Annotated in this window: 46 protein-coding genes and 1 pseudogene (1 of these 47 only partly in view); 18 read left to right on the forward strand and 29 right to left on the reverse strand. The window is 69.3% G+C overall.

The genetic code is table 11. The annotated features are described in order from the left end of the window. The 5 genes and pseudogenes from PKA16_RS03740 to PKA16_RS03760 all read left to right on the forward strand — a co-directional run. Positions 1-777: FAD-dependent oxidoreductase (locus PKA16_RS03740; protein WP_324400540.1), on the forward strand; the 777-nt coding region annotated here is incomplete at its 5' end. A 188-nt stretch (positions 778-965) separates the two neighbouring features. Continuing rightward, positions 966-2,090, forward strand: coding sequence for a cupin domain-containing protein (locus tag PKA16_RS03745; protein ID WP_324400542.1), 1,125 nt, complete (start codon positions 966-968; stop codon positions 2,088-2,090). Further along, on the forward strand, positions 2,074-2,601 hold the full coding sequence (locus PKA16_RS03750; protein WP_324400544.1) for a hypothetical protein: 528 nt from the start codon (positions 2,074-2,076) through the stop codon (positions 2,599-2,601). The genes PKA16_RS03745 and PKA16_RS03750 overlap by 17 nt, the downstream gene beginning before the upstream one ends. Positions 2,602-2,784: 183 nt before the next feature. Beyond that, positions 2,785-3,066: pseudogene (locus PKA16_RS03755) on the forward strand (hypothetical protein); the annotation flags it as partial. 182 nt (positions 3,067-3,248) lie between these two features. Next, positions 3,249-3,419, forward strand: a complete 171-nt coding sequence (locus PKA16_RS03760; protein WP_324400547.1) for a hypothetical protein — start codon at positions 3,249-3,251, stop codon at positions 3,417-3,419. 8 nt (positions 3,420-3,427) lie between these two features. Here PKA16_RS03760 and PKA16_RS03765 read toward each other — a convergent pair whose 3' ends face one another. The 5 genes from PKA16_RS03765 to PKA16_RS03785 form a co-directional block, all read right to left on the reverse strand. Further along, entirely contained in the window at positions 3,428-4,033 is a 606-nt protein-coding gene (locus PKA16_RS03765; protein WP_324400549.1) for a glutaredoxin family protein, read from the reverse strand. Between the two features lie 47 nt (positions 4,034-4,080). Then, positions 4,081-6,123 carry a M3 family metallopeptidase gene (locus tag PKA16_RS03770; RefSeq protein ID WP_324400551.1) on the reverse strand — a complete coding sequence of 681 codons (2,043 nt, stop codon included), beginning with the start codon at positions 6,121-6,123 and terminating at the stop codon, positions 4,081-4,083. Positions 6,124-6,223: 100 nt separating this feature from the next. Continuing rightward, positions 6,224-7,093, reverse strand: coding sequence for a bifunctional methylenetetrahydrofolate dehydrogenase/methenyltetrahydrofolate cyclohydrolase (locus PKA16_RS03775; protein ID WP_324400553.1), 870 nt, complete (start codon positions 7,091-7,093; stop codon positions 6,224-6,226). Positions 7,094-7,169: 76 nt separating this feature from the next. Beyond that, positions 7,170-7,796, reverse strand: a complete 627-nt coding sequence (locus PKA16_RS03780) for a response regulator (RefSeq protein ID WP_324400555.1) — start codon at positions 7,794-7,796, stop codon at positions 7,170-7,172. Next, a complete protein-coding gene (locus tag PKA16_RS03785; protein WP_324400557.1) occupies positions 7,793-10,333 on the reverse strand; it encodes a PAS domain S-box protein in 2,541 nt (846 codons plus the stop codon). The genes PKA16_RS03780 and PKA16_RS03785 overlap by 4 nt, the downstream gene beginning before the upstream one ends. A 176-nt stretch (positions 10,334-10,509) precedes the next feature. Between PKA16_RS03785 and aceE the strand changes: the two genes are divergently transcribed. The 4 genes from aceE (at position 10,510) to PKA16_RS03805 (ending at position 17,635) form a co-directional block, all read left to right on the forward strand. Beyond that, complete coding sequence (gene aceE / locus PKA16_RS03790) at positions 10,510-13,212, forward strand: pyruvate dehydrogenase (acetyl-transferring), homodimeric type (RefSeq protein WP_324400559.1); 2,703 nt, start codon at positions 10,510-10,512, stop codon at positions 13,210-13,212. 18 nt (positions 13,213-13,230) lie between these two features. After that, positions 13,231-14,886, forward strand: coding sequence for a dihydrolipoyllysine-residue acetyltransferase (aceF, locus tag PKA16_RS03795; RefSeq protein WP_324400561.1), 1,656 nt, complete (start codon positions 13,231-13,233; stop codon positions 14,884-14,886). Positions 14,887-14,899: 13 nt separating this feature from the next. Continuing rightward, positions 14,900-16,693, forward strand: a complete 1,794-nt coding sequence (gene lpdA, locus PKA16_RS03800) for a dihydrolipoyl dehydrogenase (protein ID WP_324400563.1) — start codon at positions 14,900-14,902, stop codon at positions 16,691-16,693. A 327-nt stretch (positions 16,694-17,020) separates the two neighbouring features. Beyond that, positions 17,021-17,635 (forward strand): LysE family transporter, encoded by a 615-nt coding sequence (locus PKA16_RS03805; protein ID WP_324400565.1) that lies wholly within the window; start codon positions 17,021-17,023, stop codon positions 17,633-17,635. A 24-nt stretch (positions 17,636-17,659) separates the two neighbouring features. Here the strand turns inward: PKA16_RS03805 and PKA16_RS03810 are convergent, their stop codons facing one another. From PKA16_RS03810 to lptF, 10 genes are all read right to left on the reverse strand, one after another. Then, positions 17,660-18,397 carry a lipoate--protein ligase family protein gene (locus PKA16_RS03810; protein ID WP_324400567.1) on the reverse strand — a complete coding sequence of 246 codons (738 nt, stop codon included), beginning with the start codon at positions 18,395-18,397 and terminating at the stop codon, positions 17,660-17,662. 39 nt (positions 18,398-18,436) lie between these two features. Continuing rightward, entirely contained in the window at positions 18,437-19,552 is a 1,116-nt protein-coding gene (locus tag PKA16_RS03815) for an acetoin dehydrogenase dihydrolipoyllysine-residue acetyltransferase subunit (RefSeq protein WP_324400569.1), read from the reverse strand. After that, positions 19,552-20,571, reverse strand: coding sequence for an alpha-ketoacid dehydrogenase subunit beta (locus tag PKA16_RS03820; RefSeq protein ID WP_324400571.1), 1,020 nt, complete (start codon positions 20,569-20,571; stop codon positions 19,552-19,554). Before PKA16_RS03820 ends, PKA16_RS03815 begins: the two co-directional genes overlap by 1 nt. A gap of 26 nt (positions 20,572-20,597) precedes the next feature. Beyond that, on the reverse strand, positions 20,598-21,593 hold the full coding sequence (locus PKA16_RS03825) for a thiamine pyrophosphate-dependent dehydrogenase E1 component subunit alpha (RefSeq protein ID WP_324400573.1): 996 nt from the start codon (positions 21,591-21,593) through the stop codon (positions 20,598-20,600). Positions 21,594-21,631: 38 nt separating this feature from the next. Then, positions 21,632-22,813, reverse strand: a complete 1,182-nt coding sequence (locus tag PKA16_RS03830) for an NAD(+)/NADH kinase (protein WP_324400575.1) — start codon at positions 22,811-22,813, stop codon at positions 21,632-21,634. 292 nt (positions 22,814-23,105) lie between these two features. After that, positions 23,106-25,136 (reverse strand): sigma-54-dependent Fis family transcriptional regulator, encoded by a 2,031-nt coding sequence (locus PKA16_RS03835; RefSeq protein ID WP_324400577.1) that lies wholly within the window; start codon positions 25,134-25,136, stop codon positions 23,106-23,108. A gap of 94 nt (positions 25,137-25,230) precedes the next feature. Further along, positions 25,231-26,403: a pyridoxal phosphate-dependent aminotransferase gene (locus PKA16_RS03840; RefSeq protein ID WP_324400579.1), complete on the reverse strand. Its 1,173-nt coding sequence runs from the start codon at positions 26,401-26,403 to the stop codon at positions 25,231-25,233. Continuing rightward, the gene (locus PKA16_RS03845) at positions 26,393-27,334 is read right to left on the reverse strand and encodes a CysB family HTH-type transcriptional regulator (protein WP_324400581.1); all 942 of its coding nucleotides are present in this window, start codon (positions 27,332-27,334) and stop codon (positions 26,393-26,395) included. The genes PKA16_RS03840 and PKA16_RS03845 overlap by 11 nt, the downstream gene beginning before the upstream one ends. Before the next feature lie 63 nt (positions 27,335-27,397). Beyond that, positions 27,398-28,504, reverse strand: a complete 1,107-nt coding sequence (gene lptG, locus PKA16_RS03850; protein WP_324400582.1) for an LPS export ABC transporter permease LptG — start codon at positions 28,502-28,504, stop codon at positions 27,398-27,400. Continuing rightward, the gene (lptF, locus tag PKA16_RS03855; protein ID WP_324400584.1) at positions 28,501-29,595 is read right to left on the reverse strand and encodes an LPS export ABC transporter permease LptF; all 1,095 of its coding nucleotides are present in this window, start codon (positions 29,593-29,595) and stop codon (positions 28,501-28,503) included. The genes lptG and lptF overlap by 4 nt, the downstream gene beginning before the upstream one ends. A 25-nt stretch (positions 29,596-29,620) precedes the next feature. Here lptF and PKA16_RS03860 point away from each other — a divergent pair, with 25 nt between their 5' ends. The 4 genes from PKA16_RS03860 (at position 29,621) to PKA16_RS03875 (ending at position 33,247) form a co-directional block, all read left to right on the forward strand. Further along, positions 29,621-31,114, forward strand: a complete 1,494-nt coding sequence (locus PKA16_RS03860) for a leucyl aminopeptidase (protein ID WP_324400586.1) — start codon at positions 29,621-29,623, stop codon at positions 31,112-31,114. A 44-nt stretch (positions 31,115-31,158) separates the two neighbouring features. After that, positions 31,159-31,602, forward strand: a complete 444-nt coding sequence (locus PKA16_RS03865; RefSeq protein ID WP_324400693.1) for a DNA polymerase III subunit chi — start codon at positions 31,159-31,161, stop codon at positions 31,600-31,602. Further along, the gene (locus tag PKA16_RS03870) at positions 31,592-31,996 is read left to right on the forward strand and encodes a hypothetical protein (RefSeq protein WP_324400587.1); all 405 of its coding nucleotides are present in this window, start codon (positions 31,592-31,594) and stop codon (positions 31,994-31,996) included. Before PKA16_RS03865 ends, PKA16_RS03870 begins: the two co-directional genes overlap by 11 nt. Positions 31,997-32,113: 117 nt before the next feature. Continuing rightward, a complete protein-coding gene (locus PKA16_RS03875; RefSeq protein ID WP_324400590.1) occupies positions 32,114-33,247 on the forward strand; it encodes a branched-chain amino acid ABC transporter substrate-binding protein in 1,134 nt (377 codons plus the stop codon). A 79-nt stretch (positions 33,248-33,326) separates the two neighbouring features. Here PKA16_RS03875 and PKA16_RS03880 read toward each other — a convergent pair whose 3' ends face one another. Beyond that, a complete protein-coding gene (locus PKA16_RS03880) occupies positions 33,327-34,229 on the reverse strand; it encodes an EamA family transporter (RefSeq protein WP_324400592.1) in 903 nt (300 codons plus the stop codon). Next, complete coding sequence (mnmC, locus tag PKA16_RS03885; protein ID WP_324400594.1) at positions 34,226-36,205, reverse strand: FAD-dependent 5-carboxymethylaminomethyl-2-thiouridine(34) oxidoreductase MnmC; 1,980 nt, start codon at positions 36,203-36,205, stop codon at positions 34,226-34,228. The genes PKA16_RS03880 and mnmC overlap by 4 nt, the downstream gene beginning before the upstream one ends. Before the next feature lie 195 nt (positions 36,206-36,400). On the opposite strand from mnmC, the gene PKA16_RS03890 reads away from it, so the two are divergent. The 3 genes from PKA16_RS03890 to PKA16_RS03900 all read left to right on the forward strand — a co-directional run bounded on the left by PKA16_RS03890 (position 36,401) and on the right by PKA16_RS03900 (position 41,788). After that, entirely contained in the window at positions 36,401-37,489 is a 1,089-nt protein-coding gene (locus tag PKA16_RS03890; protein WP_324400595.1) for a DUF6817 domain-containing protein, read from the forward strand. Between the two features lie 163 nt (positions 37,490-37,652). Beyond that, positions 37,653-40,262 (forward strand): alpha-ketoglutarate dehydrogenase, encoded by a 2,610-nt coding sequence (gene mdeB, locus PKA16_RS03895; protein WP_324400597.1) that lies wholly within the window; start codon positions 37,653-37,655, stop codon positions 40,260-40,262. Positions 40,263-40,495: 233 nt separating this feature from the next. Next, positions 40,496-41,788: an O-acetylhomoserine aminocarboxypropyltransferase/cysteine synthase family protein gene (locus PKA16_RS03900; protein ID WP_324400599.1), complete on the forward strand. Its 1,293-nt coding sequence runs from the start codon at positions 40,496-40,498 to the stop codon at positions 41,786-41,788. Positions 41,789-41,847: 59 nt separating this feature from the next. Here PKA16_RS03900 and PKA16_RS03905 read toward each other — a convergent pair whose 3' ends face one another. The 5 genes from PKA16_RS03905 to PKA16_RS03925 form a co-directional block, all read right to left on the reverse strand. After that, positions 41,848-42,786: a methyltransferase domain-containing protein gene (locus PKA16_RS03905; RefSeq protein WP_324400601.1), complete on the reverse strand. Its 939-nt coding sequence runs from the start codon at positions 42,784-42,786 to the stop codon at positions 41,848-41,850. A 69-nt stretch (positions 42,787-42,855) separates the two neighbouring features. After that, entirely contained in the window at positions 42,856-44,511 is a 1,656-nt protein-coding gene (locus tag PKA16_RS03910) for an FAD-dependent monooxygenase (RefSeq protein ID WP_324400603.1), read from the reverse strand. Between the two features lie 58 nt (positions 44,512-44,569). Beyond that, positions 44,570-45,124 carry a VOC family protein gene (locus PKA16_RS03915; protein ID WP_324400604.1) on the reverse strand — a complete coding sequence of 185 codons (555 nt, stop codon included), beginning with the start codon at positions 45,122-45,124 and terminating at the stop codon, positions 44,570-44,572. A 42-nt stretch (positions 45,125-45,166) separates the two neighbouring features. Beyond that, positions 45,167-46,129, reverse strand: coding sequence for an MBL fold metallo-hydrolase (locus PKA16_RS03920; protein ID WP_324400606.1), 963 nt, complete (start codon positions 46,127-46,129; stop codon positions 45,167-45,169). Between the two features lie 79 nt (positions 46,130-46,208). Then, positions 46,209-47,069 (reverse strand): IclR family transcriptional regulator, encoded by an 861-nt coding sequence (locus PKA16_RS03925; protein WP_324400608.1) that lies wholly within the window; start codon positions 47,067-47,069, stop codon positions 46,209-46,211. A 100-nt stretch (positions 47,070-47,169) separates the two neighbouring features. Between PKA16_RS03925 and PKA16_RS03930 the strand changes: the two genes are divergently transcribed. After that, positions 47,170-47,721: an NAD(P)H-dependent oxidoreductase gene (locus tag PKA16_RS03930; RefSeq protein ID WP_324400610.1), complete on the forward strand. Its 552-nt coding sequence runs from the start codon at positions 47,170-47,172 to the stop codon at positions 47,719-47,721. A gap of 70 nt (positions 47,722-47,791) precedes the next feature. Then, positions 47,792-48,310 (forward strand): disulfide bond formation protein B, encoded by a 519-nt coding sequence (locus tag PKA16_RS03935; protein ID WP_324400694.1) that lies wholly within the window; start codon positions 47,792-47,794, stop codon positions 48,308-48,310. A gap of 96 nt (positions 48,311-48,406) precedes the next feature. Here PKA16_RS03935 and guaD read toward each other — a convergent pair whose 3' ends face one another. The 7 genes from guaD to argA form a co-directional block, all read right to left on the reverse strand. Further along, complete coding sequence (guaD, locus tag PKA16_RS03940; protein ID WP_324400612.1) at positions 48,407-49,681, reverse strand: guanine deaminase; 1,275 nt, start codon at positions 49,679-49,681, stop codon at positions 48,407-48,409. Positions 49,682-49,687: 6 nt separating this feature from the next. Beyond that, on the reverse strand, positions 49,688-50,995 hold the full coding sequence (locus PKA16_RS03945; protein ID WP_324400614.1) for an NCS2 family permease: 1,308 nt from the start codon (positions 50,993-50,995) through the stop codon (positions 49,688-49,690). After that, the gene (locus PKA16_RS03950; RefSeq protein WP_324400616.1) at positions 50,992-51,993 is read right to left on the reverse strand and encodes a LysR family transcriptional regulator; all 1,002 of its coding nucleotides are present in this window, start codon (positions 51,991-51,993) and stop codon (positions 50,992-50,994) included. The genes PKA16_RS03945 and PKA16_RS03950 overlap by 4 nt, the downstream gene beginning before the upstream one ends. 77 nt (positions 51,994-52,070) lie before the next feature. Beyond that, positions 52,071-54,497 (reverse strand): xanthine dehydrogenase molybdopterin binding subunit, encoded by a 2,427-nt coding sequence (xdhB, locus tag PKA16_RS03955; protein ID WP_324400618.1) that lies wholly within the window; start codon positions 54,495-54,497, stop codon positions 52,071-52,073. 25 nt (positions 54,498-54,522) lie between these two features. Then, the gene (xdhA, locus tag PKA16_RS03960; protein ID WP_324400620.1) at positions 54,523-56,064 is read right to left on the reverse strand and encodes a xanthine dehydrogenase small subunit; all 1,542 of its coding nucleotides are present in this window, start codon (positions 56,062-56,064) and stop codon (positions 54,523-54,525) included. A gap of 170 nt (positions 56,065-56,234) precedes the next feature. After that, complete coding sequence (xdhC, locus tag PKA16_RS03965; protein ID WP_324400622.1) at positions 56,235-57,074, reverse strand: xanthine dehydrogenase accessory protein XdhC; 840 nt, start codon at positions 57,072-57,074, stop codon at positions 56,235-56,237. A gap of 72 nt (positions 57,075-57,146) precedes the next feature. Then, positions 57,147-57,246 carry the 3' portion of an amino-acid N-acetyltransferase gene (argA, locus tag PKA16_RS03970; protein WP_324400624.1) on the reverse strand. Its footprint extends 1,247 nt past the window's final position, so 100 of the gene's 1,347 nt are visible here — the last part of the coding sequence; its start codon lies off the right edge, out of view — the gene reads right to left on this strand; the stop codon is at positions 57,147-57,149.

The raw sequence follows: 57,246 nt of genomic DNA on the forward strand, positions 1-57,246 counted from the left end.
GTGCGACTGTCTCACGCAACAGGCGTGGTGTCTAGGTTATGCAGAGTTTCCCTAGAGCCGGCGTTGGCGCCAGTGCGTTGCACCATCGCTGGCGCCGTCTATACGCCCAGTGAGGAAGCCGGTTCGTGCGAGAAGCTCACCGAAGGCCTGTTCGAGCAGTTGTGTGGCATGGACGGTGTATCCATCCACATGGACAGTCCGGTACGCTACCTGGAGCGACGCGGGGGTCGTATCGTGGCGGCACGCTGTGATGTCCGCCGTATCCAAGCCGATCACTTCGTGATCGCTGCCGGTATGGCGAGCCGGCACCTGATGTTGCCGTTGGGTAGCTCGCCGCTCCTCTATCCGATCAAGGGATACAGTCTCAGCGTGCCCGGGCAGGGCGCGAGTGCTCCCGCCATCAGCGTAACTGACTATGAGCGACGTACTGTCTACGTGAGTCTGGGAGACACCCTGCGCATTGTTGCAATGGTCGGTATTGGCGTGCGCGGGGACGTGGTGGAGCCCGACCGCGTCGCTCTGATGAAGCAGCAGGCGCGCGAGCTGTTGCCGGCCGTGGATCTGGATGCAGCGCAGCCTTGGGCGGGTGAACGTCCAGCAACGCCGGACGGCATGCCTCGGATTGGTCGCAGCCGTGCCGGTGATAACTTGTGGCTCAACATCGGCCATGGCGGCCTGGGCTTCACCCTCGCCTGCGGCAGTGCCGTACTGTTGCAGCATCTGATGGCGGACGAGCCGCCACCGGTGGATCCGGCGCCCTTCCAGCCCGATTGCTGAGACCGCTGTCCGTTTAGGAGCGGAGTCGGCGAAGCCGGCTCTGGCACGAGTCGCCGTGTGACAGCTGTGTCATCGGAGGGGCGCGTTGTCAGTTGTCGTTCGCCGCGCGCGCCCGTGTTCGTGTGAGACCGCGTCGATGGCCGGCTGCGTGGCGAGTGGGTCGGGAGGTTTGCGTATGCTTGCAGCCCATGGAACCTTCAATCCCCCTCGGCCTGCTGGGCGGCCTGTCGCCTGCGCGCTTCATGCGGCGCCACTGGCAGAAGAAGCCCCTGCTGGTGCGCCAGGCGGTCCCTGGCTTCACGCCGCTGCTGTCACGCGCGGCCCTGTTCGAACTGGCTGGCCGCGAAGGCGTCGAATCGCGGCTGCTGAGCCAGGCACAAGGCCGATGGCGCCTGCGTCACGGGCCGTTCGCGCGGCGCGCGCTGCCCGCTCTGAACCAGACGCACTGGACCCTGCTGGTGCAGGGCGTGGACCTGCACCTGGACGCGGCGCACCAGTTGCTGGGGCAATTCCGCTTCGTGCCCGATGCGCGGCTGGACGACCTGATGATCAGCTACGCCAGCGATGGTGGCGGAGTGGGGCCGCACTTCGACAGCTATGACGTGTTCCTGCTCCAGGCGCACGGGCAGCGGCGCTGGCGCATTGGGCGCCAGCGCGACCTGTCCTTGGTCGAGGGCCTGCCGCTGAAGATCCTGGCGCACTTCGAGCCCGAGCAGGAATACCTGCTGGAGCCCGGCGACATGCTCTATCTGCCGCCGCACTGGGCCCACGACGGCGTGGCGGTGGGCGAGTGCATGACGTATTCGATCGGCTTTCGCCAGCCGTCGCGCGGCGAGCTGGCGCGCGAACTGCTGCAGCGCCTGGCCGACGAAGGCGACGCTCGGCACGGGGAACTGGCTTATCGGGACCCGGGCCAGGCCGCTGTTGCAGCTCCAGGCGAGATTCCCGCAGCGCTGTTCGAGTTCGCCCGTGAGACAGTCCGCCGTGCCACCGCCGACGCCAGCCTGCTGGCCCTGGTGCTGGGCGAATGGTTGACCGAGCCCAAGCCCGGCGTATGGTTCGATGCGCCCGTCCGCGCGGCCGCCACGGGCGATCTGGTGCTGGATCGCCGTACGCGCATGATGTACGACGCACGCCACGTGTTCATCAACGGCGAGGGCTATCGGGCCGGCGGGCGCGATGCCCGGCTCATGCGGCGCCTGGCCGATGAACGCAGGTTGGGCGCGCACGCACGCGCGCAGCTCACGGCGCCGGCGCGCGAACTGGTGGATGATTGGTGGCGGGCAGGGTGGCTTCATGCACAGGGCGACTGACGACACGCTGCCGGATGCGCCCGGGGCCGGCTTGCCGCAGGGTGCGTTCATCGGGCGCGAGACCTTCCGCGAGCTGGTGCGCACGGCGCTGGCCGAGGCGGCGCGCTGCCGCTGGCGCGAGCTGATCCTGGCCGACGCGGACTTCCACGACTGGCCGCTGGGCGAGCGTGCCGTGATCGAGTCGCTGACGTCCTGGGTGCTGTCCGGCGGCCAGCGCCTGACGCTGCTGGCACGCCGCTACGACACGGTGGTGCGCACGCAACCGCGCTTCGTGGCCTGGCGCCGCCAATGGTCCCACAAGATCGACGCGCGCGGGCTGCCCGGCGTGGACGCGCAGGACGTGCCCTGCATCCTGTGGACGCCCGCATGGGTGCTGGAGCGCCAGGACGTGCTGCGCAGTCGGGGCTTCAGCGGCAGCGAACCCGAACGACGCCGCCAGTTGCGCGAGACCCTCGAGGACTGGCTGACGCGCAGCAGCACGGCGTTTCCTGCGGATACGTTAGGGTTGTGACGGATTGTGCAGAAGTGACCCAAAAAACCTCGGAAAGCCTTTTGTATCAAAGTGCAGACGCTATAATTTTTGCTTGAGTTGAAAAGGCTCGGGTGCTTTTCTCTCGTGCGGCACGCCGGCGACCCGGACGTGCCGAAATTTTTCGAAGACACCCCCTCATTCATCAAAGCTGGAAACATGCAAATGAACAAGTCTCTCGTCCTGGCGGCGCTGGTGGCCGCCGTTGCCCTCACGGCCTGTGGCCAGAAGGAAGAAGCAGCCGCCCCGGCGCCCGCGCCGGCTCCGGTGGAACAGCCGGCCGAAAGCGCTGCGCCCGCGCCTGCGCCGGCGGAAAGCGCCGCGCCGGCTGCCGAGAGCGCTGCGCCGGCCGAGCAGGCCAGCGATGCCGCCGCCACCGCTGCCAGTGAAGCGGCCACGGCCGCCTCGAATGCCGCGTCGGCAGCCGGCGAAGCCGCCGCTTCGGCGGGCCAGGCGATCAGCGATGCCGCGAGCGCTGCCGGCGATGCCGCCAAGGCCGCGGCGGAAGATGCCGCCAAGGCCGCGGCTGATGCAGCCAGCAAGGCCACCGAAGCCGCCAAGGAAGCGGCCGAATCGGTCACCAAGTGAGCGCTGCTCGGTGCATCGGCCCGCAGATGTGGGCCGATGCCATGAAAAAGCCACCCCGCGGGGTGGTTTTTTCATGGTACGTGGCGGCGCAGCGGGTGTTTCACGCCAAATCCGGCAGTTGGCCGCTCGTGGATTTCTCGAAAGCCGCAGTACTCATCCTTGCCCGGCACGCCGATGACGGCACTGCCGGGCGCATCCAACGGCCGGATTGAGGTTCGCTTCAGAATCGGATGCCGGCCGGGTTCGTGCTGGTGGGTGTTGGCGTGACGGCCGGCTCGGCCTCGCTGGTCGTGTCTTCGACCGGCGGCGCTGACGGCGCGTTGGCGGGACGTGCCAGTTGGGCGGGGGCCAGTGGCGTGGCCGCCGGCTGCTGCCATCCGCTGGGCAGTTGCGAGGTGCGGGCATAGCCGGCGGCATCCAGGTACTGGTTCCAGTCGATGTCCGAGAAGCCCTTGATCTGCTGGGTGCCAACGGTGAGCACGGGCAGTTCGCGTGCGCCCGCCAGGCGCTCCAGCGCCGCCACGTCGGTGGCGGTTTCGACGGTCTTCTCGGTGAACGGGATGCCGCGGCGCACCAGCAACTGGCGCCCGCTGTCGCAGGGCGCGCACTGGGCAGCGCTGTACAGTGTCACCGGATAGCGCTGCATGGCCTGTCGCAGGGCAAAGGGCAGGGCAGCCGTCGCGGCGGCGGAGTGCTCCGCCCGGGCCGCGGACGCCGGCGCGTCCGAATAGGTGACGCGCCCGTCGGGGCCGACCGATCGGTGCACCTGCGCCAGCGTCGTCGACGCGAACAGCGCCAGGCCGAGCCCAGCCAGCAGCGTGGGCATGGAGGTCGTGCGGCGGCGCGCGCGGCGCTGGTTCGGGCAACTTGGCTTCATGTCATCCCCTGGTGGCGCAGCAGGGCATCCATGCTGGGTGCGCGACCGCGGAATTGCTGGAACGATTCCATGGCGGGCCGACTGCCACCGGCCTCCAGGATGGCCTGCCGGTAGCGGCGGCCGGTTTCGACGCTCGGCGTGCCGTCGGGCGCCGCCGTTTCCTCGAAGGCTGCGTAGGCGTCGGCGGACAGCACCTCGGCCCACTTGTAGCTGTAGTAGCCGGCGGCATAGCCCCCGCCGAAGATGTGGCTGAAGGTGTGGGCCATGCGGTTGAAGGGCGGCGGCTGCAGCACCGCGACCTCGTCGCGCACAGCGCGCAGCAGGGGCTGGAAGTCGGCCGCCGGCTCGTGCTCGGTGTGCAGCAGCATGTCGAACAGGGCCAGCTCGACCTGGCGCAGCGTCTGCAGCCCGGCCTGGTAGTTGCGCGCCGCCAGCATCTTGTCGAACAGCGCGCGTGGCAGCGGCTCGCCGGTGTCCACGTGCGCCGTCAAGTGGCGCAGCACGCTCCATTCCCAGCAGAAATTCTCCATGAACTGGCTCGGCAGCTCGACCGCGTCCCACTCGACACCGCTGATGCCCGAGACATCGTGTTCGTCCACCTGGGTCAGCATGTGGTGCAGGCCGTGGCCGAATTCATGGAACAGGGTGATCACGTCGTCGTGGGTCAGCAGCGGCGGCTTGCCGTCCACGCCCTCGGCGAAGTTGCACACCAGGTGCGCCACCGGCGTCTGCAGGGCTCCGGTGTCGGGGCGCAGCCAGCGCGCCCGCGCGTCGTCCATCCAGGCGCCAGCCCGCTTGCCCGCGCGCGCACCGGGGTCCAGGTAGAACTGGCCCAGCAAGTGGCCCCCGCGCTCGATGCGGTAGAACTCGACCGAGGGGTGCCAGACCGGCGCCTCGTCCTTGCGGATCGCCACCTCGAACAGGGTTTCGACGATCTGGAACAGGCCTGCCAGCACCTTGGGCGCGGTGAAGTACTGCTTGACCTCCTGCTCGCTGAAGGCGTAGCGCGCTTCCTTCAGTTTCTCGCCGATGTAGGGCCAGTCCCAGGCCTGCGGATCGGCCAGATCCAGTTCACGCGCGGCGAACGCGCGCAGGTCGGCCAGGTCGCGCTCGGCATAGGGGCGCGCCTTGGCGGCCAACGTGCGCAGGAACTCGGTCACCTGCGCCGGCGAATCGGCCATCTTGGGCACCAGCGAAACCTCGCCGAAGTTGGTGTAGCCAAGCAGCCGTGCCTCTTCGCGCCGCAGCGCCAGGATCTGGTGCATCACCGCCGTGTTGTCGTAGCGGCGCGCTTCGCCCTCGGCCTGGTCGCTGGCACGCGTGACGTAGGCGCGGTAGAGAAGCTGGCGCAGCGACGCGCTGTCGGCGAACTGCATGACGGGCAGGTAGCACGGAAGCTTGAGGGTCAGCTTGTAGTCCGCGCGGTTCTCGGCCTCCGCCGCCGCGCGCGCCGCTGCCTGCACGTCGGCCGGCACGCCGGCGAGCTGGTCGGCACCGACGTAATGGGCAAAGGTGTCGGTGGCGTCGAGCGCGTTTTCGCTGAATTGCTGCGACAGCCGCGCCAGCTGGTCCTGGATCTCGGCAAAGCGCTGCTTGGCCGTGCCAGTGAGCTCGGCGCCGCCCAGCACGAAGGCGCGCAGCGCATTCTTCAGGGCCTGGCGCTGCTCGGCGTTGAGCGTGGCCGGGTCGATCGCCTTGTACTTCGCGTACAGGCGCTCGTCCGCGCCCAGGCGGGTGTGGAAGTCGGTGATGCGGGGCAGGGCGGCGTTGTAGGCCGCGCGCAACTCGGGCGAGTCGAGCACGGCCTTGAGGTGCGAGACGGCACTCCAGGCGCGGCCCAGCCGCTCGACCGGCACGTCCAGCGTGCGCGAAATGGCGGTCCAGTCGGCCGGGTGCCCGGGCTGCGTCGCCTGCTCCAGCGCGGTTTCGGCTGCCTGCAGCAGGGTATCGACCGCTGGCGCCACGTCTTCGGGCCGGATCCGATCGAAGCGCGGCAGGCCGCTGAAGTCGAGCAGGGGGTTGGGTGCGTCGGTGTTCATTCCAGCCAGTTGGTGCCGGTTGACCCTGTGTCAAGGGATCGCCGGATTTTGCCGGAGGTGGCAGGGTGCGTGGCGTCGCCAGTGCCACCCGGCACCGGCTTCATGACGCTTTCGCAACTCGCGCGCTGCGCTCGGCCGCTTCGATGGTGTTCACCAGCAGCATGGCGCGCGTCATGGGCCCCACGCCGCCGGGCACCGGGGTGATCCAGCCGGCCACCCGGCGCACGCCTTCGAAGTCGACGTCGCCGCACAGCTTGCCGGCCTCGTCGCGGTTCATGCCGACGTCGATCACCACCGCGCCGGGCTTGACCATGCCGGCCGTGAGCACGCCGCGCTTGCCCACCGCCGCCACCACGATGTCGGCCTGGCGCGTGTGCGCGGCCAGATCGCGCGTGCGCGAGTGGCAGATGGTGACCGTGGCGTTGGCGGCCAGCAGCATCAGCGCCATCGGCTTGCCGACAATGTTGGAGCGCCCGATCACCACCGCGTGCCGGCCGCTCAACTCGGTCATGCCGATCGATTCCAGCATCTTCATGCAGCCGTGCGGGGTGCAAGGCCAGAAGCCGGGCAGCCCGGTCAACAGGGCGCCGGCGCTGGCGACGTGAAAGCCATCCACGTCCTTGGCGGGCGCAATGGCGGCGATCACCTGCTGCGCATCCATGTGGGGCGGCAGCGGCAACTGCACCAGGATGCCGTGGATCGCGGGGTCGCGGTTGAGCGCGTCGATGCGCGCCAGCAGTTCGCCCTCGGGCAGCGTGGCGGGGTAGCGCTCGAGCGTGGCCGCCAGGCCGGTCTCGCTGCTGTCGGCCACCTTGTGGCGCGTGTAGACCTGGCTGGCCGGGTCATCGCCGACCAGAATGATGGTGAGGCGGGGCTCCACGCCACGCGCCTTCAGCGCCGCCGTGCGCCCTACCACCTGGTCGCGGATCTGGCGCGCCAGCGCGTTGCCATCGATCAGTTGAGCACTCATGAGAAGCCCGCGGTTTTCAAGAGGGGAGCCGGTCCAGCCCACGCCGAATCGGCGGTGGATGCCATGCGAGCCGGAGTCAGGCCTTGGCGGTGCCCGGCCCGAGCGCGACCTTCAGCAGGTCGGCCACGGTGTTGGCACCGAGCTTTTCCATGATGTTGGCGCGGTGCGCCTCCACCGTCTTGATGCTGATGCCCAGGTCGTCGGCGATCTGCTTGTTCAGGCGACCCGCGACGATGCGCTCGAGCACCTGCGCCTCGCGCCCGGTCAGCTTGGCCAGCAGGGCGTCGCGGTTGGCGGCCTGCTGGTGTTCGGCAAAGGCGCTGCGCGCCTGCTCCAGCATGCGATCGACCAGGGGCACCAGGCTGTCCTCGTCGAACGGCTTCTGGATGAAGTCCATGGCCCCCTTCTTCATGGTGTCGACGGCCATCGGCACGTCGCCGTGGCCGGTGACGAAGGCGATCGGCAGCGGCGACGCGCGTTCCATCAGCCGGTCCTGCAGGTCCAGGCCGCTCATGCCGTGCATGCGGATGTCGACCAGCAGGCAGCCGATTTCACGCGGGTCGTAGCGCGCCAGGAATGTCTCGGCCGATTCAAAGCAGCGCACGCGGAAATCCTGGCCCTCCAGCATCCACTGGACGGAGTCCCGGACCGCCTCGTCGTCGTCGACGACGTAGACCGTGCCGCGCTTGGGCATCAGATTCATGCAATGACCTTCATCTGGCCTTCCCCGGCGCTCCCGGGGTCGGCTTGTTGACTCGGGCCAACCGGGATCCAGAAAGTGAAGCGGCAGCCCACGACTTGGCCGGCATTGTAGAGGTTCTCCGCATGGATCCGTCCCTGGTGCGACTCGATGATCGAGCGGCACAGGTTCAGGCCGATCCCCATGCCCTCGTTCTTGGTCGAGAAGAAGGCTTCATACAGGCGGTCGAAGGCTTCCTGCGAGAGCCCGCCTCCGGTGTCGGTGACGCTGAACTGCACCACGGGCTGCGCTTCGATGTGGCGCGCTTCGACCCGCAATTCGACCACGCGTTCGGCGCCCGTGCGACCGGCGGCGTCGATCGCGTCCGCGCCGTTCTTGATCAGGTTCATCAGCACCTGCTCGATCAGGATTGGGTCGACGTAGAGCGCCGGCAGGCGCGATTCGACGATGCGCGCAATGCGCACCTGGCGTCGGCGCAGGTCGATCTCTGCCAGCTCCACCACCTGGTCGACGATGGTCGCCACTTCGGCCAGCTGGCGGCGTGGCTCGCTGCGCTTGACGAAGCTGCGGATATGCTGCACCACCTGGCCGGCGCGTTGCGCCTGGCGCGCAGTCTTCTCCAGCGCCGCCAGCAGTTCGTCCTGTCCAATCTGGCCACTGCGGATGCGCGAGATCATGCCGGTGCAGTAGTTGGTGATGGCCGTCAGCGGCTGGTTCAGTTCGTGTGCCACGCTGGAGGCCATTTCACCCATGGTGATCAGGCGGCTGGCGGTCTGTGCGCGCTCGGCCTGCGCGGCGGCCTGTTCCTCGGCGTGGCGGCGCACCGTGATGTCGGTGGCGATCACCATCTGCGCCAGGCGACCGTCGACCCAGTTGAGGTAGCGCGAGCGCACCTCCAGCCACTTGTCCAGACGCTCCAGGTAGATCTCGGCATGCTCGGCCAGGGGCGTGGTGGCCAGCGTGTCCAGGGGCAGGCCGGCAAACGAGTCGACCGCGTCCAGGCTTTCGTCCGAGGTCAGCGTGCCGGCCGTGCCGCCACGCAGCACCAGCTTGAGATGGCCCTCGGTGGTGGCCCCGAACCACTGGCGGTACAGCTTGTTGGCGAACAGCAGCTCCTCGCTGCCCAGCGGTGCCACCGAGACCGAGGCGTCGAGTGCTTCGAGGACCGTGGTGAAGCGTTCGTACGAGGCCGAAAGCTGGCGGCGCACGCGGTTGGGTTCGGTGATGTCGGTCATCGACGCCATCCAGCCAGTCTGCCGGCCGCTGGCATCGATCAGGGGTGAGACGTAGAGTCGCGCGTCGAACACCGAGCCGTCCTTGCGCTTGACGCGCATCTGGAAGCCGGCCGGATCGGCCGCGCCGCCGAGCTCTTCGGTCAGGCGTGCGGCCAGCGCGTCGTGGTCCTCGCTCGGCCAGTAGGCAAACGGCTCGGTCTGGCCCAGCAGGTCTTCCTCGCGCCAGCCGGTCATCTTGCAGAAGGCGGGATTGACGTAGGTAATCCGGCCCTGGAGGTCGAGCGCCCGCATGCCGGTGAGCATCGAGTTTTCCATCGCCCTGCGGAAGGTGGTTTCGGCCTCGAGCGCCGCCTGCGCCTGCTGGCGTCGACGCGACTGGCGCCAGTTGGCGATCAGCATCCAGGCGGTCATGGCCGACAGGCCCATCACCAGCCAGAAGATGGCGCTTCCGATCAGGCCCTGCGAGGTGCGCCAGGCCTGGGCGCGCAGGATCAGGCCGTTGCCGACCGGCGAGACCGGGATCTCGAATTCGTTGACCTTGCCGCTCCATGGCAGGTGTTCCGACACGCTGGGCCGCGCCGGAATGTTCTGCCCGGTGAGCAGCTGGCCCTGCGCGTCGAGCAGGGCCACGGCGTACTTGGCCAGCACCTCGCTCGGCACGGCATAGCGCAGCAGGCCGTCGACGCCGTATTCGGCCAGCAGTTCGCCGGTGAACTGGCCACGCGGGGTGATCGGCACGTGCAGTTGCAGGGTCGGCTCGCCGTCGCGCGGCGCCGGCGGCAGGGTGTAGACCGGCTGGCGCAGGTCGCGCGCCAGGCCGAAGCCGTTCTCGGCCTCGTCGGCGCGTAGCGTGCCGCCGTCCATCCAGTCGCGCTGCGGCGGTGCGCTGGGGGTGGTCTGGATCGCCAGCACGCGCCGGCGCGCATCGACCCAGCCGATCGACAGCAGTTCCGGGTACTGCGCGACCAGCGCTTCGGCGCGGCTGCCGAATTGGGCGGCGCCCACCTCGCGGTTGGCGATGTCGCGCGCCAGCCGCATCAGCTGCTCCTGGCGCTCCAGCAGTCGCAGGCGCATGCGTTGCTGCGCGTATTCGACGTCGCGCTTGAGCCCTTCGCGCTCGCGCCGGACTTCCTCCATGCGCAAATAGCCAAAGGCCGCCATGATGACCGCCATGAACAGCAGCACCGTGAACAGCGGTCCGAAGTGAATCCAGCGTTCCCGGTGGATTCCGGACAGGTGGGTCCACCAGCGACGCAAGGCGCCGGCCGGGCCGCGCGGGCGTCTGGACAGGGTGGATGCGGGCATGCGTGCAGTGTAGGGCAGCCGTGCTTGGATCAAGGTGCCAGCGCCCAAAGGCAGGCACTGAATATCGTATTATGAAATATACAATCAAGATTTGAAATTTGATGCGGGATATGCGATGATTCGCTCCAGTTTTTGGTCCACAATGGTTTGAAACAGACGTCAAAGGAGACAACGCGATGCCCGTAGCGCCCAATTCGCCTTTCAATGTCGGCTCCGACATTGATATCCAGGAGACCCGCGAGTGGATGGATGCCCTGTCCGCCGTGATCGAGAAGGAGGGCCCGGAGCGAGCGCACTTCCTGCTGGAGAACCTGCTGGAACACGCGCGCCAGAGCAGCATCGACCTGCCGTTCTCGGCCAATACGGGCTACGTCAACACGCTGGAACCCGAGCAGGAAGCGCGCTGCCCCGGCAATATCGCGATCGAGAAGCGCCTGCGCGCCTTCATGCGCTGGAACGCCATGGCGATGGTCGTGCGCGCGAACCGCTTCGATCCGCCCGAGGGCGGCAGCCTGGGCGGCCACATCGGCTCCTTCGGTTCGCTGGCCAGCATGTGGGGGGCCGGCTTCAACCACTTCTGGCACGCCGAGAGCGAGGGCCACGGCGGCGACTGCATCTATTTCCAGGGTCACAGCGCGCCCGGCATCTACGCGCGCGCCTACCTCGAGGGCCGCATCACCGAGGAGCAGCTCGAGAACTTCCGCCAGGAGGTGCATGGCAAGGGCCTGTCCAGCTATCCGCACCCGCACCTGATGCCGGGCTTCTGGCAGTACTCCACGGTGAGCATGGGCCTGGGCCCGATGATGGCGATCTACCAGGCGCGCTTCCTCAAGTACCTGCACGCGCGCGGCATCGCCAAGACCGACAACCGCAAGGTCTGGGTGTTCCTGGGCGACGGCGAGATGGACGAGCCCGAGAGCAAGGGCGCGATCAGCCTGGCCGCGCGCGAGAACCTGGACAACCTGATCTTCGTCATCAACTGCAACCTGCAGCGCCTCGACGGCCCGGTGCGCGGCAACGGCAAGATCATCCAGGAGCTGGAAGGCGACTTCCGCGGCGCCGGCTGGAACGTGATCAAGCTGATCTGGGGCAAGGGCTGGGACGACCTGCTGCGCCGCGACAAGGACGGCAAGCTGCGCCAGCTCATGATGGAGACGGTGGACGGCGACTACCAGACCTATCGCTCCAAGGACGGCGCCTACATCCGCGAGCATTTCTTCGGCAAGTATCCCGAGACCGCCAAGCTGGTCGAGCACCTGACCGACGAGGAGATCTGGGACCTGCGTCGCGGTGGCCATGATCCGGAGAAAGTCTATGCCGCCTTCCACGCCGCCAACGAGCACAAGGGCCAGCCCACGGTGCTGCTGGTCAAGACCGTCAAGGGCTACGGCATGGGCAAGGCCGGAGAGGGCAAGAACGTGGTGCACCAGACGAAGCTGCTGGACGACGACGACATCCGGTACATCCGCGACCGCTTCAACATCCCGATCCCGGATAGCGAGCTGGACAAGCTGCCCTACTACAAGCCGGCAGATGACACGCCCGAGATGCAGTACCTCCACGAGCGGCGCCAGGCGCTGGGCGGCTACCTGCCGACGCGTCGCGAGAAGGCCGACGAGAGCTTCACCATCCCGTCGCTCGAGACCTTCAAGGCCGTGCTCGAGCCCACGGCCGAAGGTCGGGAGATCAGCACGACCCAGGCCTACGTCCGCTTCCTGACTCAGCTGCTGCGTGACAAGGCGCTGGGCCCGCGCGTGGTGCCGATCCTGGTCGACGAGGCGCGCACCTTCGGCATGGAAGGCCTGTTCCGCCAGATCGGCATCTACAACCCGAAGGGCCAGCAGTACACGCCGCAGGACCGCGAGCAGGTCATGTACTACAAGGAGGCCGAGGACGGCCAGATCCTGCAGGAAGGCATCACCGAAGCCGGTGGCATGTGTTCGTGGATCGCCGCGGCGACGTCGTATTCGACGAACAACCGCATCATGATTCCCTTCTACATCTACTACTCGATGTTCGGGTTCCAGCGCTTTGGCGACTTCGCCTGGGCCGCGGGTGACATGCTGGCACGCGGCTTCATCCTGGGCGGTACTTCCGGGCGCACCACGCTCAACGGCGAGGGCCTGCAGCACGAGGACGGCCACAGCCACATCCTGGCCAACACCATCCCGAACTGCGTCACCTACGACCCGACCTTCGCGCACGAGGTGGCCGTCATCCTGCACGCCGGGCTCAAGCGCATGGTGGAGAGGCAGGAGAACGTTTTCTACTACATCACCCTGCTGAACGAGAACTACCCGATGCCGGGCCTGACGACGGGCACCGAGGAGCAGATCCTCAAGGGCATGTATCTCTGCCAGCCGGGCGCAGAGGGCGACAAGCGCGTGCAGCTGCTCGGCTCGGGCTCGATCCTGCGCGAGTCGCTGGAGGCGCAGAAGCTGCTGGCCACCGACTGGGGCGTGCAGGCCGACGTCTGGAGCTGCCCGAGCTTCAACGAGCTGACGCGCGAGGGCCAGGACGTGGACCGCTGGAACCTGCTGCACCCGCTCGAGAAGCCGCGCGTGCCCTTCGTGACGCAGCAGCTCGAGGGCCACCCGGGTCCGGTCGTGGCTTCGACCGACTACATGAAGAACTACGCCGAGCAGGTCCGGCCGTTCATCCCGCGCGATCGCGAGTACCTGGTGCTGGGCGCCGACGGCTACGGCCGCAGCGATTTCCGTTCCCAGCTGCGCGAGCACTTCGAGATCAACCGCCACTACATCACGGTGGCAGCCCTCAAGGGCCTGGCGGACGAAGGCAAGCTGCCGCTGCAGAAGGTGGCCGACGCCATCAAGAAGTACGGCATCGATGCCGACAAGATCAACCCGCTGTACGCCTGACGCGAGAGGGGGAACGACATGGCCATGGTCGAAGTGAAAGTGCCGGACATCGGGGATTTCTCGGACGTCGGCGTGATTGAGTTGCTGGTCAAGCCCGGCGACAGCGTGAAGGTCGAGCAGTCGCTCGTCACGGTGGAGTCGGACAAGGCCTCGATGGAGATTCCTTCCAGCCACGCCGGCGTGGTGAAGGAGCTCAAGGTCAAGCTGGGCGACAAGGTGAGCGAGGGCAGTGTGATCCTGCTGCTGGAGAGCGCCGGCGCGGACGCGCCGGCGGCTGCTGTGCCCGCACCGGCGGCGACGCCTGCGGTCGCGGCGGCTCCGGCGGCCCCGGCTCCTGCGCCGTCTGCTGCGGCAGCCGCCAGCGGTCCGATCGAGGTGCGCTTGCCCGACATCGGCGACTTCAAGGACGTTGGCGTGATCGAGTTGCTGGTCAAGCCGGGCGACACCGTGAAGGCCGAGCAGTCGCTGTTCACCGTCGAGTCCGACAAGGCGTCGATGGAAATTCCCTCGCCCGCCGCCGGCGTGGTGAAGGAGCTCAAGGTCAAGCTGGGCGACAAGGTCAACCAGGGCGACCTGGTGGCGATCCTGGAGGGTGCGGGCGGCAGTGCGCCGGCCGCAGCGGCGCCCGCAGCGGCCGCTGCCGCGGCGGCCGCGCCGGTGGCCGCTCCGGCACCGGTGGCTGCAGCCCCGGCGGCGGCGCCGATTGCCGCGCAGCCGCCGCACGAGCCGACGGCGTCGGTGGTCGGCCTGCCGCACGCCAGCCCGAGCGTGCGCAAGTTCGCCCGTGAGCTGGGCGTGCCGCTGGCGGAGGTGCAAGGCACGGGCCCCAAGGGACGCATCACGCAGGAAGACGTGCAGGGCTTCACCCGCTCGGTCATGAGCGGCGCGGTGCAGACCCAGGCACAGGCTGCGCGCGGCGGCGTCGGGGGCGGCGGTGTCGGCATGGACTTGCTGCCCTGGCCCAAGATCGATTTCGCCAAGTTCGGCCCGGTCGAGCGCAAGGAACTGTCCCGCATCAAGAAGATCAGCGGCGCCAACCTGTCGCGCAACTGGGTGATGATCCCGCACGTCACCAACAACGACGAGGCGGACATCACCGAGCTCGAGTCCTTCCGCAAGCGCACCAACAAGGAAAACGAGAAGAGTGGCGCGCGCGTGACGATGCTTGCCTTCGTCATCAAGGCGGTGGTCGCGGCGCTGAAGAAGTATCCCGAGTTCAACGCCAGCCTGGACGGCGACGCCCTGGTCTACAAGCAGTACTTCCACATCGGCTTTGCCGCCGATACCCCGAACGGCCTGGTGGTGCCGGTGCTGAAGAACGCCGACCAGAAGGGCATCCTGCAGATCAGCGCCGAAATGGGCGAACTGGCTGCCAAGGCGCGCGAGGGCAAGCTCGGCGCGGCCGACATGCAGGGTGGGTGCTTCACCATCAGCTCGCTGGGCGGCATCGGCGGCACGCACTTCACGCCCATCATCAACGCGCCCGAGGTGGCGATCCTGGGCCTGTCGCGCAGCGACATGAAACCGGTGTGGGACGGCAAGCAGTTCAATCCCCGCCTGATGCTGCCGCTGTCGCTGTCCTACGACCACCGCGTGATCGACGGCGCCGCCGCCGCACGCTTCAACGCCTACCTGGCCCAGGTGCTGGCGGACTACCGCCGCATCGTGCTGTGAGGGAGACGCTGACATGGCCGTGATAGACATCAAGGTGCCGGACATCGGCGACTTCAGCGACGTCGGCGTGATCGAACTGCTGGTGCAGCCGGGCGACAGCGTCAAGGTGGAGCAGAGCCTGATCACCGTCGAGAGCGACAAGGCGTCGATGGAAATCCCTTCCAGTCACGCTGGCGTGGTCAAGGAAATGAAGGTCAAGCTGGGCGACAAGGTGGGCGAGGGCTCGGTGATCCTCACGCTGGAGGCCGCCGGTGAAGCGGTAACGGCCGCGCCTGCCCCGGCAGCCGCGCCGGCGCCTGCCCCCGCAGCCGCTGCACCGGCGCCGACGGCGGCGAGCTTTGGGGGCAGCGCCGACCTGGAGTGCGAGGTGCTGGTGCTCGGTGGCGGCCCGGGCGGCTACTCGGCCGCCTTCCGCGCTGCCGACCTGGGCCTGAAGGTGGTGCTGGTCGAGCGCTACGCGACCCTGGGCGGGGTTTGCCTGAACGTCGGCTGCATCCCGTCCAAGGCGCTGCTGCACGTGGCTGCGGTGATGGACGAGGTGAGCCAACTGGCGGCCCTGGGCATCGACTACGGCGGCCAGCCCAAGGTCGACATCGACAAGCTGCGCACGCACAAGGAGAAGGTGATCGGCAAGCTGACCGGTGGGCTCGCGATGATGGCCAAGATGCGCAAGGTCACCATCCTGCGCGGCTATGGCACGTTTGCCGACCCGCACCACGTGATGGTCGAGGAGACGTTGGGTGGTGGGCAGGCCAAGACCGGCCAGAAGCAGGTGGTCCGCTTCAAGCATTGCATCATCGCCGCCGGCTCGCAGGCCGTGCGCCTGCCCTTCATGCCCGAAGACCCGCGCGTGGTCGACAGCACCGGCGCGTTGGCGCTCAAGCGCGTGCCCAAGCGCATGCTGATCCTGGGCGGCGGCATCATCGGCCTGGAGATGGGCACCGTCTACAGCACGCTGGGCGCGCGCCTGGACGTGGTCGAGATGCTCGATGGCCTGATGCAGGGCGCCGACCGCGACCTGGTCAAGGTCTGGCAGAAGCTGAACGCGCCGCGTTTTGACAACATCATGCTCAAGACCAGAACGGTGGCCGCCAAGGCCACGGACGCGGGCATCGAGGTCAGCTTCGAGGGCGAGAACGCCCCCGCGCCGCAAACCTACGACCTGGTGCTGCAGGCCGTCGGCCGCAGCCCCAACGGCAGGAAGATCGGCGCCGACCAGGCCGGTGTGGCGGTCACCGACCGCGGCTTCATCGACGTCGACATCCAGATGCGCACCAACGTGCCACACATCTTCGCCATCGGCGACATCGTCGGCCAGCCCATGCTGGCGCACAAGGCGGTGCACGAGGGGCACGTGGCGGCCGAAGTCATCTTCGGCGAGCTCAAGGGCGACGAGGCGCATGCCCGCGCGGCCTTCAACGCCCGCGTGATCCCGAGCGTGGCCTACACCGACCCCGAGGTGGCCTGGGTCGGCCTGACCGAGGACCAGGCCAAGGCGCAGGGCGTGAAGGTCAGGAAGGGCCTCTTCCCCTGGTCGGCCTCGGGCCGGGCCATCGCCAACGGACGCGACGAGGGCTTCACCAAGCTGCTGTTCGAGGAAGCCACGGGCCGCATCGTCGGCGGCGGCATCGTCGGCACGCACGCGGGCGACATGATCGGTGAGGTCGCGCTGGCGATCGAGATGGGCGCCGACGCGGTCGACATCGGCGGCACCATCCACCCGCACCCTACCCTGGGCGAGAGCATCGGCATGGCGGCCGAGGCGGTGCTGGGCGCCTGCACCGACATGCCGCCGCAGCGCAAGTAGAGCGCTCCGTGCCGCGGCTGGCCGCGCGTGCCCGGGCAAGGGCCGCGCGGCTTTTTTCGTGTCGGGTCGATGGAACGAGGGCGCCCCGATTGCGCCTCGGTCACAGGCCACACCTCCGGGGCTTCCAGGCCCCGGTGAGTTGCCCGGCGGCCACGCACCTGTTTCTGACGTCTGTCAGTGCCTGACATTTCGAAACGCTGCGCCATCTCGACGTCCCCGAGAGACCGGGGTTGTGAGCCGGCGTGCACGGGATCCTCGCTGCGAGGCAGCGGGCAGGATGTCGCGCGGGTATGCTCGCTGATAGCCGCACGCGCCAAGCCGCCTTCCATGCAACTGCACACCTGGTTCATCTACTTCCTCGCGGCCGTCGGCCTGTCGCTGTCGCCCGGGCCGAACGGCCTGCTGGCGCTGACCCATGGCGCGCTGCACGGGCGCAATCGCACGCTGTTCACCGTTGCTGGCGGGGCGGTCGGCTTTGCCACCATCATCGCGCTGTCGATGTTCGGCATCGGCACGCTGCTGCAGAGCTCGCTGCTGTGGCTGGCGATCCTGAAATGGCTGGGAGGCGCCTACCTGGTGTGGCTTGGCATCCAGGTCTGGCGCGCGCCGCCGATTGCCGCGCTGGAGCTCCAGCCCGCTGTCGTGCGGATAGGCGGCTGGACCCTGTTTCGCCAGGGCGCGCTGTCGGCCATGACGAACCCGAAGGCGATCCTGTTCTTCGCCGCCTTTCTGCCGCAGTTCATCGACCCGGCCCGGAGCCTGGCGCTGCAGTTCGCGATCATGGCCGGCACTTTCGTCGGCATCGAGATCGTCACCGAGGTCTTCATCGCCAGTCTGGCGCAGGGGATCAGTCGCTGGCTGGCGCGCGTGGGGCGCGGTTTCAACCGCGTCTGCGGCGGCATCTTCATCGCCATCGGCGCGTTGCTGCCGCTGCGGACCTGATCGTGGGCGTGTGCGGCTCGGCGCTTAGGGAGCCAGGCCCGGGGGTTCGGCGTGCTGCAAGGCGCGTGAGAGCGCCTGTGTGACCTGGGCCAGCAGGTCGGAGCGGGCCTGGCGACCGAGCATCTGTGCCACGCTCACGGTGCGGGCCGGGTCGTAGCGGCGGCCGCTGCCGATGGCCTGCTCGAAGCCGTTGGCCCAGGCGTGTGCGGCCGACAGGTCGGGCTCGACCAACAACACGGCGTGCGCCAGCACGGCGTGGCTCGGGGCGCCGGGCTCGGCACTGGCGGGCAGCCGGCGCCAGTATTGGGCCGTACCAGCGATCTTGCGCGCCTGATTCGGCGTGCCGCTGGCGAGATTGAAGCGGCCATCGCAGAACGAACCGGACACCGCCTGCCAGTGGGTCTCCATGCCGAACCCCCGCAGCGCCTGCTGCAGCAGGCGGCACAGGTGCAGGTAGACCGCCTCCATCCATTGCCCCGGCGGGCCGGGCAGGGGATAGGCCAGGCTGAGGGTCAGGAAGCCGGGCCCCAGCGGCACCAGGCCGCCGCCGGAAGGGCGCTCGAAGACCGGGCAGCCGCGCGCGCCGAAGTCGGCGCGCGCGGCCTCATAGCCCGTGAACTGTCGGTAGCTGCGCGGCACCACCAGGCATTGCCGGGTGGACCAGAGCTGGGCCACCGGGCGCGTGGCCAGCGGCAGCAGCTCGAGTTCGGCGGCGATCGGGTCGGTCGCCACGCCGCGAGGCTCGATCAGGCAAAAGTGCATCGACGCATTGTGGCCCGGCGACCGGTCCGGCCCCGGGATTTAGGTATCCAGGTGCTTGCGCAGCAGCGTGTTCACCTCGCTCGCCTTTTCCATCTGCGGCATGTGGCCGGCGCCCTCCAGCACGGTAACCTGGGCCCCCGCGGGGGCCGCGGCGGCGTGGTGACTCGGAATGACCTGGTCGGCCTGGCCCCAGACCAGCAACACCGGCTTGCCGAAGCTGCCCAGCGCCTTGCCGGGCTGCTCGGCCTGGCGGCCGCCGGCAAACAGCTGGGTGCTCAGCGTTTCCAGTGCTTCGGTCACGCCGTCGAGGCGCTTGTACTTGAGCAGGTCGTCGAGCAGCTGGCGACTCACCAGGTCGGCGTCAGCAAACAGCAGTGCCGCTACCGGCTTGAGCTCGCGCCGCGATTCGGCGTGGATGAAGCCGTTGATGTAGTCCAGGTTGATCTCGTCGCCGAAGCCGGCGCTGTCGATCAGCGCCAGCGAACGCACCCGGTCCGGCGCGTCCAGCGCCAGCTGCGCCGCGATGCCGCCGCCCATCGAGTGGCCCACGAGGTGCGCCGAGGCGATGCCGATGGCGTCCAGGAAACGGCCGACGAAGGCCGCCATGTCCTTCAGCGTGGCACCTGCGAGCTGGACCGTGGTCTGGCCGTGCGCCGGCAGGTCGAGCGCGATGACGGGGTGCTTTTCGGCCACCGGGTCGAGGTTGAACAGCCAGTTGTTCAGGTCGCCGCCGAAGCCGTGGATGAAGACCACGGCGTTGCCGTCGTCCGGTCCGCGGCGCGCGTAGCGCACGCGGATCCCGTCGAGCTCGGCGTAGTCGTAGGCGGGCCCGCTGTCCTCCTCGCCGGCTCCTACCTCGGGCACCTCGAAAGCGGCCACGTAGGCGTCGATGTCGGCATCACTGACGGCGCTGTCGGCCAGCACGCCGAGCAGCGCCTTGACCGGCAGCGTCTCGCCCGTCTGCGCGACGATGCGGCGCAGCAGGCCGGCGTCGGTGGCCTCGACCGAGTTGGAGATCTTGTCGGTCTCGACGTCGACCAGCGGCTGGCCGACCTCGATCCGATCGCCTTCGGCAACCAGCCAGTCGTGCACGATGCCCTCGCGCATTTCCAGGCCCCACTTGGGCATGACGATGGGGGTGATGGTGGCGCTCATCAGTGCTTGCCTCCCTTGCCGAGCGTGCGGCGCGCGGCTTCGACGATGCGTTCGGCGCTCGGGATGTAGAGGTCTTCCAGCACCGGCGAGAACGGCACCGGGACGTGGGGCGGCGCCACCATCTCGATCGGCCCCTTGAGCGCGCCGAAGATCTGCTGCGCGACCTGAGCCGAGATGTCGGTGGCGATGTTGCAGCGTGGGCTGGCTTCGTCGACCACCACCAGGTGGCCGGTGTTCTCGACCGACTCCAGCACGGTGTCCAGGTCGAGCGGCGAGAGCGTGCGCAGGTCGATCACCTCGGCCTCGATGCCGTCCCGGGCCAGCGCGGTGGCGGCCTCCAGCGCGCGGTGCACCATCAGCCCGTAGGCGACGATGGTCACGTGCTTGCCGTCGCGCACGATGTTGGCCTCGCCGAACGGGATGGCGTAGGGGTTTTCCGGCACCTCGCCCTCCAGGCCGTAGAGGTTCTTGTGCTCGCAGAAGATCACCGGGTCGTTGTCGCGGATCGACTGGATCAGCAGGCCCTTGGTATCGTAGGGCGTGCTCGGGCACACCACCTTCAAGCCCGGGATGTGGGTGAAGATGGGGGTCAGCATCTGCGAGTGCTGGGCGGCGGCGCGAAAGCCGGCGCCGACCATGGCGCGGATCACCACCGGGGTCTCGGCCTTGCCGCCGAACATGTAGCGGAACTTGGCCGCCTGGTTGAAGATCTGGTCGAAGCAGACGCCCATGAAGTCGATGAACATCAGTTCGGCCACCGGGCGCATGCCGCAGGCGGCAGCGCCGACCGCGGCGCCGATGTAGGCGCTTTCGGACAGCGGGGTGTCGAGCATGCGGTCGCCGTGCTTGGCGTGCAAGCCCTTGGTGACGCCGAGCACGCCGCCCCAGGCGTCCTGCTCGCCCTGGGTGCCGGTGCCGCCGACGATGTCTTCGCCGAGCTTGATGACGCTCGAATCGCGTGCCATTTCCTGGTCGATCGCTTCATTGACCGCCAGCTTCATGCTGAGTTTTCGGGCCATGGTTCAGGTCTCCTGTTTGGGGGTGTTCAATACTTGACGTAAACGTCGGTGAGCAGGTCGGCCGCGGTGGGCAGGGGCGCTGCCTTGGCCTCGTCGACGGCGCGGTCGATCAGCGTCAGCACCTCCTGGTCGATGGCGTCGAGCTCGGCCTGGCGGATCACGCCGGATTCGGTCACGCGCGCGGCAAACGCGATCAGACAGTCGCGGTTGGCGCGGATGTCCTCCAGTTCGCCCGGCGCGCGGTAGGTCTGGGCGTCGCCCTCGAAGTGGCCGTAGAAGCGCACCAGCTTGCACTCCAGCAGGGACGGGCCGCCGCCTTCGCGCGCGCGCCGGATGACTTCGCCCGCGGCCTCGTGCACGGCAAAGAAGTCGATGCCGTCGACGGTGACGCCGGGAATGCCGAAGCCGGCGGCGCGATCGACGTAGCTGTCGGCGGCCGTGGCGTAGTCGCGCGAGGTGGCCTCGGCGTAGCCGTTGTTCTCGACCACGAAGATCATCGGCAGGTTCCAGACCGCCGCCAGGTTCATGCTCTCCAGCACAGTGCCTTGGTTGGAGGCGCCGTCGCCCATGAAGGTGATGCCGACTTCGCCTTTGCCGCGGAACTTGGCCGCCAGCGCGGCGCCGCAGATCAGCGGTGCCCCGGCGCCGACAATGCCGTTGGCGCCCAGCATGCCCTTGGACAGGTCGGCAATGTGCATCGAGCCGCCCTTGCCGTTGCAGGAGCCGCCGATCTTGCCGTAGATCTCCTTCATCATGGCGACCACGTCCACGCCCTTGGCGATGCAGTGGCCGTGGCCGCGGTGCGTGCTGGCGATGCGGTCGCCATCGAGCAGGTGATGCATGATGCCGACCGCCGAGGCTTCCTCGCCGGCGTAGAGGTGGACGAAGCCGGGAATGTCGCCGCGCGCGAATTCCACGTGCAGGCGTTCCTCGAACTCGCGAATGGTGCGCATCTTGCGATAGCAGTCGAGCAATTCGTCGCGGCCGAGGGGCTCAGCAGACGATGGGTAGGTTCCAGCCATGTCGGGTCTCCTTGGGTTGTGGGTCTGGGGGGTGAGGGTCAAACTAGCGTGGCGGTCGTGGCGTCGCCGGGGTGGGTGGCAGCCGATGCGCTGCGCAGCAGGCCCGCGCAGGCGGCGTGGCGCAGGCAGGCGGCGATGTCCACCGAGCAGAAGGCGCGTTCGCGTAGCGTCACCGTCAGGTCGTCATCGGCACCAAAGGCGATTTCGCGCTCGCCGTCGAGCGCGACGACGCCGGCGTGCTGGCGCACCCGGGCCGGTTGGCCGTCGGCCAGGGCGGTCCAGCCGTGGATCGGGACCGGCTGCAGCAGGCCGGGCGCGATCGGGGCGCGCAGTTGGAACAGGGGTTCAGCCGCAGCGCCCGCGAGCGTTGCCTCGGGGGGCGGCGCCAGTTCGACGCACAGTCCGCCCGGTTCGCGACGCCCGACCGGCGCCAGCAGGCCGCCGATCGAGGACAGGCCAAGCGCCTGCGGCTCGGCAAACGCCAGGTAGACGGCGGCCAATGAGTCGGCGCGCCATAGCGCCTTGGCGCCGATGTAGCGTTCGCGTGCAATCGCCACGTCGACCAGGGCGATGTCGTGGCGCGCGTCCGCGCGCCCGGCATTCAGCGCCACGTCCAGGCGCTTGTTGAAGGCCAGCGCTGTCTCCGGCGCGATGCGCCCGGTCGCGTAGAGCCCGACGGCGAGGCCGGCCAGGGTCGATTCGCGCAGCTCGGGATAGGCGTTGTTGGTGCCGGTGGACAGGCCCGCGATCGGCACCTGGCCGCATTCGCGCACCACGGCGCGGTGCGTGCCGTCGCCGCCGAGCACGATGATGGCGGCGGCCCCGGCCTCGCGCAGCAGGCGCGCCGCGCACAGGGTGTCGTCGACGCGACCGGTCACCGGCATCTGCAGCCATTCCAGCTGCGGCCAGCGGTAGCCGGGGCGGGCAGCGGCGCGCTCGCGCGTCAGGTGGCGCTGCAGCAGGGCCCGCAGGCCGTCGCGGTCCGGCATCATGCGCACGCGCTCGATGCCGCAGGCGCCCAGCGCCGCCAGTGCGCGCAGCACGATGTTGACGCGGTCGGTCAGCTGCAGGCTGCTGGCGTTGGCCACCACGCGTCGGATGTCGCGCGCCGAGACCGGGTTGGCGATGATGCCGACCAGGGGGCCGCCTGCTTCGTCCGCGGCCGTGTCGCGAACCGGCGTCGGCGTTGTGGGGGCCGGCGTCCGCGCACTCTTGCGCATGCTTGTCTCCTGTCTTGTGCTCCACAGACAGGGGATGCAAATGGCGTGCCAGCGTGGGGGGTCGGGTCTTGTGCCCGAAAAGTCAGGGAATACCCGCAGGGATTCGGCGCTTCAGTCAGCGGCTACACATCGGCGTGTGACAGGTGTCACGCGTGCAGGCCGTGCACGTGGACAGCTGGCACGGCCTGGATTTCCGTGCTGCTGGAAAGACGGCGAGACGGACTCGGGAGCAACGCCGCAGATCGCCGCAGGCGGGGATGCGCAGCGCGCGAGGGACTCATTCAGCGTTGCCCTAGAGCGCCTTCTGCTTGCGCGTCGTGTCCTGCTGGTTCGGCGAGCGGATGCCGAAGCGTTCCATGCGACGGTAGACCGTCATGCGGCTGACGCCGAGCTGGCGTGCCACGGCGCTCAGGTTCCAGCCGGCCGCGCGCAGGGTTTGCAGCAGCAGCAGGCCGTCCGGCGGTAGGTGGTGCGGGTCGGACGCCAGGGCTGTGGGCGGCGGCGCGGGTGCTGGTGCTGGTGTCGCGGCGATCGGCGGCGCGGCAAGACGCACCGGCGCCTGGCGCGCCAGGCCTTCGGGCAGGTCGTCGGGCTCGATCAGGCCCTGGTTGCAGACGGCGCGCGCGTATTCGAGCACGTTGGCCAGCTCGCGCAGGTTGCCCGGCCAGCGGTACGCCACCAGCAGGGCCCGCGCTGCCGTGCTGATGCGCACGCCGTCGCCCAGCAGCTTGTCGATCAGCCAGCCGAGGTCGCTACGCTGGCGCAGCGGCGGCAGGGTGACGAGGGCGCCGTTCAGGCGGTAGTAGAGGTCTTCGCGGAAGCGCGCCTGGCGCACCAATTGCTCCAGCGCGTGGTGGCTGGCCGAGATGACGCGGATGTCGACCGGCACCGGGCGCGCGGCGCCGATGGCCAGCACCTCGCGCTCGGACAGCACGCGCAGCAGGCGCGATTGCAGCGCGTGCGGCATGTCGCCGATCTCGTCCAGGAACAGGGTGCCGCCGTCGGCTTCCTGGATCAGGCCGCGCTTGGCCTTCGGGCCGGCGCCCGAGAAGCTGCCGGGCAGGTGGCCGAACAGCTCGCTCTCGATCAGGTTTTCCGGGATGGCGGCGCAGTTGACGGCGATGAACGGATGCTGGCGGCGTGCGCTGGCGGCATGCAGCGCCTTGGCGAAGTATTCCTTGCCGGTGCCGGTCTCGCCATGCACCAGCAGGTTGATCGGTGAATCGGCCAGGCGCGCGGCGCGCTGCAGCTGGCGCTCCAGCGCCGCATCGCCGCCGCTGAGCGCGGCCAGCGGCGGCGGCAGGCGGGGTGCCTCTTCGGCGCCGGCGCGGCTGCTGGCGATGCGCGCCGACGGCGGCACGGCGCCGAGGAACAGGGTGCGGCCGCTGTGGCGGAGGGTGATCACGCGCCGCTCGGCCGGCAGGGCCACGAGGTAGTGTCCGAGCCCCTCGAACGGGGTGTCGAAGATCGTGTCGAAAGGCTGGCCCAGCACCTGGCTGGGTTGGCCCGGCGCGGCGGGCGCCAGGCCCAGCTCCCGCTCCAGCAGTTGCTGCGCGCGCCGGTTGTGGCCGACCACGCGGCCGGCCGCGTCGAGCGCCAGCAGGTAGTCGGGGTTGACGTCGACGAAGGCCGGCGCGCTGGACAGGCGCAGCATCCAATCGCGGCAGTGCATGCGCGTGAAGTGCGCGTTCTCGATGTGGTGGGCGTAGATGCGCACCAGCTGCAGCGCCAGCTGCTGGCTGGACTTGGGCCCGGGCGAGACCAGTGCCGAGATGTCGATGATGGCGTTCAGGCTGCCGAGCGAATCGAACACCGGCGCGGCGGTGCAGGTGAGCGGGATGTGGGTGGCGTCGAAGTGGTCGGACTGGTGCACGGTGAGCGCGTGGCCGGTCGCCAGCGCGGTGCCGACGGCGCAGGTGCCGGCGTGGGCCTCGGCCCAGTCGGCGCCCAGGTAGAGGCCGGCGCGGCGCAGTTGCGCCGCCGCCTGCTGGTCGCCCATGTAGTCCACCGTGACGCCGTGGCTGTCGGTCAGCAGCACCACGTAGCCGGCGCCGGCGACTTGGCGGTAGAGGTCGGTCAGGCCGTGGCGCGCGATGTGGGTGAATTCCTCGATGCGTTCCTGGTGCTCGCGCAGGCGATCCCAGGGCAGGATGCGGGCCTCCTGCATGCGGGTCGGGTCGAGCCCGTGGTCGTCGACGCAGCGCTGCCAGGAGTGGCGGATGATTTCGTCGTGCCGCACCCGTGCCGTCGCCATGCGGGCGTCACCAGGCCTGCTCGTGAGTCCGAGCACAGTGTCGATGTGCTGGCGCTGTTGATGGTCCACCGGGGGTCTCCTGCTCGGTGGTAACGAGGCTCAAAGGTGCACTATAACGGCTGCATGCCCCGCCAGGGGCAACAAATGATGACGCCGGCGGGCGCTACAGCCGCGCCAGCCGCGCCAGCGCCGCGCGCAGGGTGTCGTCCTGCTTGGCGAAGCAGAAGCGGATGGTCTGCTGCTCGAAGCCGTCGCCATAGAAGGCCGACAGCGGAATGGCGGTGACGCCGACTTCGCGCGTGAGCCACTGGCAGAAGTCGGCTTCGCCGAGGTCGCGCTCGGGGCCGGCCAGGTCGGCATAGGACGCGGTCTGGAAGTAGGTGCCTTCGCAGGGCAGCAGTCGGAAGCGCGTGCCCGCGAGGCCGGCGCGAAACAGGTCGCGCTTGGCGCCGTAGAACGCCGGCAGCTCCAGGTAGGGTGCGGAGTCCTGCATGTGGGCCGCCAGGCCATGCTGCATCGGCGTGTTGACGGTGAACACGTTGAACTGGTGCACCTTGCGGAATTCTGCCGTCAGCGCCGCCGGCGCCGCGACGTAGCCGACCTTCCAGCCCGTCACGTGATAGGTCTTGCCGAAGCTGGAGATGATGAAGCTGCGCGCCGCCAGGCCCGGCCAGCGCGCCACGCTCTCGTGGCGCAGCGGGGCGTAGACCATGTGCTCGTAGACCTCGTCGCTGATCACCAGCACGTCGGTGGGCGCGAGCAGATCCTGAAGGCGCTGCATGTCGGCCGCGGACCAGACCATGCCGCTGGGGTTGTGCGGGCTGTTGACGAGGATGGCGCGCGTGCGCGGCGTGAGCGCGGCGGCGATCCTGTCGAAGTCGGGGCGGAAGCTGCCGGGCGTGAGCGGCACGCGCACCACGGCCGCGCCGGTGAGCTCGATGTTGGGCACGTAGCTGTCGTAGCAGGGCTCGAGCACGATGACCTCGTCGCCCGGACCGGCGCAGCACAGGATGGCCGTCAGGATGGCCTGGGTGGCACCGGCGGTGACGGTGATCTCGCTGGCCACGTCGTAGCGACGGCCGTAGAGGTGCTCGACCTTGGCCGCGATGGCGGTGCGCAGCGGCAGCGCGCCCGGCATGGGCGGGTACTGGTTGTGGCCCTGGCGCATGGCTTCGGTGACGGCGTCGACCAGCTTTGGATCGCAGCCGAAGTCGGGGAAGCCCTGGCCCAGGTTGACGGCCTGGTGCTCCAGCGCCAGCGCCGACATGACGGTGAAGATGGTGGTGCCGACGTTGGGCAGGCGCGAGGGAAAGGTCGGGGTGCGTTCAGAGCTCATAGTCCTGGGACTGGCCGTTCATGGCCTTGAGGATCAGGTCCTTGTCCAGCCGGTCGGACAGCAGGCTGGCGAAGTGATAGACGAAGTCACGCAGCCAGGCGCCGCGCTTGAGTGCCAGGCGCGCCACGTTCTGGCCCAGCAGCTGGCCCAGCGGGCGTGTCGCGAGATCGGATTCGGGCTCGCCCTGGACCGCCATCTCGGCGACGATGCCGATGCCAAGGCCCAGGCGCACATAGGTCTTGATGACGTCCGAATCGATCGCCTCGAGCGCGATGCGCGGGGCCAGCTGGCGCTGGGCAAACGCGTGGTCGATGCGCGCGCGCCCCGTGAACGAGGGGTGGTAGGTGACCAGCGGATGGGCGGCGATGTCTTCCAGCGTCAATCGCTCCTTGCTCGCGAGCGGATGTCCCACGGGCAGCACCAGCATGTGCTGCCATTCGTAGCAGGGCAGGGTGATCAGGTTCGGATAGTCGGCGAGCGACTCGGTGGCGATGCCCAGGTCGGCAGTCTCGTCGATCACCATGCGCGCCACCTGGTCCGGCGCGCCCTGGTGCAGGCTGATGTTGACCTTGGGGTAGCGCTCGCGCAGGCGCGCGATCGGCGTCGGCAGCACGTAGCGGGCCTGCGCGTGGGTGGTGGCGATCGATAGCGTCCCGCTGTCCTGGGCACTGTACTGCTCGCCGATGCGCTTGAGGTTGCCGACTTCGCGCAGGATGATGGCGATGCTGTCGAGCACGTGCTGGCCCGGCTCGGTGACGCGCTTGAGGCGCTTGCCGTGACGCGTGAAGATCTCGACGCCGAGTTCCTCTTCCAGTTCGATGATGGCCTTGGAGACGCCGGGCTGCGAGGTGTGCAGTGCCTTGGCCGCCTCGGTCAGGTTCAGGTTGCGGCGCACCGCCTCCTGGACGAAACGGAACTGGTGAAGATTCATCGCGCTGGCATGGGAAGGCCCGCCATTATGGCGTCCCGGGTGCGCGGCCGGGGCGGGCGCGGCTCATTGCCGCAGCACCAGCCAGCTGAAGGCTCCGAGCGACAGCGCCGAATACAGCAGTCCGGGCGCGGCCGCGGCGAGCCAGGGTTCCCAGTCGCGCAGGTTGCCGATGAAGCCGAACACGTTGTTCAGCAGGAAGAAGCTGATGCCTACCAGCACGCCCAGGAACACGTAGCCGGCGATGTTGCCGCTGCGGAAATGCAGGTAGGCGAAGGGCAGGGCGAGCACCATCATCACCAGGCAGCTGATGGGGTAGAACACCTTGCGCCAGAACTCGATCTGGTAGCGCTGTGCGCTCTGGCCGTTGCTTTGCAGGTGGTTGATGTAGTGGAACAGGTCCAGCGTCTGCATGCGGTCGGGGCTGAGCAGGGCGGCGGTCACCATGTCCATGGTGATTCCGGTGTGCCAGGTCCATTCGGGCAGGTGCTGGATGCCGATCTCGGGCAGCGGCGCATCCACGGTTGCCAGTTCGCGCCGCTCGACGTCCTGCAGCTCCCAGGCACCGGCGGCAAAGCGGCCCGAGGCGGCGCGCGTGGTGGACAGCAGGCGCTGGTCCTGGTTGCTGAACTCGAAGATGCGCACCGTCCCCAGGCTGCCGTCCGGGCGCAGGGCGCCGACGTTGACCGAATAGTTGCGGGTGTCCGTGCGGTCCTTCATCCAGGCGCCGGTGCGCCCGACCGTGATGTCGCCGAGGAACCGGGCCTGCAGGTTCTTGGCCGCCTGGTTGGCGGCCGGTGCCAGGTAGTCGCCCACGGCGAAGGTCAGCACGACGAACGCCAGCCCGAGGGCGAGCAGGGTGCGCAGCGCCTGCAGCGGCCCCAGGCCGCTGGTGCGCAGGATGGTGTATTCGGAGCTCTCGGCCAGGCGCGCCATCACGTAGATGGTGCCGATCAGCACGGCGATCGGCAGCAGTTCATACAGGTGGTTGGGCACCTGCAGGGTGACGTAGAGCAGGGCGTGGGCCAGCGAGTAGCCGCGCAGCGCGTGCTGGTCGATGGCACCCAACTCGTCGACCAGGTCGAAGAAGAAGAACAGCGCCAGGAAGGCGAGTGCGATGAAACCCACCGCGCGCAGCACCTCGGCGTGAATCAGGTGGCGGATCGTCCTCATGGCGTGACTGCCGGCCGGTTGCCGCGACGCACGCGCCAGTTGCGCTGACGCCAGTACAGCCAGACCAGCGCCGCCAGGCAGATGCCGCCGTGCAGCAGCAGCAGGTAGGCGCCCAGGCCCAGGCGCTGGCGCGCGATCCAGTTCTGCCCGGCGCCGATCAGGTTGTAGTAGGTGGTGAAGGCGAAAAGGGCGAACACCAGGCCGGCGCTGCGGCCCACGCGTGGGTTCACACGCGTGGCAGCCAGCGCGATCAGCACGCAGTTGAAGCCGGCCAGGGCCAGCCCGAGGCGCCAGGACAGCTCGGCCTGGTTGCGCGGCGTGGGCTCCAGCAGCAATTCGAAGGTGGATGCCAGGCTCGGCGAGTCAGAGCGCACTCGGGTCGGGATGCTGGCGTCGATGCGATTGCTGTACTGCGCGAACTCGGTCATGCGCAGCGTGCCTTGGGTGCGGTTGACTTCCAGTCGCGATCCATGCTCGAGCTCGAGGAAGCGCTCCGCGTCGCGGGTCACGACGCGCCCGCTCTGGGCCGAGACGACCGACTCGACGCCGCCGTCGCTGGTGGCGATGAAGATGTTGCTGCCGCTGTAGGCGTCGGCAGTGTCCTTGTCGATGAAGAACACGCGCTGACCGCTGGCCGATTCGATGAAGCGGCCCGGCGCCACGCGCTCGATGTCGCCACGCGCCTGGTAGCGATCGCGCAGTTCGCGGATCTGCTGGTGCGACCAGGGCCAGACGAGCAGCGCCAGGACCACCACCGCCAGCAGCACCGGCCAGGCGAAGCGCAACAGTGGACGCACGAAGGCGGACAGCCCCTGGCCGCAGGAAAACCACACCACCATCTCGCTGCTCGCGTACATGCGCGTGAGCGTCGCCGTGATGGCGACGAACAGGCTGAGCGTCAGGATGGTCGGCAGGTGGCCGAGCACGGTGAAGCCCATCACCAGCATCACCTCGGACGGATTGACACGACCGGCCGAAGCCTGCCCCAGCGTGCGGATCAGCAGCACCGTCATGACGATGGTGATCAGCACCACCAGGGTTGCGCCAAAGCTGCGGCCGAGCTCTTTGCGAAGGGCGGAATCGAATAACATCAATCAGAAGGAGAATGCATCGATTATGGACGTTGAATTGAGTTCGCTGCGCTTGGAAGCGGTGCATCGACGCGCTGCGGCGGCGCTGGTGGTGCTGGTCGCGGAGGGTTTCGAGGCCGGTAAGGACGCCTTGTCCGCGCTGATCGAGCGGGCGCTCGCGAGCGGCGATCTCCGGCACAAGCCGGGCAGCCTGCTCGCCAGCTACGGCGTGGCGGGGGTCAAGGCCGAGCGCGTGCTGCTGGCCAGCGTGCAGGGTGGCCAGCCGGCGGCGGTGCGCAAGGCGGTGGCGGCGGCGACCAGCAGCCTGCGCGCCGGGCCGGCGGAGGCGGTGGTGTTCTGCTTCGCGCAGGAGCCGCAGCCGGGCGCGGTGCAGGCGGCGACGCTGGCGGCGGCCGAGGCTGCCTATGTCTATCTGACGACGCGCGGCAAGAGCCGGGCCGAAGCGCAGCCCCGACTCGCGCGCGCCGTGATCGCGGTGCCCCGCGCCGCCGCGGTGCAGGCCGAATTCGAGCAGGCGCGCGCCACCGCCCTGGGGGTGGAATACGCGCGCGAATGGGCGAACCGGCCCGCCAACCACGCGACGCCGACGCTGCTGGCCGGCGCCGCGCAGGACCTGGCGCGCCTGCGACGAGTGCAGTGCACGGTGCGCGGGCCCCGGGAGATGGCGCGCCTGGGCATGGGCGCCTTCCTGGCGGTGGCCCAGGGTTCGGCCGAGGAACCGCGCTTCATCGAACTGCGCTACAACGGCGCAGCCAAGGGGACGGCGCCGATCGTGCTGGTCGGCAAGGGCGTGACCTTCGACACCGGGGGCATCTCGCTCAAGCCACCGGCCGAGATGGACGAAATGAAGTTCGACATGAGCGGCGCGGCCAGCGTGCTCGGCGTGTTCCGCGCGCTGGCCGAACTGCAGCCGGCGCTCAACGTGGTCGGCCTGATCGCGGCCAGCGAGAACATGCCCGGCGGGCGCGCCGTCAAGCCGGGCGACGTCGTGACCAGCATGAGCGGCCAGACCATCGAGATCCTGAACACCGACGCCGAGGGCCGCCTGGTGCTGTGCGATGCCCTGGCCTATGCCGAGCGCCTGAAACCGCGCGCCGTGGTGGACATCGCCACGCTCACCGGTGCCTGCGTGATCGCCCTGGGCAGCGTGCGCAGCGGCATGTTCGCGAGCAGTGACGCGCTCGCCGAGGCGCTGCTGGCGGCTGGCGAGCAGGCACTCGATCCGTGCTGGCGCATGCCGCTCGATGACGAATACGCCGAGGGCCTGAAGTCCAACTTCGCCGACGTCGCCAATGTCGCCGGGCGCCCCGCCGGCGCGGTCACGGCGGCGAAGTTCCTGCAGCGATTTGCCGGGGCCTTCGACTGGGCGCACCTGGATATTGCAGGCACGGCCTGGAAGGGTGGCAAGGAGAAAGGCGCCACCGGTCGACCGGTGGGCCTGCTGCTGCGCTACCTGCTCGGCCAGGTGCCGACGCCCGCGCCGGCCCGGCGCGCCAAGCCTGCGCCCGCGCGCGGCTGAGGCCGGCAGCCGGTGCGCGCGCTGGTGCGGAACGGGACTTGCCGATGACCGAGGTGATGTTCCACTTCAATGTGGCCGACAAGGTCGACTATGCCTGCCGGCTGCTGCGCAAGGCGCATGCGCACGGCGCGCGTGTCGGCGTGCTGGCCGAACTCGAGGCGCTGCATGCGCTGGACACCGCGCTGTGGAGCTTTGCGCCCCTGGCATTCATCCCCCATTGCCTGGCGGACGCACCGGCGCCACTGCGCGACGCCACGCCGATCGTGCTGGCGAGCCGCTGCAGCGAGCTCGCGGACAGCAGCCTGCTGGTGCACCTGGGCCAGGCGCTGCCCCAGGGCTTCGAGCGCTTCGAGCGGCTGATCGAGCTGGTGGGCTCCGACACCGCCGATCGCACGCACGCGCGACTGCGCTGGCGCCACTACGCCGAGCGCGGCTACGCCATTGCATCCCACGACGCCGCCAGGCCGCAGGAGCCGCATGCCGATTGAAGCCGATGATGTCCCCTTCCGCCCGGACCCGCGGCTGGTACCGACCCTGACCGAGGTGGTGCGGCAGGTCGAACCTGAGGTCCACGATTCGTTGCAGGAGCCGCCCGGGGCGGCGGCGCAAGCCGATTCGCCATCCGTTCAGGCGGCGGGAGGGCCGGCAGGTGAGGCGGTTGTGCCGCCGCCGGCGTTGCCGACCGCGCAGATCCTGGCGCGTCTCGGGGACGAGTTGGACCGGCGCCTGGACGAGGCGGTCGCACGCGTCCTGCACGAGCAGATGGGGAGCCTGACCGCGCGCGTGCGCGCCGCGGTGGTCGAGGCGGCCCAGGCGGCCGTGGCCGAGGCCGAGGCCTCGCAGCGCGGTCTGTCGGACTCGGACGCCAGTAGAAACCCCTAAGTCGAAGCGTCGCAAACCTAGCGTGATCCCTATATGCCAGGGCCGGCATTTGCGCTATCGTTCGCGCCCGTCGAGCAGGCAAGCTCGCCACAACAGTTCCACTTCCCGGAGATTCGTATGCAATTGAAACTGACCCTGGTTGCCGTGGCAGCGGCGTTCGTGGCCGCTGGCACGGCATCCGCGCAGGACGTGCAGGTGGTGAAGATCGCCAGCGTGGCGCCGATGTCGGGTGGCCAGGCGCACTATGGCAAGGACAACGCCAACGGCGTGGTGCTGGCCATCGAGGACCTGAACAAGCAGAACATCGTCATTGGCGGCAAGAAGATCAAGTGGGAGGCCGTGCTGGAGGACGATGCGGCCGATCCCAAGCAGGGCACGGCCGTGGCGCAGAAGCTCTGCGACATGAAGGTGAACGGCGTGGTGGCCCCGCTGAACTCGGGGGTGGCCATTCCGTCGTCGAAGGTCTACCACGAGTGCGGCATCCCGATGGTGACGGGCGCCGCGACCAACCCGGACATCACCAAGCCCGGGTACGCCGAGATCTTCCGCATCATCGCCAACGACAGCTCGCTCGGCTCGGGCCTGGCCAAGTATGCGCACGACACGCTCAAGCTCAAGACGGTGGCCGTGATCGACGACCGCACGGCCTACGGGCAGGGTCTGGCCGACATCTTCGCCAAGACCGCCGAGTCGCTCGGCATGAAGGTGGTGGACCGCCAGTTCACCAACGACAAGGCCACCGATTTCATGGCCATCCTGACGGCTATCAAGGGCAAGAAGCCGGACGGTATCTTCTACGGTGGCATGGATCCGCAGGCGGGCCCGATGCTGCGCCAGATGGACCAGCTTGGCATGAGCAATGTCAAGTTCTTCGGCGGCGACGGCATCTGCACGCTCAAGCTGGCCGAGCTGTCGGCCAACGCCAAGTCGCTCGCCAACGTGGCCTGCGCCGAGGGCGGCGCGTCGCTGCAGAAGATGCCGGGTGGCCTGGAGTGGAAGAAGCGCTACGACGAGCGCTTCCCGGGCGAGTTCCAGGTCTACAGCCCGTACAAGTACGACGCCACCATGCTGCTGGCCGATGCCATGAAGCGCGCCGATTCGGTCGACCCCAAGGTCTTCGTGCCCAAACTGATCGAGTCCAACTACAAGGGCGTGACCTCGACCATCCAGTTCGAGCCGAACCACGAGATCAAGAATCCGTCCATCACCATCTCGGTCTACAAGGACGGCAAGAAGACGCCGCTCGACTGAAGCGCGCACGCGCGGTACCAGGGCCACCTCCGGGTGGCCTTTTTCACGTGCACCGCCCGGAGAGGCCTCGCGCCGGCCTTCAGCGCGCGGCCAGCCCGCGCCGCAGGCGTGGCCAGAGCAGGTTGAGCGCCAGGCCGCCCATGACCAGTGCCGTTGCGCCGAGCTTCCACGCCGGAAGCGGCTCGGCGAGCAGCAGGGCCGACGTGCCGATGCCAAATACCGGCACCAGTAGGGCAAACGGCGTCACGGTGGCGGCCGGATAGCGCGCCAGCAACCAGGCCCAGGCACCGTAGCCGAGCAGCGTGTTGCCGACGGTCTGCCAGGCCACCGCGGCCCAGGTGAGGGCGTCGGCGTGCGCCAGGCCGGTCGCCATGCGCGACCAGCCTTCCAGCCACAGGCTCAGCAGCAGCAGGGGCGGCACGGCAAACAGGCTGGACCAGGCGATGTAGGCCAGCACGTTGACCGGCCCGGCGGCGCGGCTCGCCATGTTGCCGAGCGCCCAGCAGGCCGCCCCGCCCAGCGTCAGCAGCAGGCCGAGCAGGTTGGTCTGGCCGTCCGTGTGGCGCGCGATCACCCACATGCCGGCCACGGCAATGAGCGCCGCCACGCCCTGGAACGGACGCAGGCGCTCGTTATCCACCGCCATCGCCAGCGCGACGGTGAAGAACACCTGGGCCTGGATCACCAGCGACGCCAGGCCGGGCGAGATGTCGTGATCCATGGCGTAGAACAGCAGGCCGAACTGGCCCACGCCGATGGTCAGGCCGTACAGCGCCAGATTGCCCCAGGAGGCGCGGGGGCGCGGCAACAGCAGGGCCAGCGGGAACGCCGCCAGCGCGAAGCGCAGCGCCGCCATCAGCAGCGGCGGCAGGTGGATCAGCGCCACCTTGATGACGACGAAGTTGCTGCCCCAGATGGCAACCACCAGCAGCGCCAGCAGCAGGTGGCGCGGGTTGAGCAGCGTGGGGCCCGGCGGGTTCATGCGGCAAAGCGACGAGCGCGCAGCAGGCGTGCCAGCGAGCGTGCCACCGGCAGGGGTTCACCGTGCAGTTCGGCCGCGAGCAGTTCGCCGCACAGCACGGCCAGGGTCAGGCCGCGTGCGCCCAGACCGGTGCACAGGTGCAGCGGCAGGCGGGGTGTCTCGAGCGCGGCCTCCGTGTCCCCCGGGCCGGGCGATTCCGTCGAGGATTCATGGCCGGCGTCGTGATGGGGGTGCCAGGCGCCAATCGCCGGCAGGCGGTCAGGCAGGGTGGCGCGCACGCCGGCCCAGCCCTGCGCGCGGCCGTCGGCCCACTGGGCATCCAGCGCGGCGGCGGCGGGCGGCAGCAGGGCGTGCAGCCGTGCGCGGTTCGCGGCGTGGTCGGCGTCCGTGATCCGCGAACTGGTGCTGGCCCGTTCGAAAGTCGAGCCACAGACCCAGCGCGGCCCGCCGGCGTCGGGCAGATGGGCGATCAGGCTGCCGCGGCCGTTCACCGGAAACGGCGGCAGGGCGGCATCCAGCACGCCGCCGGGCATGGGTCCCGACGCCAGTTGGCCACGCAGCGCGTGCAGGGGCAGCGCGCCGCCCGCCAGCATGACCGAGTCGTAGCCGGCGGCGATGATCACCAGCTCGGCTTCCGCCAGCACGCTGCCATCGGCCTGTGCCAGGCACCAGCCGGCAGGCGTCGGCGTGATCCGTGCCACCGCCATGCGGCAGCGCCAGGAGACGCCGGGCGTGGCCAGCATCGCGCGCACCAGGGCCGCGGGTCGCACCCAGCCCGCCCGTGCATGCCACAGGACAGGCTGCGCCGCGTCCGCCAACAGGCCGACCCGCGCGGCCTGGGCCCGGGTGAACGCGACGTCCAGGTCCAGCGTCTCGGCGCGCGTCGCGGGCGAAGCGGCGTATTCGCGCCAGCCGGCCGGCACGCGGCGCTTGTCCGGCTCGTGGCGCTCGAGCACGCCGCTGGCGGCGAAGTCGACCCCTTCGAGCAGCAGCAACCCGGCCCGCGCCAGCGTGGCCCGGGCGCCGGCCCGCGTCAGGCGCGACAGCGGCCGGTCGTCGGGCGAGACATGGGGCGCGACCACGCCCGCCGGCAGACCGCTGGCGCCGGCCGCCGGCTCGTTCGCGCGGTCGAGCACCGTCACCTGCCAGCCGCGCAGCGCCAGGCTGCGCGCGGCCGCGCCACCCGCCAGGCCGGCACCGACGATGACGCAGCGGCCCGTCGGCGCCTCGTCCTGCGCGCGCGTGGCGCGCGGCGGCGGCCGCCAGTGGGGTGCCAGGCGGGCGCGTAGGGCGTGCTTCTTCGGCGGCAGGCCGGCGACGCGCTCCACCTCGAAGCCGCAGCTCACGAGGTGCTCGCGCACGCTGCGTGCAACGCACCAGCTGGCGGCGCGGGCACCGTGCCGCGCCAGCCGGGTCACGCCGCGCAAGACGTCCAGGCTCCACATCTCGGGGTTGCGCTCGGGGCTGAAGCCGTCGAGGTAGATGCTGTCGTGCGCGCCGGACAGCTCGGCCAGCGCCGGCTGCACGTCGCCGATGGCGAGCGTCAGGTGCACGCACTCGCCGTCAAGGCTGAGGCGATGCACGCCGGGCAGCAGCCCGTGCCACTGGCGCGCCAGCTCTCGCGCCAGCGCGTCCAGTTCCGGAAACGGCGCGGCGCTGCGCAGCAGGTCGTCCGCTTCGACGATGTGCGCCTCGACCGCACTGTAGAAGAGCTGGCGTGGGCGTCGCGCATCCTCGCGCCAGGCCAGCCAGGTGGCGAGGAAATTCAGGCCGAGGCCGAAGCCCGTCTCGAGCACGGCCCAGCGCGGTGCCTGCGCCCAGGCCGGCGCCCCGGCTTCCGGCAGCAGGCCGCAGCCGCGCAGGAACACTTCGCGCGCCTGCGCCAGGCCTCCTTCGCCCGCGCTGCGGTAGATGTCGCCAAAGCGCGGGCTGACCGGGGTGCCGTCGGCACGCCAGTGGACGATTTCTTCGGACATCGGGTGGATCGTGGGGCAGGGCGGGCCGCGCCCGCCGATGGCTTGGCAACCGGCAGGCAACCCCGCAGCATACTGTGTTGCGCCGCTGCACGTCGGGCCGAGGGTTGGCGTCGACGCGCCCTGTGCCGCCGGCACCACGCTCCGCCGAATCTGGCGGATACTGCGACGCATCCGAGTTGACTGCCCAGACCCCACATGACCAACCGCCCGACCTTCCCGACTCTGGATGCGGACCTCCTCGCCCGCGCCTTGCCCCTGCTGGACGCCGAGTGGCTGGCACGCGACGCCGACCTCGCCCCGGTGCTGCCGCTGGTGCTGGCGCGCGGCGTCGGCCAGGACTGGCACAAGGCCGGCACTTTCCGCCACCACCTGGTGGGCGTGGCGCGCACCCTGGCGCTGTGGCGCCAGCCGCGCGACGTGCGCCTGCTCGGCCTGCTGCACAGTGTCTATGGCAACGCCTTCGTCGACCTGGTCAAGTTCGATCCGGCGCGCGAACGCGCACGCCTGCGCGAGGCCGTGGGAGCCCCGGCCGAGGAGCTGGTGCACGTGTTCTGCACCGCCTCGCGCGCCCAGTTCATCCAGCGCGTGCTGGACGGTCGCATCGAGCCGGACGGCAGCGTGGAGCTCCAGGATCGCACGTTGGCGCCCGACGTGGTGGCGGCCTTCATCGTGGTCAGCATGGCGGATGCCGCCGAGCAATGGTTTGCCTGGCAGGAAGACATCTACAGCGGCTTCCCGCAGGTGCCCCGGGTGGCGCAGGCGACGCACTGGATGGCGGCGCTGTGGCCCGGTCCGATGCGCCCGCCCAGCCGCATGCTGGCGCAGATCAGCCGCCTGGGGGCGGCGCTGCAGCATCCGGCGCTGCAGGGCCGGCTGCCCGTGCCGCCGGTGTTCGATCACTGCCAGCAGACGCTGCCGGCGGATGCCGAGGCCGCGGCCTGCTCGCTTTACTGGTCGGTCATCATGCAGGAGCAGCCGCTGGTGCAGATGGACGCCGCCGTGGCCGCGCTCGAACATGCCGTGCGCCTGAACCCCTGGGTCGGCGAGCCGCAGATGGCGCTGGCCCAGCTCTACCTGATCGACGGCCGGCGGGACGACGCGCTGGCGGCCGCGGAGGGCGCGCTGCAATGCTACAGCGCCTGGGGCAATGCCTGGGACAAGCGCGTGCAGTGGGATGCCTGGTTCGCCTGGGCGCGCCTGTTGCGCCAGGGCGCACGTAGCGGCGACTGGCCCGAGCGGCTGGACCGGCTCAACAACGTGGCGCTGCGGCTGGACGAGGCCTGAACCGGATTTGCCGGTACCCATCGCGGGCCCCGAAGTGCGCGCGTGCGCGCGTCGACTGCCCGGTTGGGCCGGATTCCGGCGGTCTCGATGCCGCGCGGTAACGCGCGGGCGCCGGAATGCGCATGATGCGAAGATGGACAGTCACGCCGGAGGGCCCGATTCCATGCACGACTCAGCAGCGATGCACGCGCGCGCCAGCGCCGCGCCCGATCCCGACCCGGTCGAGACCGCCGAATGGCGCGACGCCTTCCGGGCCCTGGTCGCCAGCCAGGGTGCCGGGCGCGCGCGCTTCGTGCTCGACGAACTGGCACGGCTGGCGCGCGAGCAGCGGCTGGGCTGGCAGCCCGAGCTCAACACCCCGGCGGTGAACACCATCGCGGCCGCAGACCAGCCCGTGTTCCCCGGCGATCTGGCGATCGAGGAACGCCTCGGTTCGCTGATGCGCTGGAATGCGCTGGCCATGGTGGTGCGCGCCAACAAGGCCTATGGCGAGCTGGGCGGCCACATCGCCAGCTACGCCAGCGCCGCCGACTTGTTCGAGGTCGGTTTCAACCACTTCTTCCACGCACGCGAAGGCCTGGCGCCGGGCCAGCACCGCGGCGACCTGGTGTTCTTCCAGCCGCACAGCGCGCCGGGCGTGTACGCGCGCGCCTTCCTCGAAGGCTTCCTGACCGAGCAGGACCTGCTGCACTTCCGCCAGGAGATCACGGCGCCCCGGGAGGGCGCACGCGGCCTGTGCAGCTACCCGCACCCCTGGTCCATGCCGGACTTCTGGCAGTTCCCCACCGGCTCGATGGGCATCGGCCCGATCAGCAGCATCTACCACGCGCGCTTCATGCACTACCTCACGGACCGCGGCCTGCTCGACTGCCGGGGTCGCAAGGTCTGGGGCGTGTTCGGCGACGGCGAGATGGACGAGCCCGAAAGCACCAGCGCGCTCACGCTGGCCGCGCGCGAGCGGCTGGACAACCTGGTCTGGGTGGTCAACTGCAACCTGCAGCGCCTCGATGGCCCGGTGCGCGGCAACGGCCGCATCGTCGACGAACTCGAGCGCCTCTTCACCGGCAGCGGCTGGAACGTCATCAAGCTGCTGTGGGGCAGCGACTGGGACGGCCTGTTCGCGCGCGACCGCAGCGGTACCCTGGTGCGCACCCTGGGCGAGACGGTGGACGGTCAGATGCAGACCTTTGCCGCCAAGGACGGGCGCTTCAACCGCGACAACTTCTTCGGCCAGCACCCCGAACTGCGGCAGCTCGCCCAGGGCATGACCGACGAGCAGATCGATCGCCTCAAGCGCGGCGGCCACGACCTGGTCAAGATCCACGCCGCCTACGCCGCCGCCGCCGCGCACCGCGGCCAGCCCACCGTGATCCTGGCGCACACCAAGAAGGGCTACGGCATGGGCACGGCCGGCCAGGGCAAGATGACCACGCACAGCCAGAAGAAGCTGGACGAAGCGGCGCTGATCGAGTTTCGCAACCGCTTCAACCTGCCGCTCTCCGACGACGAGGCGCGCGAGCTGCGCTTTCTCAAGCCCGAGGAGGACAGCGCCGAGATGCGCTACCTGCGCGCGCAACGCGAACGGCTCGGCGGCCACCTGCCGCGGCGCCAGACGCAATGCGAGCCGCTGGCCGTGCCGCCGCTCGCCAACTACGCGCAGTTCGCGCTGGCTCCCCAGGGCAAGGAGATGAGCACCACCATGGCCTTCGTGCGCATGCTCGGCGGTCTGCTCAAGGACGAGGGACTCGGCCCACGCGTCGTGCCCATCGTGGCCGACGAGGCGCGCACCTTCGGCATGGCCAACCTGTTCAAGCAGGTGGGCATCTACAGCGACGTGGGTCAGCGCTATTCGCCCGAGGACATCGGTTCCATCCTCTCGTACCGCGAGGCGCGCGATGGCCAGATCCTGGAGGAGGGCATCAGCGAGGCCGGTGCGCTCGCGAGCTGGACCGCCGCGGCCACCAGCTACAGCGTGCACGGCCTGGCGGTGCTGGCCTTCTACATCTACTACTCGATGTTCGGCTTCCAGCGCGTGGGCGACCTGATCTGGGCCGCGGCCGACCAGCGCGCGCGCGGCTTCCTGCTGGGCGCCACCTCGGGGCGTACCACGCTCGCGGGCGAAGGCCTGCAGCACCAGGACGGCACCAGTCAGCTCGTGGCCAGCACCGTGCCCAACTGTCGCGCCTACGACCCGGCCTTCGCCGGGGAGCTGGCGGTGATCCTGGACGCGGGCATGCACGAGATGCTCATCGAGCAGCGTGACGTCTTCTACTACGTCACGCTCATGAACGAGAACTACGCCCAGGCCGACCTGCCGCAAGGTGCGCGCGAAGGCGTGCTGCGCGGCGCCTACCTGCTGGCCCGCCACGGGCCGCAGGCCGGCGCGCCGGCGGTGACGCTGCTGGGTTCGGGCGCCATCCTGCCCGAGATCGTGCGCGCCGCCGAGCAACTGGCCTGGCAGGGCATCGGCGCCAGCGTGGTCAGCGTCACGAGTTGGAGCGAGTTGGCACGCGACGGGCGCGCCAGCCAGGCGAGCGGCGCCGCGCCCTGGGCGGCGCAGTTGCTCTCGGGCACGCAGGGCCCGATCGTCGCCGCATCCGACTACGTGAGCGCCGTGCCCGAGCTGATCCGTGCCCACCTGCCGCCGGGCCGGAGCTACCGCACCCTGGGTACCGACGGCTTCGGCCGCAGCGACACGCGCGCGGCGCTGCGCGATTTCTTCGGCGTCGACGCGGCGCACGTCGCGCAGGCCGTGCGCGAGGCGCTGGCCTGACCCGCGCCGGCCCCGGTGCCGGGCCGGCCTGCCGGCGTGGCGCATAAGCTCATGCGCAAACGGTCTGAGGCGACGCGCGGCAGGGCGGGCGTTCGGGCTAGACTGCCATGTTTCCCGTACGCGCGGCCGTTGCCATGGCCTGTAGCGCGTCGGGCCCGAGCTTTCTCCGCTGAAGCGCCTGCCTGGCGGGCGCTTCCGGCCCTCGATTCAACAGTCCAAGAAAGGAATCCGCAATGTCCGATGCATGGAAATTCGAAACCCGTTCGGTGCACGCCGGCTACACGGTCGAGCCCACCACCAAGTCGGTGGCGGTGCCGATCTACCAGACCGTGTCGTACGCCTTCGACAGCGCCCAGCACGGCGCCGACCTGTTCGACCTCAAGGTGCCGGGCAACATCTACACCCGCATCATGAACCCGACCACCGATGTGCTGGAAAAGCGCGTCGCGGCTCTGGAGGGCGGCATCGGCGGCCTGGCGCTGGCCTCGGGCATGGCGGCGATTGCCTGCGCGATCCAGACCATCACCGTCTCGGGCGAGAACATCGTCGCCTCGAGCAAGCTCTACGGCGGCACCTACAACCTGTTCGCCCACACCTTCCCGCAGCAGGGCATCGAGGTGCGCTTTGCCGACCCCGACGATCCCGAAAGCTTCGGCAAGCTGATCGACGACAGGACCAAGGCGGTGTTCATCGAGTCGGTCGGCAACCCGGCCGGCAACGTCACCGACATCGCGGCGATCGCCGCCGTCGCGCACCGCCACGGCGTGCCGCTGATCGTCGACAACACCGTCCCCAGCCCCTATCTGCTGCGCCCGTTCGAGCACGGCGCCGACATCGTCGTGCACGCCCTCACCAAGTTCCTCGGCGGCCACGGCAACAGCATCGGCGGCATCGTGGTGGACAGCGGCAAGTTCCCCTGGGCCGAGCACAAGGCGCGCTTCCCACGCCTGAACCAGCCCGACGAAAGCTACCACGGCGTGGTCTATACCGAGGCCCTGGGCCCGGCGGCCTACATCGGCCGTGCGCGCGTGGTGCCGCTGCGCAACCTGGGCGCGGCGCTGTCGCCCTTCAACGCCTTCCTGATCCTGCAGGGCATCGAGACCCTGGCGTTGCGCATGGAGCGCATCTGCGCCAATACCCTGGCCTGCGCGCAATTCCTGCAGAAGCACCCCAAGGTGGCCTGGGTCAGCTACGCCGGCCTGCCGGACCACCCGCACCATGCACTGGCCCAGCGCTACATGGGCGGCCAGGCGTCCGGGCTGTTCACCTTTGGCGTCAGGTCGGCGGACGGCGGCCGCGAGGCCGGCGCGCGCTTCCTGGACGCGCTCCAGCTCTTCACGCGCCTGGTCAACATCGGCGACACGCGTTCGCTTGCCACGCACCCGGCCAGCACCACGCACCGCCAGCTGTCGCCCGAGGAGCTCGAGAAGGCCGGCGTGAAGGAGGAAACCGTGCGCCTGTGCATCGGCATCGAGCACATCGACGACCTGATCGCCGACCTGGAGCAGGCGCTGGCGAAGGTCTGAGCGGGCACTCGCATCCGCACGCCGCGGGGCTGCGTCGCCGGTGCGGCGCGGCACGGCGCTCAGGCCGAGCCGGGTGATTGCGCCGTGATCGTCCTCAGCTGCCAGCGCATGCCGGCGCGGCCATCGGGCAGCGTGTCGATGCCGAGCCCGTCCTCGATCGCAGCCAGGGTCTTGGCCGGGCTGGCGCGGCGCAGGTCGAACAGTCCATGACAGAAGTCGGCGAGCGCCTGGCGATCGTCGAACACCCAGTGGAAGTCCACGAGTTCATCGGATTGCACGATCCAGCCGGCCTCGCGCAGTTCATGCAGGCTGTGGCGATCGAGGAACACGCCCTCGTGCCCGGTGCTGTTGTGCGCACCCACGTAGCCATCGAGAAATCGCGCCACGTCCGAACCTGCCGCCACGTCCGACAGCACGAGCCGTCCACCTGGCCGGATGACGCGCCGGAACTCCCCGAACAGCCGCACCTTGACGTCGAGGTGATGAACTCCGGCGATGCTGAGGATGGCGTCGACGCTGGCATCGCTCCAGGGCAGGGGCAGCAGTGATCGCGTCGGGTCGGCGCGATGATGGCCGCCCGGCGCGGAAAAGCTGGTGCATGGCTCGTGTCCGCGCCAGTGGCAGCCAGAGGGCAGGTACTCGCGCAGATAGCCGCCGCCCGCAGGCACGTCGGCAACCACCTGGCCCGGACTGAGCTGCGCACGTTGCACTGCCTGCCGGAACTCCGCGCTGCGGGCGTGGGGCTGGGCACGCATCGCGCGGTCGTAGGCCGAGCCGCGTTCCTGGAATATGTCGTCGTAGCTTTTCATGTGGGATCCGCGCGCACGGCGAGCCACCTCGCGGGCCGGCTGGTCGAACGGGCCGCGTTCCCGGATCGACCGCAGCCCTGACCGCGCCGCAGGAACGATGGCCGCGCCGCTGCTGGACAGATCGCGGTTTTTATCATGGCGGACCGCCCGGGGCGCCCAGGCAGGCAGGATGCGCGTGACTCCGTCCACCCGGGGCGGCGCGGCGTCCGCTCAGGCCGGCACGGGCCTGAGCGGACCCAGCTTGCGCCGCGGGGCGGGTCAGGCGGCCAGGGCAGCCGGACTGCCCACGGCACGCCGCAGCGCGTCGCGCAAGGCCGGGCCGGCGTCTGGCACGCTGACGGCGGCGATGTGGGCGTCGGGTCGCACCACCCAGACCTCGTTCGGGCGAGCCTGCAGGGCTTGCTGCAGCGCACCTTCGCAGTCGATGTCGGCGATGCGCAGGATGCGCAGTGGCGCCGAGGTGGCACCTTGCACCTGCTCGCCCAGACTTGCGACGTCGACCGCACTGCCGGCCAGCAGCAGCAGGCCGTCGCGCGCCACCTGGCGCAGGCGCGTGCAGTCCGTGCCCTCGATGCGCACCGGCACGTCGGGCAGGACGACGCCAGGCGCCGGCGGCGGCACGTGGCCGCGCGGCGGGCGGCCGGCGAACGGGCGTGTCGCATCGGGCGTGGTGAGCGGCGAATCGACGTACCAGAAGGGTTCGGACAGGCGGCCCGAATCGATCTGGGGGTGTACAGAGGGGTCGGTCAGCGCGGCCGTCAGGCGTTCGACGCGGATTCGGTGCTGCTCCTCGGTGTGCGGCACCAGGAAGTCCATGGTGTGGCCAGTGACCTCGATGTTCTCGCGCGACGCCGCGCGGCGCTCGCTGTCGTAGCTGTCCAGCAGGTCGTCTGTGGCCCAGCCGCGCAGCACGAAGGCCAGTTTCCAGGCGGCGTTCTCGGCGTCCATCACGCCGGTGTTGAGCCCGCGCGCGCCGAACGGCGAGACGATGTGGGCGAAGTCGCCCGCCAGCAGCACGCGCCCGACGCGCATGCGGTCGACCATGCGCGAGTGGAAGCGGTAGACCGACTTCCAGACGATCTCGTAGGGCTGGTCGCCGATGATCTTGCGGATGCGCGTGTCGAGCGCGCCGCTCGCCTCTTCCTGCTCCAGGTCGTAGTCGCCCGGCACCTGCCAGTCGATGCGGAAGGTCGAATCGGGGCAGGGGTGGATCAGCACCTGGCGGCCGGGGTTCCACTCGGGATCGAAATAGAAGCGTCGCTCGCGCTCCCAGCCCGGCAGCTCGGCGCGGATGTCGCAGATCAGGAACTTGTCGTCGAAGCTGCGGCCGTTGAACGTGACGCCGAGCTGGTGGCGCAGCTCGCGCGGGGCCGAGCCGGCGGCGACGATGGCGTACTGCGCGCGAACCTGGACCGGCGTGCCGTCGGCGCGCCGGCAGTGCAGGGTGACGCCAGTCGCGTCCTGCTCGATCTGCTCGACGCCGTGGTCCCACAGCGGCGTGATGTGCGATGCGCGCGCGATCTGCTCGTCCAGCAGTTCCTCGGTGCGGGTCTGCGAGATGTTGACGAAGGGCGGGAACACCGAGCGCCCGGTGTCGACGAAGGGCTGGGTAAACAGCGTTGCGTCCTTGTAGAGCGTGGTGGCCCGGTCCCAGGTGACGCCTTCGGCGGCGATCTTGTGCCCCACGCCGACCGACTCCCACACGTCCAGCACGTCGCGCTGCTGGCAGATCGCCTTGGAGCCGATCACGTCGCGCTGCGCCCGGCGATCGACCACGATGCAGTCGACGCCCCAGCGGGCCAGCAGCAGGGCGGCGGTCTGGCCGACCGGACCGTTGCCCACCACCACCACCTGGGTGTCGTGCGTGGTCGGCGCCGAGTCTGGCCTGGTCGTGCGGGGATCATGGGTGTTCATGGGTTTGTCTCCTGTCAGTCTCACTTGGTGGCGGCTTGATCGGGGCCGCGCCACGACCTCAGTGGGGGCCGACGTGGCCGCTGCCGTCGTGCATCCAGCGCGCGTGCTCGGGGGCCTTTCGGGTGCGGTCCCATTCCTCGAGCATGTCCCACTTGACGTCGTCGAGCGCCTTGTCCATGGCCGGTGTCGACGTGTTGGCGCACAGCTCCAGCCGGTGGCCGCTGGGGTCGCGGAAGTAGATCGACTGGAAGATGGTGTGATCGGTGGGGCCGACGACCTCGATGCCGTCCGCTTCCAGCCGGGCCTTGGCCTTCATCATGGTTTCGACCGAATCGACCTTCAGCGCCAGGTGCTGGGTCCAGGACGGGGTGTTGGCATCCGACGGCGCGATCATCGGCGGCTTGGTGGGCAGCTCGAAGAAGGCCAGCACGTTGCCGTTGCCGGCATCGAGAAAGACGTGCATGTAGGGATCGGGTTCCTTGGTCGACGGCACTTGGTTCTCGGCGATCGCCAGGATGAATTTCATGTCAAGGTACTTCTGGTACCACTCGACGGTTTCCTTGGCGTTCTTGCAGCGGTAGGCGACGTGGTGGATTTTCTCGATTAATGCCATGGGCTTGTCTTCTCTTGACGGGTCGGGAATCGATGGGATGCGTCAGTCCTGCAGCGCGTGCCACATCTGCTGGTCGCGCTCGGCGGTCCAGATGCGCGGGTCGCGGATGCCGCTGACCTCGTCGTGCGCGCGCGTGACGTTGAACGGCAGGCAGTGCTCGTAGATGAAGACGTGGCCGAACTTCGGGTCCATCTGCGTACGTGCATGCGCCATGGTGGCCTTCAGGTCCTTGCCCTGGGCGACCGCCTCCTGCGCACTCCTGTAGAGCGTGCTGACATAATCGCGCGTGTAGGCCAGGCCCTGGCGGACCTTGTCGGCGCCGATCAGGGTCGGGCCACGACCTGGCACCAGCTTCTCGAAGTTCATGGCGGCCAGCTTGTCCAGCGTCTGTGGCCATTCGGCCAGGTAGGCATCACCCGAGTAGCAGGCGGCCTCGTACTCGACCAGGTCGCCCGAGAAGCAGATGCCCTGGCTCGGCAGGTAGACGATGGTGTCGCCCTTGGTGTGGCCGCGGCCGATCTGCTTGATCTTCACCTCGAGCTTGCCGAGCCACAGCGTCATCTCTCCCTGGAAGGTCAGGGTCGGCCACGTCAGGCCGGGCACGCTCTCGACAGCCTGGAACAGGCGCGGGAAGCGACCGATCTCGGAGTCCATGTCCTGCTGGCCGCGCTCGACGATCAGGTCCCAGGTGTCCTGGCTGGCGATGATCTGTTCCAGTCCTTCGTCCTTGTAGCCCGAGGCGCCCAGCACGCGCACGGCGTGGTAGTGCGTCAGCACCACGTACTTGATCGGCTTGTCGGTGATCTCGCGGATCTTCTTGATCACGCCTTGCGCGGCCACCGGCGTCGCGGTCGCGTCGATGATCATGCAGCCGTCGTCGCCAATGATGACGCCGGTGTTGGGATCGCCCTCGGCGGTGTAGGCGTAGGCGTTGTCGGACAGCTTGTCCCAGCTCACCTGCTTTTCTTCGAGGTCGGCCTGGGAGGCAAATTTCTTTTCGGTCATGCGGTAGGTCTCCTGATCAAGGCATCAATACCGCGATTCTCCGGTAAAATTAGTTAGTTGTCAATTGATTAGCAAATGTTTAACGCAATGAACGCGTGACCGTCGGTGACGCATGGCCGAGTCGACGCGAGGCCTGCTCGGCATGGTGACGCAGCAGGCGGCCGGCAGGGCTGTCGATCTCGGCGTCGAACACGCCCTGCGGGCCGAACAGGGTGATCACCAGCGCGATGTTCCCGTCGGCCCGGAACACCGGGGCGCACAGGGTGTTGACGCCCGGCAGCGGCACCGACAGGCCGCGTCCCATGCCGTGGGCACGGATCTCGGCCAGCAGCCCTTGCACTTCGGGCGAATCGAAGCTGCCGATCTCGGCCGAGGCGCCGCCGACGACACGGCGGTGTTCGTCCTCGAGCATGCTGCGCACCATGCGCTCAGGCAGATAGGCGGCAAAGACGCGGCCGGTGATGGTGTTGAACACCGACATCACCGTGCCCACGCGCAGGTTGACGTGCAGCGGATAGCGGGGTTCATCCAGGCGCACCACGGTCGGGCCAAGCTGGCCCCAGACCGCCAGGGCCACGCTCAGGTCGGTCTGGTTCGCCAGCAGCGCGGCCTCCTGGCTGGCTTCGGTCAGCGGGTCGAGCTGCTCCAGCGCCGCCAGCCCCAGCCGCAGGGCGCCCGGGCCCAGCTCGTACAGGCCGGTCAGCGGATTCTGCTTGACCAGCCCGACATTCATGAAGCTGACGAGGTAGGGGTGCGCCCTGCCGGGCGGCATGTCCGCGTGCCGGGCGATCTCCTTCAGCGGCAGCGGCTGGCTGGCCTCGGCCAGGGCATCCAGCACGCGCATGCCGACCTCGATGGACTGGATGCTGCGCTGGCGCCGGGGTGCGCTGTCGGGGGCGTGGTCGTCCATCTCGACCGGTGGGGTCCTGGTTCTGGGCATGGCCGCATTATCGGAACTCGCCGGTTGGCGCTACAGTTGCACCACGCGCGGCGGCGCGCCCATGGGGGGCCGGTGCGGCGCGTGCAACGGAGAACATCTGATGAAGCCACTGAACATCGCCGTCGTCGTCGGCAGCATCCGCAAGGATTCGTACAACCGCCAGTTCGCGCAGGCGCTGGTCAAGCTGCTGCCGGCAGATGTGCAGGCGCATTTCATCCGCATCGACGACCTGCCGCTGTACAACCAGGACAGCGATGGCGCGCCACCGGTACCGGCGGTGGCGCGGCTGCGCGACGAGGTGGCGGCCGCCGACGGCGTGCTGTTCGTCACCGCCGAATACAACCGCTCGATCCCGGGCGTGCTGAAGAACGCGATCGACCAGGCCTCGCGTCCCTGGGGCCAGAGCAAGTGGGCCGGCAAGCCGGCGGCGGTGGCGGGGGTGTCGATCGGTGCCATCGGCACGGCGGTGGCGCAGGCGCACCTGCGCAGCGTGCTCGGCTTTCTCGCGATGCCGGAGCTGGGCCAGCCCGAGATGTACCTGACCTGGAAGGAGGGCCTGGTGGTGGACGGCGAGATCGGTCCGGCGAGCCGCGAGCACGTGCAGAAGTTCGTCGACGCCTTTGTTGGCTGGGTACGCCAGCACGTGGGCTGAACCGGGCCAGGCGCGAGCCGCGGCCGAGCCGCTAAGATTTCAAGTTCCGCCGGATCCTGGAGCTCGATCGATCGTGCTTGATTCCTTGCTGGCGCGGCCACGCCGCGTGTTTGCCGCGATCGCGGTCGTGTGTGCCGCGATGCTGGCGTTCGGCATCCTGTACCTGCAGAACGTGGTCGGGCTGGAGCCCTGCCCGATGTGCATCGTGCAGCGCTATGCGCTGATCATCGTCGGCGTGTTCTGCCTGCTGGCCGCGCTGTCGACGCGTGTCGCGAGCTGGCGCCTGTGGGGCCTGCTGGCAGTGGCGATGGCCGGCTTCGGCGCCTTCACCGCAGCGCGCCAGAGCTGGCTGCAGTGGAATCCGCCCGAGTTCGCCACCTGCGGGCGCGACCTGTACGGCATGATCGAGTCGTTCCCGCTGCAACGCGCGATCCCGATGATCTTCCGCGGCGGCGGTGACTGCAGCGCGGTGGACTGGACCTTCCTGGGCGGCACGATCGCCAACTGGTCCTTCGTCTGGTTCCTGGTCTTTGCGCTGGTGATCCTGCTGACTCTGGCCAGGCCGGCGGCGCGACCGTTCCGATCCTGAACCGCCGCGCGGCCCGGGTTCCCCTGGCCGCTGGGTGCGTCCCCCTCCCGCAGGAAGAGGGGGAAGGCGCGTCAGCGCCTCAGGGGGAGTCGTTGTTCACGCTATGACGGTCTGCTCGACCACCCGGTCGTCGCCCAGCACGATGAGCGCGAACAGCAGCTCTTCCAGGTTCTGCGCGCGTTCGCTCTTGCGTCCCAGCAGCGGCGTGGCCTTGGGGTCGAGCACGATGAAGTCGGCCTCGGTGCCGGGCTGCAGGGTGCCGATCACGCCTTCCAGGCCGAGCGCGCGCGCGGCGCCGCCGGTGTGGTTCCACCACAGGCGCGATGGCGCGACGGACAGGCCGGGTTTGGTCTGGCCCTCGCGGCCGACGTAGTAGGCGGCGAGCATGGTGTGGAAGGGGCTGAAGCTGGTGCCGCCGCCGACGTCGCTGGCCAGGCCGTGGCCCATCCCGATGCGATCGGCACCCTCGTAGTCGAAGAAGCCGCTGCCGAGGAACAGGTTGCTGGTCGGGCTGACGGCGGCCACGGCACCGGTGTCGCGCATCAGTGCGCGGTCCGCGTCGTCGAGGTGGATGCAGTGCGCGTAGACGGCGCGCCGGCGCAGCAGGCCGAAACGCTGGTAGACGTCGACATAGGAGCGCGCCGCGGGGAACAGCTCGCGCACCCAGCGCACCTCGTCCCGGTTCTCGGCGGCGTGCGAGTGCACCCAGGTATCGGGGTATCGCGCCGCGAGCTCGCCGGCGCCGCGCAACTGGGCCTCGCTGCTGGTCGGCGCGAAGCGCGGCGTGATGGCGTAGCCGAGGCGGTCCTTGCCGTGCCAGTGGCGGATCAGGCGCTCGCTGTCGAGCAGGCTCTGCTCGGTCTCGTCGCGCAGGCCGTCGGGTGAGTTGCGGTCCTGCATCACCTTGCCGCTGATCATGCGCAGGCCGCGCTTCTGGGCCCCCTCGAAGAAGGCGTCGACCGAGGCCGGGTGCGCGGTGGCGAAGGTGAGCGCCGTGGTGACGCCATTGCGCAGCAACTCGGCGAAGAACACGTTGGCGACCTCGGCGGCGTAGGCCGGATCGGCAAAACGCGTCTCCGCCGGGAAGGTGTAGTTCTCCAGCCAGGGCAGCAGGCCATCCGCGGGCGCGCCGATGATGTCGGTCTGCGGATAGTGCACGTGCATGTCGATGAAGCCGGGCGCGATGATGCGGCCCTGCCAGTGCGTGACGCTGACCTGGGGGTGGCGCGCCGCCACCGCGCGGTAGGGACCAGCCGCGACGACGCGCTGCACGCCGTCCGGCCCCAGGTCGACCACCAGCAGGCCGTCGCTTTCGTAGCGCGGCGTGCCGTCGGCGTCGAAGCGCAGCAACTGCGCGCGATAGCCTTGCATGGCGGCTCAACCCCCGGGGACGTAGAAGAACTTGAACAGGAACAGGGCGGCGATGATCCAGACCATCCAGTGCACTTCGCGGACGCGGCCGGTGAGCAGCTTGATCGCGGCGTAGGCGATGAAGCCGAAGGCCAGGCCGTTCGCGATGGAGTAGGTGAACGGCATCATCAGGGCCGTGATGGTGGCCGGGATGACCTCGGTGGAGTCGTCCCACTCCAGTTCGGTCAGGTCGCGCATCATCAGGCAGCCCACGAAGAACAGCGCCGGCGCCGTGGCGTAGGGCGGCACCGCGCCCGCCAGCGGGGAGATGAACAGCGCCGCCAGGAACAGCACCGACACCGTCAGCGCCGTCAGGCCGGTGCGCCCGCCGGCCTGCACGCCGGAAGCGCTTTCGACGTAGGCCGTGGTGCTGGAAGTACCGAGCAGCGAGCCGGCGAAGATCGCGGCGCTGTCGGCGAACAGCGACTTGCTCAGGCGGTCCATGCGGCCGGGCACCAGCAGGCCGGCGCGGCGCGCCACGCCCATCAGGGTGCCGGTGGCGTCGAACAGCTCGACCAGGAAGAACACCAGCACCACGTTCAGGAGGCCCTTGGTGAGCGCGGTCATGATGTCGAGCTTGAACAGGGTCGGCTCGATCGAGGGCGGGGCGGAGAACACGCCGCGGAACTCGTTGCCGCCAAAGAAGAACGAGGCGATGGTGACGGCCACGATGCCGATCAGGATGGCGCCGCGCACGCGCAGCTTGTCGAGCGCCACCATCAGCAGGAAGCCGAGCACGGCCAGCACCACGTTGGGCTTGTGCAGGTCGCCCAGGGTCACCAGGGTGGCCTCGGAGCCGACCACGATGCCGGCGCTCTTGAGCGCGATCAGCGCCAGGAACAGGCCGATGCCGACGGTGATGGCGTAGCGCAGCGACTGCGGGATGCCAGCGATGATCAGGCTGCGGATGCCGGTGATGGTGACGAACAGGAACAGGCAGCCGGAGATGAACACCGCGCCCAGCGCCGCCTGCCACGTGAAGCCCATGTGCAGCACCACGGCGTAGGCGAAGTAGGCGTTCAGCCCCATGCCCGGCGCCAGCGCGATCGGGTAGTTGGCGTACAGCGCCATCACGGCCGTGCCCAGCGCGGCGATCAGGCAGGTGGCGACGAACACGGCGTCCTTGGGCATGCCTGCGTCGCCCAGGATGGCCGGGTTCACGAAGATGATGTAGGCCATCGTCAGGAACGTGGTCAGGCCGGCGATCAGCTCGGTGCGCACATTGGTGCCGTGTTCCTCGAGCTTGAATACGCGCTCGGCAAGGCTTGCAGTCATAGGCGGGTCTCCTCCGGGGTCTGTGTGGGTCTTGGGGTTGGAAGGTCGGATGCCGCGCGCAGGTCGGGAATCACCTGGCGCGTGCGATCACGCAGCCAGCGGGAGGCGCTGGCATGCTGGCTGCGGCTGTGCCAGAGCATGTAATAGAGCATGGGTGGCATGGGGATCGGGCAGGGCAGGATCGCCAGTGGCAACTGCGTCACGACGCGCTCGCAGTACTGGCGGCTGGTGGTCAGCACCAGCAGGCTGCCCGCCACCATTTCCGGGATCAGGCCAAAGTACGAGCAGCGCACCGTGATGCGCCGCTGCAGGCCACGCTCATCCAGCACCTGGTCGATGATGCCGCGCGCGCCCGGGTAGTTGGGCATCGGTGCGATGTGCTCGGCGTCCAGCCACTCGGCCTCGGTCCAGCCGCGGCGCACCGCCGGATGGCGCTGGCTGACCAGGGACACGACCTCGTCGCTGAACAGGTGCGCCATGTGCAGCTCGTCGGGTGGCTGCAGCCAGTTGCCGATCACCAGGTCGACCTCGCCCTGCGCGAGCTGGGCACGGTAGTCGGCCTCGCCCGTGAGGGCGTGGATCTCGACGCGCGCCAGGGGGGCCTGGCGCTTGATATCGGCCACCAGGTGCGGCAGGAACAACGGATCCAGGTAATCGCTGGCGGCGATGGAAAAACGCGGCGCGCTGGTGCGCGGGTCGAACTGCTGGGCCTCGGTGAACAGGGTTTCGGCGGTGCGCAGGATGGTGGCTGCCGGCTCGATCATGCGACGGCCGGCGTCGGTCACCACCATCTGGGCGCCGTGGCGCACCAGCAGCGGGTCGCCAGCCAGTTCGCGCAGGCGCTTCAGGGCACCCGATACCGCCGGCTGGTGCATGCCCAGGCGCAGCGCGGCGCGCGAGACGCTTTGTTCGGTCAGTACCGTGTGCAGCACGCGGATCAGGTGCAGGTCGATGCGATCGAACAGGTTGCGCTCCGTGCTGGCCGCGTTGGGGGACACGGGCGGCGTGGGGGCGCTCGGACTCATCGGAGGACGGGGTGGTTCGCAGCGGAGCCCGGATCCTGGCCAGGAGCGGGTCAGCCCTGAACGGCGGTCAGGGCGCGCAGGATGGCCTCGCTGGTGGCCGGGATCGACAGCGGCGGGTCGACCCGGTGGCCACCGGCCGCGGAGACGGCATCGCGAATGGCAAAGAACACCGAGAACGGCAGCAGCAGCGGCGGCTCGCCCACGGCCTTGCTGCGGTGGATCGCATCCTCGGCGTTGCTGCCTTCGAACAGTCGCACGTTGAACACCGGCGGACAGTCGTTGGCGGTGGGGATCTTGTAGGTGCTGGGCGCGTGCGTCGTCAGCAACCCGGTGTTCGGATGCCAGACCAGTTCTTCCATCGTCATCCAGCCCATGCCCTGGATGAAGCCGCCTTCCACCTGGCCGATGTCCACCGCCGGATTCAGCGAACGGCCGACGTCGTGCAGCAGGTCGGCGCGCAGCAGCTTCCATTCGCCCGTCAGCGTGTCGACCACGACCTCGCTCACGGCGGCGCCATAGGCGTAGTAGTAGAAGGGGTGGCCCTGCATGGTCTTCGGGTCCCACGACAGCCCGGGCGTGGCGTAGAAGCCATCGGACCAGAGCTGCACCCGATCCAGGTAGGCCTGGCCCACCAGTTCGGCAAACGTCAGCGTCTTGCCGTTCACCTGCACCTGGTCGTTGGCGAAGCGCACGTCGGCCGCCGCGCCGCCGTGATGGGTCGCCGCGCAGGCGGCCAGGCGCTGACGGATCTGGCGCGCGGCGTCCTGGGCCGCCTTGCCGTTCAGGTCGGCTCCGGTGGAGGCGGCCGTGGCCGAGGTGTTGGCGACCTTGCTGGTGTCGGTGGCCGACAGGCGGATGCGTTCGTAGTCCACGCCCAGTTCGTGCGCCACCACCTGCGCCACCTTGGTGTTCAGGCCCTGGCCCATTTCGGTGCCGCCGTGGTTCACGAGGATCGAGCCATCCAGGTAGACATGCACCAGCGCGCCGGCCTGGTTCAGGTGCTTGACGTTGAAGCTGATGCCGAACTTGACCGGCGTGAGCGCGATGCCGCGCTTGAGCACCGGGCTGCCGGCGTTCCAGGCGGTGATGGCGTCGCGCCGCGCGGAATAGTCGCTGCTGGCCTCGAGCTGGTCCACCAGTTCGTGGATCACGTTGTCGCGCACGGTCTGGCGGTACGGCGTGACGTTGCGCTCGTCCCGGCCGTAGAAATTGGCGCGGCGCACGGCGAGCGGGTCCTTGCCCAGGCGGCGCGCGATGCTGTCCAGGACGTACTCGATCGCGATTGCGCCCTGCGGGCCGCCAAAGCCGCGGAACGCCGTGTTGCTCTGCGTGTTGGTCTTGCCGCAGTAGCCGTGCATGGCGACCTCGGGCAGCCAGTAGGCGTTGTCGAAGTGGCAGACCGCGCGCGTCATGACGGCCGCCGACAGGTCGGCCGAATGGCCGGCGTGCGACACCATCTGCAGCGTCGCGCCGAGGATGCGACCGACGTCGTCGTAGCCGATGTCGTACTCGTACCAGAAGCCGTGGCGTCGGCCGGTGATCAGGAAGTCGTCGTCGCGATCGACGCGCAGCTTCACGGGCCGCTGCAGGGCGCGCGCCGCGATGGCGGCGATGCAGGCGAACTGCGCCGACTGCGATTCCTTGCCGCCGAAGCCGCCGCCCATGCGCCGGCACTCGACCAGCACGGCGTGCGCCTGCACGCCCAGGGCGTGTGCGACCAGGAACTGCATCTCGCTCGGGTGCTGCGTCGAGCAGTGCACGTGCATGCCGCCGTCCTCGCGTGGCGAGGCGTAGCTGATCTGGCCTTCGAGGTAGAACTGCTCCTGGCCGCCGACGTCGAGGCTGCCGGTGAGGCGGTGCGGCGCAGCGGCGATCGCGGCCTTGACGTCGTTCTCGTCCTGGCCCGAGGTGCTGCGCACCAGGTGCAAGGGTGGCACCACGTACTGGCCCTTTTCGTGTGCCTGGCGCGGTGTGAGTACCGGCTCGGCCGCCTCCACCCGCAGCACCTTCCTGGCCAGCGCGGCGGCGCGGCGCGCCTGGTCGCGCGTCTCGGCGATCACGGCAAACACCGGCTGGCCGAGGAAGCGGATCTCGCCGTCGCACAGGATCGGGTCGTCGTGCAGCACCGAGCCGCAGTTGTTCTCGCCCGGGATGTCCACCGCGGTGAACACGCGCACCACGCCCGGCATGGCGCGCACGGCCTCGAGGTCGATGCCGAGCAGCCGGCCGGCCGCCACGGGGGTCAGGCCGAGCGCGCAGTGCAGCGTGCCGGCGAGTTCCGGCAGGTCGTCCGTGTAGGGCGCGCTGCCGGTGACGTGTAGCGCTGCCGATTCGTGCGGCCGCGCAATGCCCACGCGCGCACCGGCCTGCAGTGCCTTCGCTTCGGCGTCCGGGTTGAAGCGCGACGCGAGGTTCTGCCGATAGTCGGCAAAGGGCTGGGCGGCGCGCAGCAGGTGTTCGGCGACGGGCTGGTTCATGGTGTGTCTCCTGGCGGGCTCGGCTTCAGGCCGCGGCGTGCGGCATCACGCTGAATACATTGGTGGCGTGCGCCTCCAGCGGTGCTCCCGGGCGCGTTTCCAGCCACAGGCGCTGCAGCAGGTTCTGTGCCACCTGGAGCCGGTACTGCTCGCTCGCGCGCATGTCGGTCATGGGGCGAAAGTCCTGTGCCAGCGCCTGCTGGGCCGAGCGTACGGTGTCCTGGGTCCAGGCCTGGCCGAGGATGGCGGCTTCGGCCCGCGCCGCGCGCTTGACCACGGCCGCCATGCCGCCATAGGCCAGCCGTACGCTGGCGACACGCTCGCCGTCCAGCCCGATCGCCAGGCCCGCGCACAGCGCCGAGATGTCGCAATCGAAGCGCTTGCTGATCTTGTAGCCGCGCACCTGACGCTGGAAGGCGGCATCCGGCACCACGATGGCCTGCACGAATTCGCCGTCCTCGATCGCGTTCTTCATGTAGTCGAGATACAGCTCGGTCAGCGGCAGGCGGCGCACGCGATCCCCCTGGCGCAGCTCGACTTCGGCGTCCAGCGCCATCAGGATCGGCGGCGCATCGCCGATCGGCGAGCCGTTGGCGACGTTGCCGCCCATGGTGCCTGCGTGGCGGATCGGCAGCGAGGCAAAGCGCAGCCAGACGTCCATCAGCGACGGTGTGCGGCGCACCAGGGCGCGCCAGGCGTCTTCCAGGGAGGCGGCGGCGCCGATCCACAGCGCCTCGCCGCGTTGTTCGACCACGCGCAGCTCGGCCACATTGCCGACGTAGATCAGGTCGCCAACATCGCGGAACTGCTTGTTGACCCACAGGCCGATGTCGGTCGAACCGGCCAGCAGCCGGGCTTGCGGCTTGGCCGCGCGCAGGCGCGCCAGTTCAGCGATGCTGCGCGGCGCGTGGAAGTGGTCGATGCGTGCGCCCTCGGGGGTCTGCAACGGCGCCGCGTAGTCGAGCTCGGGCTCGCGCTGCAGCGCCTGCAGCGCCGCGGTCACGGCCTTGCGATCGAGCCGCGCCGCCGGCAGGTCGAACATGCGCTGGCCGGCGTCGAGGATGGGGCGGTAGCCGGTGCAGCGGCACAGGTTGCCCGACAGGTCGTCGGCCAGCTGCTGGCGCGACGGGCGCGTGCCGGCCTGCTGGTGCGCCTCGTAGGTGCCCCAGAGCGACATCACGATGCCGGGCGTGCAGAAGCCGCATTGCGAGCCGTGGCATTCGACCATGGCCTGCTGCACCGGGTGCAGCGCGGCGTCACCGGCGGCACTCATGGCCTGCAGGTCCTCGACCGTGAACAGCGCCTTGCCGTCCAGCGTTGGCAGGAACTGGATGCAGGCGTTGACGCTGGCGAGCCGGAGCTGGTCGTCGGCGTCGAGCTCGCCCAGCACCACGGTGCAGGCGCCGCAGTCACCCTCGTTGCAGCCCTCCTTGGTGCCGGTGCGATGCTGGTTCTCGCGCAGCCAGTCGAGCACGGTGCGCGTGGTGTGGACATCATCCACGGTGACGACCTGGCCCTGGTAGAAGAAGCGGATCGGCCGGGTGGATGCGGGTTGTGCCTGGGTCATGCCTTGCCTCGTGATTGCGTTGTCGCGCCGCGCGGGCCGATACCCATGCTTGCGGCATGCCCTTCATGATGCACCTGCTTCATCCGACCCGCCATATCACAACCCCCATAGTTCATATGAGAGCGTGTATATGAACCCTGGGTTTACCCGGGTTCGGCGGCGCAGGCGCCTCAGAAAGCCGGCCGATGCGGCGGAAAATCGCGCAGCAGCTGGGCGACCGTGGCCACCGCGATGATTTCGGGTTCCTTGCCGACGATGCCGGGGATGCCGATCGGCGAGGTGATGCGTGCCTGCTCCGTTTCGGAAAAGCCGCGCGCCGTGAGGCGGTGGCGAAACGTGGCCCATTTCGTCTTGCTGCCGATCAGGCCGATGTAGGGCAGGTCGTCGCGGGCGCGCAGGCGCTCCAGGCAGGCGATCACGATGTCCAGGTCTTCGGCGTGGCTGAAGCTCATGATCAGCACACGGCTGCCAGGCGTGATGTCGTCCACGGCGGCCTGTACCGGTTCGCTGAACTCGGTGCGTACCTGGCTCGGCAGTCCCGGTGGAAACACGCCGTCGCGGCTGTCGATCCAGTGCACGGCATAGGGCAGGGTGGCGAGCAGGTGCACGATCGCCTCGCCCACGTTGCCACCGCCAAACAGCGCCACCGGCGCCAGCGCCGGCGCCAGGCGCTCGCGCAGGGCCGCGGCATCGGCCGCGCCGATGCGGGCAAAGCGCGCGAACACCACGCCGCCGCAGCACTGTCCGAGCGCCGGTCCGAGCGGATAGCGGCGCACCTCGTCCTGTACCGGAGCACCGGCGCTGCCGGCGAGCATGGCGCGCGCGTCGGCCATCACCTGGTATTCCAGGTTGCCGCCGCCGATGGTGGCGCTGATGGCATCGGGCCAGATCACCATCCAGGTGCCGGCAGCGCGCGGTGTCGACCCCTTGGTCTCGGCGACCTCGACCAGCACGCCGTCGGCATGCGACAGGCGGGCCAGGCATTCTTCAAGCGCGGTGATCGTCGTCATGCATCGATTGTGCGCAGCATGCGCCGTCGCGGCATGCGCCCGCGCTGATGGGCGCCATGCGCCAGGCGCGCGTCACAGCTCCTTCACCAGCACCTGGCTGCGTCGATCCCAGTTGTACTTGCGCTTGCGTGCCTCGGGCAGCCATTCGGGGTCGACCTGGCGAAAGCCGCGC

The organism is Ottowia sp. (assembly GCF_035325765.1).
Taxonomy (GTDB): domain Bacteria; phylum Pseudomonadota; class Gammaproteobacteria; order Burkholderiales; family Burkholderiaceae_C; genus Ottowia.

Excerpts from the sequence above, each read along its gene's own strand:
- PKA16_RS03750 (WP_324400544.1), top strand. The coding sequence starts at position 2,074 with ATGCACAGGGCGACTGACGACACGCTGCCGGATGCGCCCGGGGCCGGC.
- PKA16_RS03830 (WP_324400575.1), bottom strand. The coding sequence starts at position 22,813 with ATGCGCAAGAGTGCGCGGACGCCGGCCCCCACAACGCCGACGCCGGTT.
- PKA16_RS03785 (WP_324400557.1), bottom strand. The coding sequence starts at position 10,333 with ATGCCCGCATCCACCCTGTCCAGACGCCCGCGCGGCCCGGCCGGCGCC.
- PKA16_RS03865 (WP_324400693.1), top strand. The coding sequence starts at position 31,159 with ATGACCGAGGTGATGTTCCACTTCAATGTGGCCGACAAGGTCGACTAT.
- PKA16_RS03930 (WP_324400610.1), top strand. The coding sequence starts at position 47,170 with ATGAAGCCACTGAACATCGCCGTCGTCGTCGGCAGCATCCGCAAGGAT.
- PKA16_RS03775 (WP_324400553.1), bottom strand. The coding sequence starts at position 7,093 with ATGAGTGCTCAACTGATCGATGGCAACGCGCTGGCGCGCCAGATCCGC.
- PKA16_RS03780 (WP_324400555.1), bottom strand. The coding sequence starts at position 7,796 with ATGAATCTGATGCCCAAGCGCGGCACGGTCTACGTCGTCGACGACGAC.
- PKA16_RS03760 (WP_324400547.1), top strand. The coding sequence starts at position 3,249 with ATGAAAAAGCCACCCCGCGGGGTGGTTTTTTCATGGTACGTGGCGGCG.
- PKA16_RS03840 (WP_324400579.1), bottom strand. The coding sequence starts at position 26,403 with ATGAGCTCTGAACGCACCCCGACCTTTCCCTCGCGCCTGCCCAACGTC.
- xdhC (WP_324400622.1), bottom strand. The coding sequence starts at position 57,074 with ATGACGACGATCACCGCGCTTGAAGAATGCCTGGCCCGCCTGTCGCAT.
- xdhB (WP_324400618.1), bottom strand. The coding sequence starts at position 54,497 with ATGAACCAGCCCGTCGCCGAACACCTGCTGCGCGCCGCCCAGCCCTTT.
- PKA16_RS03860 (WP_324400586.1), top strand. The coding sequence starts at position 29,621 with ATGGACGTTGAATTGAGTTCGCTGCGCTTGGAAGCGGTGCATCGACGC.
- PKA16_RS03875 (WP_324400590.1), top strand. The coding sequence starts at position 32,114 with ATGCAATTGAAACTGACCCTGGTTGCCGTGGCAGCGGCGTTCGTGGCC.
- aceF (WP_324400561.1), top strand. The coding sequence starts at position 13,231 with ATGGCCATGGTCGAAGTGAAAGTGCCGGACATCGGGGATTTCTCGGAC.
- PKA16_RS03805 (WP_324400565.1), top strand. The coding sequence starts at position 17,021 with ATGCAACTGCACACCTGGTTCATCTACTTCCTCGCGGCCGTCGGCCTG.
- PKA16_RS03915 (WP_324400604.1), bottom strand. The coding sequence starts at position 45,124 with ATGGCATTAATCGAGAAAATCCACCACGTCGCCTACCGCTGCAAGAAC.
- PKA16_RS03945 (WP_324400614.1), bottom strand. The coding sequence starts at position 50,995 with ATGACTGCAAGCCTTGCCGAGCGCGTATTCAAGCTCGAGGAACACGGC.
- lptF (WP_324400584.1), bottom strand. The coding sequence starts at position 29,595 with ATGTTATTCGATTCCGCCCTTCGCAAAGAGCTCGGCCGCAGCTTTGGC.
- mdeB (WP_324400597.1), top strand. The coding sequence starts at position 37,653 with ATGCACGACTCAGCAGCGATGCACGCGCGCGCCAGCGCCGCGCCCGAT.
- PKA16_RS03890 (WP_324400595.1), top strand. The coding sequence starts at position 36,401 with ATGACCAACCGCCCGACCTTCCCGACTCTGGATGCGGACCTCCTCGCC.
- lpdA (WP_324400563.1), top strand. The coding sequence starts at position 14,900 with ATGGCCGTGATAGACATCAAGGTGCCGGACATCGGCGACTTCAGCGAC.
- PKA16_RS03880 (WP_324400592.1), bottom strand. The coding sequence starts at position 34,229 with ATGAACCCGCCGGGCCCCACGCTGCTCAACCCGCGCCACCTGCTGCTG.
- PKA16_RS03910 (WP_324400603.1), bottom strand. The coding sequence starts at position 44,511 with ATGAACACCCATGATCCCCGCACGACCAGGCCAGACTCGGCGCCGACC.
- guaD (WP_324400612.1), bottom strand. The coding sequence starts at position 49,681 with ATGCAAGGCTATCGCGCGCAGTTGCTGCGCTTCGACGCCGACGGCACG.
- PKA16_RS03925 (WP_324400608.1), bottom strand. The coding sequence starts at position 47,069 with ATGCCCAGAACCAGGACCCCACCGGTCGAGATGGACGACCACGCCCCC.
- PKA16_RS03810 (WP_324400567.1), bottom strand. The coding sequence starts at position 18,397 with ATGCACTTTTGCCTGATCGAGCCTCGCGGCGTGGCGACCGACCCGATC.
- PKA16_RS03815 (WP_324400569.1), bottom strand. The coding sequence starts at position 19,552 with ATGAGCGCCACCATCACCCCCATCGTCATGCCCAAGTGGGGCCTGGAA.
- PKA16_RS03870 (WP_324400587.1), top strand. The coding sequence starts at position 31,592 with ATGCCGATTGAAGCCGATGATGTCCCCTTCCGCCCGGACCCGCGGCTG.
- PKA16_RS03845 (WP_324400581.1), bottom strand. The coding sequence starts at position 27,334 with ATGAATCTTCACCAGTTCCGTTTCGTCCAGGAGGCGGTGCGCCGCAAC.
- xdhA (WP_324400620.1), bottom strand. The coding sequence starts at position 56,064 with ATGACCCAGGCACAACCCGCATCCACCCGGCCGATCCGCTTCTTCTAC.
- PKA16_RS03820 (WP_324400571.1), bottom strand. The coding sequence starts at position 20,571 with ATGGCCCGAAAACTCAGCATGAAGCTGGCGGTCAATGAAGCGATCGAC.
- PKA16_RS03920 (WP_324400606.1), bottom strand. The coding sequence starts at position 46,129 with ATGACCGAAAAGAAATTTGCCTCCCAGGCCGACCTCGAAGAAAAGCAG.
- aceE (WP_324400559.1), top strand. The coding sequence starts at position 10,510 with ATGCCCGTAGCGCCCAATTCGCCTTTCAATGTCGGCTCCGACATTGAT.
- mnmC (WP_324400594.1), bottom strand. The coding sequence starts at position 36,205 with ATGTCCGAAGAAATCGTCCACTGGCGTGCCGACGGCACCCCGGTCAGC.
- lptG (WP_324400582.1), bottom strand. The coding sequence starts at position 28,504 with ATGAGGACGATCCGCCACCTGATTCACGCCGAGGTGCTGCGCGCGGTG.
- PKA16_RS03770 (WP_324400551.1), bottom strand. The coding sequence starts at position 6,123 with ATGAACACCGACGCACCCAACCCCCTGCTCGACTTCAGCGGCCTGCCG.
- PKA16_RS03765 (WP_324400549.1), bottom strand. The coding sequence starts at position 4,033 with ATGCCCACGCTGCTGGCTGGGCTCGGCCTGGCGCTGTTCGCGTCGACG.
- PKA16_RS03825 (WP_324400573.1), bottom strand. The coding sequence starts at position 21,593 with ATGGCTGGAACCTACCCATCGTCTGCTGAGCCCCTCGGCCGCGACGAA.
- PKA16_RS03745 (WP_324400542.1), top strand. The coding sequence starts at position 966 with ATGGAACCTTCAATCCCCCTCGGCCTGCTGGGCGGCCTGTCGCCTGCG.
- PKA16_RS03900 (WP_324400599.1), top strand. The coding sequence starts at position 40,496 with ATGTCCGATGCATGGAAATTCGAAACCCGTTCGGTGCACGCCGGCTAC.